Source organism: Streptomyces sp. NPDC034049, from assembly GCF_055575575.1.
Window position 1 is genome coordinate 1 of record NZ_JBVISJ010000010.1, and the last position, 57384, is coordinate 57384.

The window sequence follows — 57384 nt, forward strand, 5'->3', positions numbered from 1 at the left end:
CGCGATCTGCCGGACCAACGTCCTGCGATAACCCTCCGGCATCCAGTCACGCGGCTCGATCCGCTGGTCCCGCGCGATCGTCACCTCGAAGTGCTCCCGTAGCTCCGGCCCTGCGCAATCCACCGCCGACACGTCGGCGTGTGACGTGGTCATCTGTCCCTACCTTCCCTACCGACCATTCGTTCGGTCGACATCATGGCTGAGCGTTTCGTGTTCCGACGCGTGTGAGGCGGCCGGGTCAGTGTCCGGTGAAGGACGGCTGCCGGCCTTCGAGGAAGGCCCGCACGGCGGCCCGGTGGTCCTCGGTCGTGCCCAGCCGCTCCTGGGCCGCCGCCTCGCGTTCCAGCACGGCGGACAGGGGTGCTCCGTCGGCTCGCAGCAACGCCTTGACCTCGGCGTACGCGGCGGTGGGGCCGGCGGCGAGGCGCTGGGCGAGAGCCAGGCCCTCCGCAGCGGCGCCGCCGTCCGGCACGACGCTGTGCACGAGACCCCACCGCTGCGCCGCCGGTGCGTCGAAGCGGTCGCCGAGGAGCATCAGGGCGGCGGCCCGCGACGGACCGACCGCCTGCGCCAGAGCCCCGCTCAGGCCGCTGTCGGCGGCCAGGCCGATCCCGGTGAACGCGGTCGAGAAACGGGCCCCCGCCCCCGCGACCCGTATATCGGCGCAGAGCGCGAGCCCCAGCCCCGCTCCGACACAGGCGCCCTCGACGGCCGCGACCACGGGCTGCGGCAGCGCGCGCAACTCCTCGACGAGCGGGTTGTACTCGTCCCGGACGACGGCGAAGGCGGAGGCGGGTGCGCTCTCCAGGGCCCGCGCGTGCTCCTTGAGGTCCTGGCCGACGCAGAAGTGCCGGCCCTCGGCGGTGAGCAGCACCGCCCGGACGCGGTCGCCCTCGCCGCGCACCCGGCGCACGGCGGCGAACAGTCCCGCGCGCATCGACACGTCCAGGGCGTTGCCCGCGGAGGGCCTGCGGAGTGCGACGACGGCGACGCCGCCGTCCAGGGTGCAGCCGACGCCGTGCCGCGTCTCGTCGGCCGGGGGCCGGTTCGTGGTGCTCATTCCCATGTGTGGAACCCCTTTCCGGTCTTGCGGCCGAGTTCGCCGCGGGCGACCTTCTCCCGCAGCAGCCGGGGCGGGGCGAACCGTTCGCCGAGCGTGCCGTGCAGGTGTTCGGCGATGGCGAGGCGTACGTCGAGTCCGACCAGGTCGGTCAGGCGCAGCGGCCCCATGGGGTGCCGGTAGCCGAGCCGCATGGCGTCGTCGATGGCGTCCGGTTCGGCGACGCCCTCCTCGACCATGCGGATCGCCTCCAGGCCCAGGGCCAGGCCGAGGCGGCTGCTGGCGAAGCCGGGCGAGTCCTGGACGACGACGTCCTTCTTGCCGAGGCAGTGGGTCCAGCCGAGGGCGGCGTCGAGGGTGTCGGCCCCGGTGCCGGGTGCGAGGACGATCTCGACGAGTTCGGAGGCGGGCACGGGGTTGAAGAAGTGCATGCCCAGGAAGCGCTCGGGCCGGGTGAGCACGGCGGCGAGGTCGGTGACCGACAGGGAGCTGGTGTTGCTGGCCAGGACCGTGCCGGGGCGCACCGTCTGTTCGGCGGCGGCGAGGAGCCGGGCCTTGAGCGCGGCGTCCTCGGGGACGGCCTCGACGACCAGGTCGGCGTGCGGGGGGAGGGCCTCGACGGACGCGACCGTGGTCACCCGGGCCAGTACCTCCTCCGGGGGCTCGGCGAGTGCGCCGCGTTCGGCCGCCCTCCTGAGTCCGGCGGCCACGCGCTCCAGTGCCGCGGTCGCGGCCTGGGCACCGCTCTCCACGACGGTCACGGCGGAACCGGCCGTCGCGAAGGACTGGGCGATGCCGGCGCCCATGCGGCCGCCACCGATCACCCCGACGACTGCGGGTGCTGAGGTCATGCCCGGCTCCTCTTCTCCAGGAAGCGTGTCATGCGGTCCTTCTTGTCCTGTCCCTCGAACAGCACGGCCTGGGCCAGGTCGTCGACGACCGGGTGGGAGCCGGGTGCGTCGACGACGAGCTTCGTCAGCCGCAGCGCGGTGGCGGAGGAGCGGGCCATGCGGTCGAGCAGGGCGTGCGCCTCGTCCAGCAGCTGCCGCGCCGGTACGACGTCGATGACCAGCCCGGCCGCGAGTGCCGCGTCCGCGTCGAGGTTCCGCCCGGCGAGCAGCACCTGCTTGGCGACCGACGCGCCGACCAGCTCGGGCAGCCGCCGGCAGGCACCGGCCGCGGCGAGGATGCCGAGCCCCGGTTCGGGGTTGCCGAAGACGGCGTCCGGACCGGCGATGCGAAGATCGCAGGCGTACGCCAGTTCGGCGCCGCCGCCCAGCGCCCAGCCGTCGACGGCGGCGAGCGTGGGCATGGGCAGTCCGCGCACCCGCTCGAACAGTCGGCTGTTGATGCCCTGGAGGGCCTCGTCGCGGCCCCGGCGCAGCAGTTCGGCGATGTCGGCGCCGCCCGCGAAGACCCGGCCGTGGCCGGTGAGCAGCAGCAGCTTCGGGTCGCGTTCCAGCAGACCGCACACCTCGTGCAGTTCGGCGATCATGCGGGCGCTGATGGCGTTGCGGGCCTCGGGCCGGTGCAGGGTGACGACGACCCGGTCCTCCCGCTCCTCGACGAGCAGCGTCTCGTAGGCGGTGCTCACACGCGCTCCACGAGCATGGCGACGCCCTGGCCGACTCCCACGCACAGCGTCGCCAGGCCCCGGCGAGCGTCCCCGCGCTCCAGCCGGCCGATCAGCGTCAGCAGGATGCGGGCTCCGGAGCAGCCGAGGGGATGGCCGAGCGCGATGGCGCCGCCGTCGGCGTTGACCCTCTCCTCGTCGAGCCCGAGACGGCGTATGACGGCCAGCGCCTGGGCGGCGAACGCCTCGTTCAACTCGACGGCGTCCACGTCCCCGGTCCGCCAGCCGGCGCGGGCCAGGGCCTTCTGTGTGGCGGGGACCGGGCCGAGGCCCATGACCTGGGGCTGGACGCCGGCCGACGCGGAGGTGACGATCCGCGCCCGCGGGGTGAGCCCGTACCGCCGTACGGCGTCGGCGCTCGCGACCACCAGCGCGGCGGCGCCGTCCGACAGCGGCGAGGAGGAACCGGCGGTGACGACGCCGTCCTCACGGAAAATGGTCCGCAGCGCGCCGAGCTTCTCCAGTGTGGTGCCGGGGCGCGGCCCCTCGTCGTGGGTGACCTCGCCGCCCTTCACCGGAACGGGCACGATCTCGCGGTCGAAGTGCCCGGCCTCCCGCGCCGCCACGGCCCGCTGGTGACTGCGCAACGCGAATGCGTCGGACTCGGCTCGGGTGATGCCGTCCAGCGCCGCGACCTCCTCGGCCGTCTCCCCCATCGCGAGGGTCACCTTGACCGTCTCGGGGCCGGCGCCCGCGGGTACGGCCCGGTCGGCGGCGGCGAAGCGGGGGTTGGTGAAGCGCCAGCCCAGTGACGTGTCGTGCACCTCCCCCGGCTTGGCCCAGGGGGTGCCGGGCTTGGCCATCACCCAGGGGGCGCGGGTCATGGACTCCACCCCGCCCGCGACCATCAGGTCCGCCTCCCCGGACCGGATCGCCTGGGCGGCACTCGCGACGGCGGTGAGACCGGAGGCGCAGAGCCGGTTGACCGTGTAGCCGGGGACGGTGTGCGGCAGCCCCGCCAGCAGCACGGCCATGCGCGCCACGTCCCGGTTGTCCTCACCGGCCTGGTTGGCGGCCCCCAGGACCACCTCGTCCACGGCCTCCGCAGGAACTCCGGCACGGCGCACGGCCTCTCCCACCACGAGGGCGGCCAGGTCGTCCGGGCGAACGGAGGCGAGTGCGCCGCCGTAGCGGCCCTGCGGGGTGCGCGCGCCGTCGATCAGGAAGACGTCGTCAGACATGGGCGGACTCCTCGGCGGGAACGGGCCGGCGCGACTGCATCGTCGCGAAACGGCCGGTGACGAAGGCGGGGTCGGACAGGGTGGCGCTGGCCGCCGGGTTGGCGGCGCTGCCGTGGAAGTCGCTGAAGGCGGCGGACTGGTTGACGAAGACCGCGCCGGTGAGGTTCTCCGACAGGTGCACGCCGGCCTCCAGGGCGGCCGACTCGGCGGCGGCCAGCACCTCTTCGCTCGTGGAGTGGACGGCGGCGGTCAGCGCGCCGTGTGCGCGCACCGTCTCGCGAAGGACCGCGAGGCTGTGCTCGGTGGAGTCGGTGCCGATGACGAAGGAGACGGGCCCGAACCACTCGCGGGTGTAGATCTCACGGTCGCTCTCCGCGTCCAGCCGCGCCACCAGCGGCGTGCGGACCATCGCCTCCGGGTACTCCGGGTGCTCGACCGGCGCCGACGCGCGGACCGTACGTCCGAGCCCGGCGGCCTCCTCCAGACGTGCGCGCACCCCGTCGCCGACGATGGCTCCCAGGGTGCCGGCCGCGCGGGCCGGGTCGCCGAGCAGCCGGTCCAGCGCGGCCCCGAGGTCGGCGGCGAAGTCGTCCGCGCTCCTGACGCCCCGGTCCGTGACGATGCCGTCGCGCGGTATCAGCAGGTTCTGCGGGGTGGTGCACATCTGGCCGCTGTAGAGGGACAGCGAGAAGGCCAGGTTGCCCAGCAGTCCGCGGTAGTCGTCGGTGGAGTCCAGCACCACCGTGTTCAGACCGGCCTTCTCGGTGTGCACGACGGCCTGGCGGGCGTGGGTCTCCAGCCAGTCGCCGAACTCGGTGGAGCCGGTGAAGTCGATGATCCGCACGTCCGGGTGGAGGGCGTACACCGAGGCCGTGCGCTCCTCGGGGCTCTCGGCGGCCAGGATCACCACGTTGGGGTCGAAGCCCGCCTCGGCCAGCACCTCGCGGGCGACGCGCACGGTGATCGCGAGCGGCAGGACGGCACCCGGGTGCGGCTTGACGACGACCGGATTGCCGGTGACGAGGGAGGCGAACAGGCCCGGATAACCGTTCCAGGTGGGGAAGGTGTTGCAGGCGATCAACAGCGCCACCCCGCGTCCGACGGGCGTGAACTTCTTGTCCATCACCAGCGGGGCGCCCTTGGGCTGCGGCTTGTTCCAGCGAGCCACGGCCGGGTGCCTGCTCTGCTCGGCCCAGGCGAGGGCGACCGCCTCGAGGCCGCGGTCCTGGGCGTGCGGGCCGCCCGCCTGAAAGGCCATCACGAAGGCCTGGCCGGTGGTGTGCTGCACGGCGTGGGCGATCTCGAAGCTCGACGCGTTCAGCCGCGCGAGGATCTCCGCGGCCACCCCCGCACGGGCGTCCGGCCCGGCGTCGCGCCACGAGAGCATGGCGGTCTTCGCGGCCGACAGCGCCTCCTGCGGGGCGACTCGGGGGTAGGTCACGCCCAGCGCGAAGCCGTACGGGGACCTCTCGGCCGCCGCCACCGCGCCGTGCCCCGGATGGCCGGGGAGTTCGAAGTGGCCGCCCAGGCTCGCCCGGTACGCGGCCTCTCCGTCCTTGGCGGCGTCCTCGCCGTACGCGGACCTGCTGGGCGACTCGGGATACGGCGTCCAATGGTCCCGGGCGGCGGTGGCGGCGACCGCCTCCTCCAGCAGGGCGCGGTGGCGGGTGAAGAAGTCCGGGCGGTCAGGGGGAGTTGGGGGCATGCGTTCCACCTCTCGACTTGCAGCGGGGCGACTGGGTTACTGAGCCGTGCCGCACGCTAACCGAATGTTCGGTCGGGAGACAAGGCGTGAGAAATCGTGATATGTGCCACTCGGTCGGATCTCGCGCGGACGCGATGCCCGCCACGGACGAGGCGTCCCGAGCCCCGGAGTTCGGCGGACACGGACGCACGTCACCGGCACGCGCTCCGTCGCGTCAAAGATCTCCGGTGGGGGTAACACCTGATCCTGCGGGTCGCGGGGTGCGGGAGGGGAGGCAGTCATGTCGGACGTACGCGAGGGCCGGTCGAGACGGGCCCGGGCGTTCCTGGTGGTGTTCCGCCTGACCATGGCGGTGCTGATCGCGCTGTTCGCCTGGCGGACGTACGAGGAGGTGGCCATCGCGGCGGCCCGTTCCTCGGGGACCCTGGAACGGGCGGACGCCACCGTCGTGAACCGGACGGACGAACGCAAGGAGTCGCTCGGCGGTACGGGCCAGGACCGCACCGCGGAGGTGACGGTCCGCCACGAGGTCACGCTCGACCTGCGGGTGAACGGCGAGGTCCGGTCGGTGACGGACGACGGCAGCAGCGGGCTGGACGTGGGTGATCACGCCCGGGCCGGCCTGTGGCACGGACACGTGGTCGAGCTCGACGGGGCCTATGTGTGGCGCGGGTGGCACAGCGGCCCCGGAGGCACCGTCCTCCTCGTCCTCTACCCCTTGGCGATGGGCTACTCGATCGTCCTGCTGGTGGCGGCGCGCGTCCGGAGGGCGCGCCGGGGCGGCACCGACGCGGTCGACTCGCACGACGCCTTCTGGGTAAGCACGTTCGGCATCATCGTCGGAGCGGCCACGATCGTCCCGCTGGCCCTGGTCCCCGCCGCCCTCGGCACCGACCATCCCCGGTTCTGGCCGCTCGTCCCGGTCGCCACCGGCGCCACGGCCGCGATGCTCATCGTCCACAGACAGCTCCGGCGCCGGCAGAGCGGTCCCCCGCCCGCCGCGGCCGACGGCACCACGGCGAAGGACGAGCCCGCTCGGCCCTGAGCGCCGGGACGGGGGCGCAGCCCTCGCCGCCCTCATCATCCGGGGCAGCGGCCGGGGGTGGGGGCGGCGTACTGGTAGGGGCCGAAATGGCCGAAGAGGTAGGCCGCCAGGAGAAAGGCGGCGATCCCGACGACCGTCAGCCACCCCGCGTACGAGCCCGAGGGGCCGGTCGGGCGGCCGAGGGGTGGCGTACGCCAGGAGGAGGGCGAACTCGACGACGTGCCCCGCCAGGGCGTGGGCGGCCGTGCGGGCCTCGGGGCGATGGGAGAAGGACGCGGGCCACAGGGCGCCCGGGGGACGGTCGTCCGGCTCGGAGCTTCTGGTGCGGGGCAGGGTCACTGTACGGTCCTGGTCTTCGGGATCCCGCGTCCGGCGCGGATCGCGGAGGGGTGCGGCGGGTCAGACGTCCCCGAGGAGGATCGCCGGGCGCTCGACGCAGTCGGCCACGAAGCGCAGGAAGCCACCGGCCACTCCGCCGTCGCAGACCCGGTGGTCGAAGCTGAACGAGAGCTGTGTGACCTTGCGGACCGTCAACTGCCCGTCGACGACCCAGGGCTTGTCGACGAGTCGGCCCACCCCGAGGAGGGCGGCCTCCGGGTGGTTGATGATCGGGGTCGATCCGTCGACGCCGAAGACCCCGTAGTTGTTCAGGGTGAACGTGCCCCCGGTCAGCGCGTGCGGCGGCAGGTTCCCGCCGCGCGCCAGTTCGGTCAACCGGGCCAGTTCGGCGGCCAGTCGGACGGTGGTCATGAGGTGGGCGTCACGGACGACCGGGACGACCAGCCCGCGTTCGGTCTGGGCGGCGAAGCCCAGGTGCACCTCGCCGTGGCGGAGGATCTCCCGGCGCTCGGTGTCGACCGTGGAGTTCAGCTCGGGGAAGCGGCGCAGCCCGGCGACACAGATGCGGGCGAAGAGCGCCAGCAGACCGACGCGGGTGCCGGTTCCGGCGGACTCCAACGCCTTCTTGGCCTGGAGCAGCCCGGTCGCGTCGACGTCGACCCAGGTGGTGGCGTCGGGGATCTCGGTCCGGCTGCGGGAGAGCTTGTCGGCGACCGCGCGGCGGACTCCGCGCAGGGGGATGCGCTCGGGGCCGGTCGTCGTGGTCGTCTCCCGCGGTGCGGGGGCGGGCACCACGGCCTGGTGGGCCGCGCTCCCGCTCGTGGTCCGTCCGGCCAGGGCGATGGCCTGCTCGACGTCCCTTCTGAGGACGACTCCCGCCGGGCCGGACGGTGACACACCCGCGATGTCGACGCCGTGCTCCCGGGCCATCCTCCGCACGAGGGGCGAGATCACCCGGGGGGCGTGCGTTCCGGTGACGGTGGCGGCGGTTGTGGCCGTAGGACCGGTGCCGGCACTGGCGGACAGGGTGTCGGATGCGGCGGCTGCGTTCGCCGGTGCCGCGCTGTCGAACGTGGCGGCACGTCGCCGGCGCCGGCGCGAGGTCGTCGGGCCGTGGCCGGTGCCGTAGCCGATCAGCACATTGCCGGATCCGGCCTGTTCCTCCTCCCGGTAACGCTCCGCCGCCGCGTCGGCCGGCGCCACCGGGTCCGGTGCGCCACCCGCGTCCTCGGGCCGGGGCCCGCGCGCGGAACCGTCGGCCCCGGCGAGAGCCTCCGCCCCCACCGTGATCAGCGGCTCCCCCACCGGCAGCGCCGAGCCCGCCTCCGCGTGCAGCCGGAGCACGGTGCCCGCGTACGGGACCGGCACCTCGACCGCGGCCTTGGCGGTCTCGACCTCGACCACGACCTGGTCGACGGTCACGGTGTCGCCGACGGCGACCTTCCACTCGACGATCTCCGCCTCGGTCAGTCCTTCGCCGAGGTCGGGCAGCCGGAACAACTGCTCCGGACGCGTTGCCGTGGTCATGCGACCGCTCCCTTCGGAAGATGCAGGGTGTCGGGTTCGTCCCCGAACTGGAGGCGGTCGACGGCGTCCAGGACCCGGTCGACACCGGGCAGATGCGCGTGCTCCAGTTTCGGCGGCGGATAGGGGATGTCGAAACCGCTCACCCGCAGAACGGGGGCGGCCAGCGAATGGAAGCAGCGCTCCTGCACGCGCGCGGCGATCTCCGCCCCGACCCCGGCGAAGCCCTGCGCCTCCTGCACGACCAGACAGCGCCCGGTCCGCCGTACGGAAGCCGTCACCGTCTCGTCGTCGAAGGGGACGATCGTGCGCAGGTCGACGACCTCCAGCTCGATGCCCTCGGCCGCCGCCGCGTCGGCCGCGGCCAGGGCCACCGGAACCGACGGCCCGTACGCGACGACCGTGGCGTCACGGCCCTCCCGCCGTACGGCGGCCCGCCCGAACGGCAGTGCGCCGCGGCGCTCCAGGTCGGTGTCCTCGCGGGACCAGTACAGCTTCTTCGGCTCCAGGAAGACCACCGGGTCCGGGTCGGCGATCGCGTCCCTCAGCAGCCAGTACGCGTCCTCGGCCGTCGCCGGGGTGACGACCTTCAGGCCGGGGGTGTGCGCGTAGTAGGCCTCGCTGGAGTCGCAGTGGTGCTCGACCCCGCCGATCCCGCCCGCGTACGGGACGCGGATCACCAGGGGGAGGGTGAGCCGTCCCCGGGTCCGGTTGCGCAACTTGGCGACGTGGGAGGCGATCTGTTCGAACGCCGGGTAGGCGAAGGCGTCGAACTGCATCTCCACCACGGGGCGGAAGCCGCCCATCGCCATGCCGACGGCGAGCCCGACGATGCCGGCCTCGGCGAGCGGGGTGTCGAAGCACCTCTCCTCGCCGAAGTCCCGGGTCAGTCCGTCGGTGATGCGGAAGACGCCGCCGAGCGGGCCGACGTCCTCGCCGAAGACGAGCACCCGGTCGTCCTCGCGCAGTGCGTCGCGCAGCGCGGTGTTGAGCGCCTGCGCCATGGTGACCTTGGCGGCGGCGGCCCTGGTGCTGTCCGTGGCCCTGGCGGCCTCGGTGGTCGTGGCGGCCTCGGTGGTCGTGGCGGCCTCGGTGGTCATGGTGGTCTCGGCCATGGGTCAGTCCTCCTCAGGCAGTGCGGTCTCGGCGAGTTCCGCCGCCAACTGGGCGCGCTGCTCCAGCAGTTGCGGGGTCGGCTCGGCGTAGACGTGGTCGAAGAGCTCCATCGGGTCGGCGGTGGTGTCCGCGTTCATCCGGGTGCGCAGGTCCGCGGCCAGCGCTTCCGCCGCCTCCTGCGCCGCCGCCGCGTCGGCGTCGGTGAGCGCGCCCCGGGCGCGCAGATGTGTCTCCAGCCGGCCCAGGGGATCCGCGGCGCGCCAGCGCTCGACCTCCTCGGCGTCGCGGTAGCGGGTCGCGTCGTCGGCGTTGGTGTGGGCGTCCATGCGGTAGGTGTGCGCCTCGACCAGGACGGGGCCGTGCCCGGCGCGGGCGTGCGCGACGGCGTCGGTGAGCACCGCGAGCACGGCGACCAGGTCGTTGCCGTCGGCCTGCTCGGAGCGCACCCCGTAGCCGATGCCCTTGTAGGCGAGGGCGGGCGCCGCGGTCTGCCGGGCCAGCGGGACGGAGATCGCGTACTGGTTGTTCTGGACGAAGAAGACGACCGGCGCGCGGAGGACGGCCGCGAAGTTCAGCGCCTCGTGGAAGTCGCCCTCGCTGGTGGCGCCGTCGCCGACGAGGGCCAGCGTCACGCCGTCCTCGCCCTTGCGGCGCTGCGCCTCCGCCATGCCGGTGGCGTGCAGCACCTGGGTGGCCAGCGGGGTGCACTGGGGGGCGACGCGGGTGGCGGCCGGGTCGTAGCCGCAGTGCCAGTCGCCGCGCAGCAGGGTGAGCACCTCGACCGGGTCGATGCCCCGGGTGACCAGGGCGACGGAGTCCCGGTAGGTCGGGAACAGCCAGTCGTCCGGGCGCAGTGCGAGGACGGCGCCGATCTGGCAGGCCTCCTGGCCCCGGCTGGAGGGGTAGACGGCGAGCCGGCCCTGCTTGGTGAGCGCGGTGGCCTGGGTGTCGAAGCGGCGCCCCAGGACCATCAGGCGGTAGGCCTCGCGCAGGGCCTCCTGCGAGGGCTCGGGGTAACCGGCCGGGGGCTTGGCCACGGGGGTGCCGTCCTCGGCCACGAACCGCACCGGCGTGAGGGACGGCAGGAACCCCTGGACCGTCTGTCGGAGGCTCTTCACGGACATGGAGGCCACTCGCTTTCTCTGGACGCTTGACAGGAGAATGGTGACGACGAGGGAATATGTGTTCAAGACTTCGCGTGAACCGCAGATGAAGTGCCGCACCTTGATGTTCTGGAGAGCAATGTGTCTGAGATGGACCCGCCGACGGGGCCCGTGCCCGGACGAACTGCCGTCCCGCTCGACGACACCGACCGCCAGATCCTGGCCCGGCTGCTGAAGGACGCCCGCCAGTCGGTCCGCGCGCTGGCCGAACAGGTGCACATCTCGCGCGCCAACGCCTACACCCGCATCGGCCGACTGCTGGCCGAAGGGGTGATCACCGGCTTCACCGCACAGCTGAACCCCAAGCGGGCCGGCCTCGGCACGAGCGCCTACGTCACCCTGAGCACCGAGCAGGCCGCCTGGCGGGACATCTCGCGCGAGCTGCGCGAGATCCCGTACGTGGAGCATGTCTCCCTGGTGACGGGCGACTTCGACGTCCTGGTGCTGGTGCGCGCGCCGGACAACGAGGCGTTGCGCTCGGTCGTGCTGGAGAGCATCCAGGCCGTTCCCGGGGTGCGGTCCACACGGACCTGGCTGGTGTTCGACGAGGTGCGGGGGCGCGGAGCGGACTGGACGGGCTGACCGGCGGTACCGGGCGGACCGCCACCGGGCCCGTCCCGTGGGGCGGGCCCGGCCGGTCAAGCGCCGACGAGTTCCTCGGGGTCGCGCACGGGCGGGCGCTCGGCAGCGGCGAGGCGGCTGCGCGAGCGCACCACCCGGAACCGTCCGGTGACGAAGTGCGCGCCCCCGTCCGGCGGTTCGGGCGCGGTCGAGGAGGGATCGGCGGGCAGGTCGTCGGCGAGGTTCTCCACCAGGTGGACCCCGGCGTCCAGCGCGCCCGCCTCGGCGGCCGCCAGCACCAGCGGGTCCGTCGAGTGCACCGCGGCGAACAGCGCGCCGTGGCGGCCGACCGTGCGGCGGAAGATCTCCAGGCTGTGCGAGGTCGAGTCGGTGCCCACCAGGAAGGAGACGGGGCCGGGCCACTCCCGGGCGTAGACCCGCTCGTCGCGCGCCCCCAGCCGGACCACGAGCGGGCTGCGCAGGTCGGCGCCGGGATGGTCCGGATGGCGCAGTGCCCCGGAGGCGTGCACGACCGCGCCGTGTCGCGCGGCCTGCGTCAGTCCCGTGCGCACCTCGTCGTCGACGATCGCGCCCAGCAGCCTCGCCACGCGCGCCGGGTGCCCGAGCAGCCGGTCGACGGCCTCGCCGAGGTCCGCGCCGAGGTCCCGAAGGGTCTTGCGCCCCTCGTCGGTCATGATGCCCGTCGCCGGCACCAGGATGTTCTGCGGTGTCGTACGGACCGTTCCGTTGCACAGGCACAGGGAGCGCGCGAGGCCGCGCACCAGGCCCCGGTAGTCCTCGGTGGAGTCGAGGACCACGGTGTTCAGTCCGGTCCGGTGGGCGAACACGGCGGCCTGCCGGGCGTGCCGCTCCAGCCAGTCGGCGCACCGGGCCGGGCCGGTGAAGTCGACGATGCGCACCGCCGGGTCCGTCGCCAGCCGCTGCCACAGGGGCTCCCCGGGAGCCGCCACCGCCAGGGTGACGAGGTCGGGGTCGTGTCCGGCCTCCGCCAGCACCTGCCGGGCGACGCGCACGGTGATCGCCAGCGGCAGCACGGACCTGGGGTGCGGGGCCACGATCACCGGGTTGCCGGTCACCAGGCTGGCGAACAGGCCCGGCCAGCCGTTCCAGGTCGGATGTTCGGGGCAGCCGACGAGCAGCGACACACCGCGCGGCGCCAGGGCGCAGGTGCCCGCCATCGCCAGCGGTTCCTTGCGGCGGCGCGGACTCTCCCAGTGCAGGTCCGGGGGAACGCGCTCCGACTCGGCGAACGCGCGGGCCACCACCTCCAGCGCGCGGTCCTGGGCGGGCGGCCCGGCGGCCCGGAAGGCGGCCGTGAGGGACCGGCCCGTGGTGTGGTGCACCGCGAGCGCCAGTTCATGGCTGCGGGTGTTCAGCCGGCGCAGTATCTCCACCGCCACCCCCGCCCGCTGGTACGGCCCGTCGGCCCGCCAGCCGGCCATCGCCCGGCGGGCCGACGCCACCAGCACCGCGGGGTCGCACCGCGGGTAGTCGATGTCCATGGCGACGCCGTACGGCGAGGTCTCGGTGCGCAGCCGGCCGAGTTCACCGGGCTGGCCGAGGTCGAAGGGGCGGCCCAGCAGCGAGCCGAACACCTTCTCCGCGGTCCGTGCCGACCGCATGCCCGCGTCGGTGCCGCCCCGTCCCGCACGGGTGAACAGGGCGCAGCACTCGCCGGCCGCCATGGCCCGTACCGCCTGCTGGAGCAGCCCGCGATGCCGTTCGTACGGCCCCACGCGCATGGCCGTCAGCCTCTCCAGCTCGCGGCGGCCGCGAGCAGGGCGTCGTTCTCCGCCCGCAGCCCGATCGTCACCCGGACGCCCTCGCCGGCGAACGGGCGCACGACGACATCGCCGCCGAGGCAGTGCAGGGCGAAGTCCCCGCTGTCGGCGGCGAGCGGCAGCCAGACGAAGTTGGCCTCGGAGTCGGGGACTTCGAAGCCGAGGTCGCGCAACCGCCGTGTCACCCGCTGCCGTTCGGCGACCGTGAGGGCGGCCCGCCGGACGACCTCCGCGTGCTCGCCGAGGGCGACCGTCGCGGCCTCCTGGGCGAGCGCGCTGACGCTGAACGGGATCTGCGTCTTGCGGACGTGCGCGGCGATGCCGGGCGGGGCCACGCAGTAGCCGACCCGGAGCCCGGCCAGGCCGTACGCCTTGGAGAAGGTCCGCAGCACCACCACGTTCGGCCGGTCGCCGAGCAGGGCGAGGGCGTCGGGGACCAGCTCCGGATCGGCGTACTCCCGGTAGGCCTCGTCGACGACGACCAGGACGTCCTCTGGCACCCGGTCCGCGAAGTCGCGCAGCGCCTGCTCGCCGACCGCGGTGGAGGTGGGGTTGTTGGGGTTGCAGACGAAGACCAGCCGGGTCCGGTCACCGACCGCCTCGGCCATGGCGTCGAGGTCCAGTCCGTGATCCCGCAGCGGGACCCGCACCGCGGTGCCGCCCGCCACCGCGGTGAGGATCGGGTACGCCTCGAAGGACCGCCAGCCGAAGACGACCTCGTCGCCGGGTCCGACGACCGAGTGCAGCAGCTGGGCGCAGACCTCCGAGGAACCTGCGCCCAGCGCGATCCGCTCGGAGTCGACACCGTGGTGCTCGGCGAGGGCCCGGACGAGGGCGGTGGCGCCCAGGTCGGGATACCGCGACACCCCGCCGGCCAGTTCCACGAGTCTCGCCGTGACGCCGGGCAGCAGCCCGTACGGAGACTCGTTGCTTGCCAGCGCGATGGCGCCGGGCATCTTGCGCCCGGGGACGTAGGGGGGCAACTGGGCCAGGGACGAACGGACACGCACCATGCTCGACTCACTTCTGCAGCGGTGGGGCCGGAAGTCGTGCCTCCGGGCACTTGACAGGAGAATCGTGGACAGCAATCGACAACCGTTCAACCAATTGGGAAATCAGGCGACAGAATGCCGGTCTTCCGCACATGTACCGGCAAGTAGTCCTGCCGGGGCCCCGTGGGACCCGCTCCCACGAGACGGACGGCCCGGCCCGGCCGCAGTGTGTTGATCACAAGTGGGCCACATGCCCCTTCCCGGCCCCCCGGCCGCCGCCGCGCTCCGCGAAGACTGCCCTCACTCGCGAGGCCACCGACGCCTCGCCCGCGCCGATCGAGGGAGAACATGTCCAGGCCCCAGCTCGCCCCCGGGTCGTTGACGTCACTCACGGCGGCCCTGACGCTGCTGACCGCCGGCTGCGCGCAGCAGGCCGACGGTGTACGGGCCGGCGCCGAGGTCTGCCGGGCGGACGGCGGATGGTCGGCGCAGAAGCGGGCGGCGTGGCTGCGCCCGGCCGTGTCGTTCCCCGGCGGAGCGGCGGACGAGGACGAGGCGGTGGTGATCGGTGCGCACACCGGCGGGCCCCTGTGCGAGCCGATCTCGATGCGGGTCGAGTTCTGGCAGGCCACCGTCACGACGGCGGGAACGGACCTGAGGTCCGTCCTGCGCGTCCGCCTGACCACCGACGGCAGCAGGCCCTGGACCGTGGGCCTGCCCAGCGGCCTCGCCTCGGAGGAACGCGACGACTGCACCGGCGTCCTCATGGCGGTGTACCCGGGCGCACCCCTGACGCGGACCGAACTGCCCGCCCTCGCGGCCCCCTTGACGCCCGCCTCCACCACGGCGGACACACCGTTCCGCACCACCCGGGTCGCCGCCCGGCACCTCCTCCCGCCCACGACCGCGTGCGGCGCGTCCGGCGGGACCACACCGAACCCGTGGGGCGGCGACCACCCGTGACCTCCTTCGCGAGCCCCGGTTCGTCGTCGCCCCGTCTGCTGCGCTCGCAGTAGGCGAAAGAGTCTGCGGACGGCCGACGACGAGAGACAGGGATGGGTGCGAGTGTTCGAGTGGGCCGTGATCGACGGCCCGCTCGCACGTGGCAGTCCCCTCGAAAGGCTCGTCGATGTCCCCTCTCGCCCGCTGGTGCCACCGGCACCGGCTCGCCGTCGTCCTGGTCTGGGTGGGCCTGCTGCTCGCTCTCGGCGCCGGAGTCGGCGCGGCCGGCAGCGCCTTCGGCAACAGCCCGATCTCGCAGGACACCGACTCGGCCAAGGCGACGGCACTGCTCCAGCAGGCCTCCGACGACGCGGCGGGCAAGAGCGGCCGGGTGGTCTGGCAGGTCGACGGCGGGAAGGTCACCGAGCCCGCCGCCAGGCAGGCGATGACCCGGACGCTCCGGGAGATGGCCGGGGCACCGGGCGTCGCCGCGGTGACCAACCCCTACACACCGGCCGGCCAGGGACAGATCAGCGAGGACGGCCGGACGGCCTACGCCACGGTCGCCTTCGACCGGGACGTGGCGGACGCCCAGGTCGACCATGTGAAGGAACTCGCCACCGATCCCGGGTCGGGGGCCCTGCACATCGCGCTGAACGGGCAGGCGTTCACCGTCAACCCCGAGCCGAACGCGGTCGCCGACGCCATGGGCGTCGTCCTGGCCTTCGTCGTGCTGCTGCTGGTCTTCCGGGCGGTCTGGGTGGCGGCACTGCCGATCATCACGGCCGTCGTCGGCGTGGGCACCTCCGCGGTCGCGGTGATACTGCTCAGCCACGTCGTCACCCTGTCCGACACCACGCTGACCCTGGGTTCGCTGATCGGTCTGGGTGTGGGCATCGACTACGCGCTGTTCATCGTCAACCGGCACCGCGCCCACCTCATGGCGGGTATGGACGTCGCCGAGTCGACGGCCAAGGCCCTCGACACCTCAGGCCGGGCCGTGCTGTTCGCCGGGCTGACCGTCGTGGTCGCGCTGCTGGGCATGCTCACCCTCGACGTCGGCATCATCAACGGCATGGCGATCGGCGCGGCCGTCACCGTCGTCCTGACCGTACTGGCCGCCATCACCCTGCTGCCCGCGCTGCTGGGCATGATCGGCCCGCGTGTCCTCAGCAGGAAGGAGCGCCGGCGCGTGGCCGGCCGGGCGAGCCGCCCGGCCGGCGGGACCGCCGGGCTGTGGCACCGGTGGGCCGAGCGGGTCCAGGCCCGGCCCAGGACCCTGGGTGTCGTGGCCCTCGCCGTACTCGCGGCGCTCGCGCTGCCGACGCTGTCGCTGCGGCTGGGCGCGTCCGACGACGGCAACCTGCCGGCGACCTCCACGAACCGCCAGGCGTACGACATGATCGCGGACGGCTTCGGCCCCGGCTTCAACGGCCCCCTCGTCCTCGCCGTCCAGGCCCCCACCACCACCGACAGGGCCGCCGCGGCGAAGCTCGTCACCGCCCTGGAGCGGGTCGACGGCGTCGCCCGTGCCGGCGCCGCGCCCATGAAGGACGGGCAGCACGTCGGCGTGATCCAGGTCGTCCCGACCACCTCCCCGCAGTCCGCGGCCACCTCCGACCTGATCCACCGCCTGCGCGACGACGTGATCCCCGAGGCGGAGCAAGGCACCTCGCTGAAGGTGTACGTGGGCGGAGTCACTGCGAGCAACGACGACTTCGCGTCCGTCCTGATGGGCAAGCTGCCGGTGTTCGTGCTGGTGATCGCCGCCCTCGGGTTCCTGCTGCTGACCGTCGCCTTCCGCAGCCTGCTCATCCCGGCGGTCGGCGCGCTGCTGAACATCCTGAGCATCGGGGTGGCCTTCGGGGCGATCGTCGTCGTCTTCCAGTACGGCTTCGGCGCCGGACTGCTCGGGCTCGGCGCCGCCGGACCGATCGAGTCGTTCGTGCCGATCCTGGTCGTCGGCATCATGTTCGGCCTGTCCATGGACTACCAGGTCTTCCTGGTCAGCCGGATGCGCGAGGAGTGGGCCCACACCGGTGACAGCCGGCGCGCCGTCCGCGTCGGGCAGGCCGAGACGGGCAAGGTGATCGCCGTCGCCGCCACCATCATGGTCTGTGTCTTCGGCTCCTTCGTGTTCGGCGGCATGCGCGTCATCTCCGAGTTCGGCGTCAGCCTCGCCGTCGCCGTCGCCGTGGACGCCCTGCTGATCCGCATGGTCGTCGTCCCCGCCCTCATGCACCTGTGCGGACGGGCCAACTGGTGGCTGCCCCGCCGACTGGACCGGGCGCTGCCCGACGTGTCCGTGGAAGGCCCCGCCGACGAACCCACGCGTCCGCGGCACGCGGTACGGGAGCCGGAGCCCGTCGGACTGGCCGACTGACCGTCGCCACAGCGGACCGACATCGCACACGGGCCGGTGGACGGCGGGGTGACCTCGTCTTCCGCCGGCGCGTGCTGCCTAGAGTGAGGGAATGGAACTGCCCATGGTGTGGCGACAGTGGCTGACCCGCCATGACCGGATCGCAGACGCCCTGCCCGCGGTGCCGCTGATCGTGATCGCCGCGGCGGCGACCGCCGCCGCCGGCAAGAACGGCTGGCAGGAGCCCCGTTGGCACGAGGTCGCGTGGACGGCCCTGTCGTGCGTGCCGCTGGCCTTCCGGAGCCGCCGGCCGCTGGGGGTCGCCCTCTTCACCCTGGCGGGCGACCTCACGCTGATGGCCGTCGCCTCGCACATCTCGCCGATCCCGGCGGCGAGCCTGGTCGCCCTGTACACCCTCGCGCTGCTCGGCGGCGGGCGCACCGCGTGGACCGTCGGGGTGACCGCGGCCGTGGCGATCACCGGTGTCCACGCCGCCACGCACACGGAGTCCCTCGTGGCGGGGGCCAGTCTGCTGCGGTTCGACTTCGCGATCGCGGCCACCGCGCTGGGCCGCGCCGTCCGCAGCCGCCGGGAGAACCTCGCGGCGGCCCGGGATCGCGCCGAACACGCCGAACGCACACGGGAGGAGGAGGCCCGGCGCCGGGTCACCGAGGAACGCGTGCGCATCGCGCGCGACCTGCACGACGTCGTCGCCCACCACATCACCCTGGTCAACGCCCAGGCCGGAGTGGCGCACCACCTCATGCGCGCCAACCCCGAGCAGGCGTACGAGGCACTGGCCCACATCAAGGACAACAGCCGCGCCGCCCTCGACGAACTGCGCGCCACCGTCGGCCTGTTGCGTCAGCCCGACGACGCGCCTGGCTCGCGGGCCCCCATCCCGCGCCTGGCCGATCTCGACACCCTCGTCGGCGGGTTCGAGGCGAGCGGGCTGTCCGTGTCGGTGACCCGTACCGGGAGCCCCTCGCCGCCGACGCCCGCGACCGACCTCACGGCCTACCGCATCATCCAGGAAGCCCTCACCAACACCCACAAGCACGCGTCCGCGTCGCACGCCTCGGTGGTCCTGGACTACGGCGTGCACGCGCTCCGGGTCACCGTGACGGACGACGGCCGCCCCGGGGCGCCGAAGGGCGCGGGCACCGGCCACGGACTGATCGGCATGCACGAGCGCGCCACCGCCATCGGCGGCACGGTCACCGCCGGCCCGCGTCCCGAAGGCGGCTTCGAGGTCGTCGCCGAGCTGCCGCTCTCGTTCTCCCCCGCAACCGCCTGACACCCCGTGAGGAACCACCGCCCATGACCATTCGTGTCCTGCTCGCCGACGACCAGGCCCTGCTCCGCGGCACCTTCCGGCTGCTCATCGACGCACAGCCCGACATGGACGTCGTCGCGGAGGCGTCCGACGGGAGGGAGGCGGCCCGGCTGGCCCGGTCCGAGCGCGCCGACGTGGTGGTGATGGACATCCGGATGCCCGAGGTCGACGGCATCGAGGCCACCCGGCTGATCGCCCAGGACGAGGACCTGGCCGGGGTCAAGGTCCTCGTCCTGACCACCTTCGAAGAGGACGACCTCGTGGTCGAGGCCCTGCGGGCCGGCGCGAGCGGCTTCCTCGGCAAGGGCGTCGAACCGGCGCAGCTCCTCGACGCCGTCCGTCTCGTGGCCGCGGGCGAGGCGCTGCTCTCCCCGGCGGCCACCAAGGGCCTCATCACGCGCGTCCTCGCCCACCCCTCCCCCGGCGACCTCGTCGACACCGCGCGGCTCGCCACGCTGACTCCCCGGGAACGGGAGGTCCTGACGCTGGTGGGCTCCGGCCTGCCCAACGACGAGATCGCCGAACGCCTCTTCGTCACCCCGGTCACCGTCAAGACCCACGCCAACCGGGCCATGGCCAAACTCGGCGCCCGCGACCGGGCCCAACTGGTCGTCATCGCCTACGAGACGGGTCTGGTGCGGCCGGGTCAACGGCAGGACTCACGGTGACGTTGCCGAGCCAGGGGCGACCGGTGCTCAGCCGCTGCGGAGCGGGAGTCGGCGTCGGTGGCGCGGCGGCGCAGTCGAGCCACGGACGATGAGTTCGACGGGCGGCTCGTCGGGCCGCGGCGGCTCGGTGTCGGGATGGTCGATGGCGTGCACGAGGAGGCGGATCCCCTCCGACGCCGCGGCGGCGAACGGCTGACGGACGGTGGTCAGCGGCGGTGAGACATAGGCGAAGACCGGGTTGCCGTCGAAGCCCACCACGCTGATGTCCTCCGGCACGCGCCGCCCGGCCTCCCGCAGGGCGTGGATCAGGCCGATGGCCATCTCGTCGCCCGCCGCGAACACCGCGGTCACGGAGTCGTCCGCGGCCAGCGCGCCCCCCGCCGCGTAGCCGGACGCGGCCGACCAGTCGCCGTTGAGCAGAGGGGGTTCGTGCGCGCCCCGAGCGGCCAGCGCCGCCCGCCATCCCGCGATGCGGTCCTCCGTGGCGTACCACTGCCGAGGGCCCGCGAGGTGGTGCACCGTCGTGTGTCCGAGGCCCAACAGGTGCTCGGTCGCTGCTCGTGCCAGCTCATGGGCACCCACGCTCACGCTCACCGTTCGGCCGGCGTCGAAGGACGGCGGTGCTCCGAGGAAGAGCACGGGGACGTCCACACGGAGCGGGACCTCGCCCCTCACGACGGGTTCGGAGACGACGACTCCGTCCACGCCCTGCTCCAGCAGCGACTCCACGGCGCCGCCGATGCCGTCGGGGTCGCCGTCCGGTGTGTTCACCACGCGGAGCGCGTATCCGGCGTCCCGCGCGGCCTGTTCGATGTGCACGAGCAGGGAGGCCGTGCCGTATCCCGCCGTTCCCAGGGCCACGACACCGAGGGAGCGGCTGCGCCCCGAAGCCAGTGCCCTGGCCGCGGGGTTCAGCCGGTAGCCGAGCTCCGCGGCAGCCGCGAGGACACGCTGCCGCGCCTCCTCGGACACGTACGGCTCGTCGTTGAACACCCGCGAGACCGTCTTGCGCGACACCCCGGCCTGCCGCGCGACGTCCGCGCTGCGCGGCACGGGGGCGGTCTCGGCGCGCCCCTCTGCTGGTGTCATGAACTCTCCTGGCAGCTGCGTCCCTGCACCGGCCCGCGCTGTGTCCCTGCGGCGAACGACGTCAGTGATCACGCCCCCGCAGCCTGATCGCGCGGTCAGGTCTACGCAGCCGAGGGGGTACGCGTCAAGGGTTCGTGCGGCTTGACTTCGATGCGCGTCTCCCTCACACGCGAGCGCCCTCGACCGTGATTCTCAGAGTCTTGACAGCACGCCCCGGTGACGTTCACTCTTCCTGCCATCCACCGATCAGGTCTGTGTGGTCGTGTTTGATTATGGTCGCTTGGCGACCTCCTTTCCCGCCGCATGCCCGTGGGGCCGACGACCCATGACCGACCTGCGGCCGCCCGTCAGGAGCCGAAATGCACCTTCCGTCCTTCGGTCAGTCCCTCTCCGGTCCGAGCCGCCGCTCGCTGCTGCGGGGCATGGGCGGCGCCGCCGTACTCGGCGCAGGCACACCCCTGCTCAGCGCCTGTGGCGGCAGCGGCGGTGGCGCCGCGGGCTCGAAGACCGTCACCGTCGGCTCCAACGCGTCGGACACGGTGCCGAAGAAGGCGTTCGCCGACATCTACGCGGCCTTCACGAAGCAGTCCGGGATCGCGGTCGACGTGAACACCAAGGACCACAACACGTTCCAGGAGCAGATCAACACCTACCTCCAGGGCACCCCGGACGACGTGTTCAACTGGTTCGCCGGCTACCGCGCGCAGTTCTTCGCGGCCAAGGGACTGGCCTCCCCCGTCGACGACGTGTGGGACGAGATCGGCGGCAACTTCCCCGACGCGATGAGGCAGCTCAGCAGGGGTGAGGACGGCAAGTACTACTTCGTACCGATGACCACGTACCCCTGGGCGCTCTTCTACCGCAAGAGCGTCTTCCAGCAGGACGGTTACGAAGTCCCCACCACCTGGGACGAGTTCACGGCGCTGTGCAAGCAGATGCGGAAGGACAAGCTGGTCCCGATCGCCTTCGGCGACAAGGACGCCTGGCCGGCGCTGGGCACCTTCGACCAGATCAACTTCCGTACCAACGGCTACGACTTCCACGTCGAGCTGATGGCGGGCAAGGCGTCGTGGACGGACGCCAAGGTGCGCAAGGTCTTCGACCTGTGGGCCGAGCTGCTGCCGTACCACCAGGAGGGCGCCGTCGGCCGCACCTGGCAGGACGCCGCGCAGACCCTGGTGTCGAAGAAGGCGGGCATGTACCTGCTGGGCACCTTCGTGGGCCAGCAGTTCACCGACAAGGCCGACCTGGACGACCTCGACTTCTTCGCCTTCCCGGAGATCGACCCGGCGTACGGCCAGGACACCGTCGAGGCCCCCACCGACGGCTTCATGATGAGCAAGGCCCCGAAGAACAAGGCCGGCGCCGTCAAGCTCATGGAGTTCCTCGGCACCCCCGAGGCCGAGCAGATCTACCTCAAGGCCGACCCCAGCGTCGTGGCCGCCTCCAGGAAGGCCGACGTCTCCGCGTACTCGCCCCTCCAGCAGAAGGCGTTCGAGATGATCAGCGGGGCGAAGACCCTGACGCAGTTCATGGACCGTGACAGCCGCCCCGACTTCACCTCCACGGTGATGCAGCCGGCGCTGCAGAAGTTCATCCGCGACCCCAAGGGCGTCGACAGCCTGCTCTCGTCCATCGAGCGGCAGAAGAAGACGATCTTCGCGTCCGACTGACGGGCCCGACGCGATCAGCCTGCGCGCTCCGCTCCGATGAGGACGAAGGCCATCGTGGCCGGCTGGTCGCCGGGGTTGCGCCAGCTGTGGCGGGTGCCGTTGTCAGTGGTGGGTGACAGCATCGGACGCATGACCGATACGGACAGCGCGGCATTCGACTGGGAGTCCTTCTTACGCGGGTGGAGCGAGGAGTGGGCGGACTCCCTGCCGGACGACGAGTCACGGAGCAGGGACGACGAGACCGCCCGGGAGGCCCGGTGGCTGGGGTTCCCGCCCGCCTCCGAGGAACGGATCGCGGCCATGGAGGAGCGTCTCGGCCGACGGATGCCCCCGTCGTACCGGGAGTTCCTCGCGGTGAGCGACGGTTGGCGGCACGCGGGTGGCTTCGTCTGGCTGCTGGCCGGGACGGGGGACGCCCGCTGGCACGAGAACGAGTCGGGGCTCGCGGACATGTTCGAGGAGTACCTGGACGAGGACGCCGACCCCGAGGAACGGCACGAGGCCGACCTCTGGCGGCGGGGCCTGCAGCTGGACGTGGAATCCGACGTCACCCACGTCCTGCTGGATCCCGAGGACGTCGACGAGCGCGGTGAGTGGGCCGTCTACACGTGGTCGAGCTGGCGGGCCGCCCCGCCCGAGCGGCACGCCGACTTCACCGCGTTCATGCGGGAGATGCACCGGGAGTTCCACAACCTGCGGGCGGGCGGGAACAGCAAGGAGCCGGAGTTCGTCAACGACACGACGCGCCGGTTGGACGCCCAGATGGAGCGGGCCCGACAGGACGCGCTGCGCGGCGACTGGGAGCGGGCCGCGAAGGCGCTGGACGAGGCCCAGCAGTACGGCAGACCAAGGGCGGCCGGGCTGGGTGACCAGCTGCGCCGCCTGCTCGGACAGACCGGGGTGCACTTCGAGGGCCTGGCGACGGATCCGCGGTACGCGCCCGAACTGCTGCCCCCGCTGGTCGCCGAGCACGCGGCCCACTCGTACCGGGACGACTCCACGCTCACCTACCACCTGCGGGGCGCCGACGACGACCTGGTCGCGCTGGCCTACGCGACGCTGGAGCGGGTCCGCGAGGGCACGTACCGGTACACGGCGGCCGGACCCTTCGGGGAGGCGGTCGAGCGAGCGCGGGAGTCGGCGCGGTGGGGCGACACCGACGGGGCCTGGCAGACGCTGAGGGACGCCCTGCCCTGGTGGGAGCCGCTGGGACCGGACCATCTGGCGCCGCTCGGGTGGGTGGCCGACCCCCTGCTCGGGCCGCTCGCGACCCCGGAGCGGGGCCGCGAGCTGCTCTCCACGCCGCGAGGGGGGCAGGTGGGTGCGACACCGGCGCCGACGGACCGGCTCGACCCGGACGACCTGGCCTGGCTCGCGGAGCCGGACCCGGGCAACAACCGCAGCAGCTTCCGGTTCGTCCTGGTGGAAGGGGTGGATCCGGAGGACCTGCCGCGCCGTCTCGCGGACGGCGACGAGGGCGGGGACGCCGGCAGCGGCCAGGCCGGGAGCGAAGGCGACGCCGTGCTGAGCGAACCCCTGACCTCCTGGGAGGCCCGCCGCAGATGGCTGCACGGCCGGAGGGAGTTCTCGTCCTACGACGACAGGGCCCTCGTGTCGGTGGGGCGGGCCGGGCCCGGCTGGAGCTTCGCCTTCGACGGCGAACCCTCCTCCTTCGGCCGGCAGCGGTTCGTCTCCCCGGCCGCGCGGGCCAGCGCGGGCACCCGCGCGGTGGTGGTGTGGAGCGGCCTCAGGAAGCAGCACGAGGAGTCGCACTTCCATCTCTCGGTGGCACGGGACGGCACCGAGGAGTATGCGTTCACCTACGTCGACGGCGAGGTCCGGCAGAGCGGGGAGATACCGCGCGCGCTGGATCCGAGCCGGTTCTTCGGCCGGCCGAGGAGCGGTGCCGAGACCGAGCGGGCGCTGCTGGAAGCGGTGGCCGGGGAGTTCGGTGTCCACCTGCCGCGGCACGCGATCACCCACGGGCGGCTGCACACCTTCACGACCCGCTCCTGGACAAGGCCACCCGGGGAAGGGGAGACGTTCACGGTCATCCGGCTGGGCTGAGCCGACTTGCTCCGGCCTGCCCGGCCGGACCGTCCGCTCCCCTCGCCCCACGCCGCGCCCGGCGGTGGCCGCTCCGCTCGAACACGGGGCGACCACCGCCGGCTCGGCCGGTCACGCGGTCACGCGGTCACGCGGTCACGCGGTCACCGGCTGCAGTTTGGCGCGGAAGTGCCGCAGGATCGGGGACTGCTCCACGATGCGGTAGCCGTGGACGGACTCCGGCTCCTTCGCGATGCGTTCCAGGGTCCTGCCGACATGGTCGTAGTGGCTGCGGGTGTAGACGCGGCGCGGGAGCGCGAGCCGGACCAGTTCGTACGGCGCGCTCTTGATGGGGTTGCCGTCCTCGTCCTCCTCACCGAGGTAGAGGGAACCGAGCTCGGCCGAGCGGATGCCGCCTTCGAGGTAGAGGCGGCAGGCGAGGGCGTGGCCCGGGTAGTGGTGGGGCGGTATGTGCGGGAGCAGGCGGCCCGCGTTGAGGTAGAGGGCGTGCAGGCCCGGGGGTTCGAGCAGGTCGACGCCCGCCGCGCGGACGCGGTCGGCGAGATGGGAGGCGACATCGGCGCGTTCCGCGAGGTAGGCGGGCTCGGTCACCTCCAGCAGGCCGGTGGCCATCATGTCGAGGTCCCGGCCGGCGAGACCGCCGTAGGTGGCGAAGCCCTCGGTGGCGATGAGGAGGCGTTCGCACTTCTCGGCGAGTTCGGGGTCGTTGAGCCCGATGAATCCGCCGATGTGGACGATGCCGTCCTTCTTGGCGCTCATCACACAGCCGTCGGCGAGACGGAACGCTTCTTCGGCGACCTGGCGCGGGGTGCGGTCCCGGTAGGCCTCCTCGTGGCGGGTCACCAGCCAGGCGTTCTCGGCGAATCTGGCGGCGTCCAGGATCATCGGGACGCCGTGCCGGCGGCAGATCTCGGCGGTCTGTTTCAGGTTCTCCATGGAGACCGGCTGGCCACCGCCGCCGTTGTTGGTGATCGTCATGATCACCACACGGACCCGCGAGCCGTCCGGTCCCTCCAGCGTCTGCCGGAGTCTGTCCAGGTCGATGTTGCCCTTGAAGGGCAGGACGCTGTCCAGGTCTCGGGCCTCCGGGCAGGGAATGTCATGCGCCTGACATCCGGAAAGCTCGACGTTGGCCCGGGTCGTGTCGAAGTGGGTGTTGGCCAGGACGATGCCACCGGGTTCGAGGAGGTTCGTGAAGAGGATGCGCTCCGCGGCCCGCCCCTGGTGGGCCGGCAGGATGTGCCGGTAGCCGGTCAGTTCCGTCACGGTCTCGTGGAAGCGGTAGAAGGAGCGCGAGCCCGCGTACGACTCGTCGCCCTCCATCCCCGCGGCCAGCTGGGCGGCCGAGATGGCGCCGGTGCCCGAGTCGCTGAGCAGGTCGATGGTCACCTCCTCGGCGCGCAGGTCGAAGAGGTTGTAATGCACCCGTTCCAGCGCCGCCTCGCGCTGCTCACGCGTGGTGAGCGCGATGGGCTCGACGACCTTGATGCGGTAGGGCTCCATAGGGGTTCTTGCTCCTGACATGCTGCTGAATGGTTCATGTGGGAAGTGCCGGTGGCCGTTGGGCGGCCGCACCGCGTAGGCCTCCGACGAGAGGTACGCGGTCACCCGGGCCGGTCTGTCCTGTTCGTGGGCGAGCGCCACGTACGCGACGAGCCCCACTCCGTCCGACAGCCGGCGTCCGGTGACGGCGGCCAGCGGGCGGTCGAGTGCGCCGGGGTCCATCCCGTGGCGGCCGAGGACGGCCCCGGCCCGGCGCAGTGCCTCCGCGTCGTCGCGGGCGTAGTCCCTGACCGGGACGTGGAGGGTGAAGCCGGTGGGTCCGCCGGTGGTCCGGGTGAAGGAGTGGCAGGACAGGACGGGCCGCCGGGCGAACCGGGCCTCCGGCAGGGCCCGGGTGCCGTCCGCTGCCTCGTCGACGCCGCCCGCCGTGCGGAGGAACTCCTCCAGCGTCGCGCTGTCGGGGCCGTTCTCCATCCGGCACAGGGCGCCGACGTCCGCCACCGCCAGGTCGCGGTGGGTGGTGTAGATCTTCACCCGGGGCGCCGCCCAGTCGCCCAGGTCGAGCGCGAAGAACGGGTAGCCGTCGGCCGGCGGCAGCGCGTCGAAGGCGTGCCGGTGGCCCAGCCGGTCCAGGGCCGTCCGTACCGTCTCGGCGGCCCGGTCCCCGCCGGACGCCGACGGGTTCAGATACACCTTGATCTTGGGGACGCCGCCGGGGCGCAGCTCCAGCGCGATCCACAGCGCCAGGGGGCCCTGCGGATCGGCGGGGAGGAACAGGTCCTCCAGTACGTCCAGTTGGTCGGTGGCGAAGCCCCAGCGCCGTGTCATCGCTCGGACGGCGCGCAGTCCGACGCGGCCGTTGTCCCGGAGATCACCGGCACCGCACCCCGGTTCCAGCAGCACCCGTACGGCGGGGGACGCGTCCGGGGTGAGGGAGAGCGAGTACTCCACCGGGGTGGAGTCGTCGGACAGGAAACTGAGGGACGGGGGCGGCAGGTTCAGGGGCCGTTCGGCCACCGCCCCCAGCGAGTCGGTCAGTAGACGCGCGTAGTTCCGGGCGTCGGTCGGGCCGAGCCCCGACACCTCGCAGAGCCGCAGCAGTTGGCCGGTCACGAGGGCGCCGAGCGTCCGGTCCCCCGGGGTGCTCCCGGTGCCGGACCCGAGAGGGCTCACCACGTCTCCCGCCGCTGTTCGGAGTTCGGAGGCGGAGCCGCTGTCCCCCGGCGGCGGAGCGGGTGCGGGGACACAGAAAGATACCCGCCGACCTGGGCGGGTATCTCGTCTCGCGGCGACTGGTGGCGGGTCACGCCCCTGGTCTCCGCGCGATGTAAGTCGATGTCTCGTCGGGAGCGGCGGAAGAGATCCGGATGTCGAGCAGAAGCGGCGCCGATGGATATGTGGTCCACGACACCTCCCTTGGTTCATTGGTCACCACGAATGCCGCCGCGTTACTACCCCTTTGGTTGAATACTCATGCAGTAACCGCTGTCACAGACTGTTGTCTGCGTCACCCCTTCAACCACTGTAGGAAGGAGCCCCACACGCCACGCTCGGCCTTGCGGCCCGCCGGGGCGTTCTCCTCGCGTGCGGAGGACTCCGTCACGCGGGGCGGCATCGGCCGCTGGACGACCTGCGGGGTGAAGCGGCAGGGAAGCGCGGCCAGCGCGCGGTGGAAGGGGCCCGGACGCCAGGTCAGGCTGTCCTCGGGGACCGCGAGTTCGATGTCGTGCAGACGGTTGAGCAGGTTCTCGATGGCCACCATGGTGACGAGCCGGGCGAGTTCCTTGGAGGGGCAGGCGTGCGGGCCGGCGCTCCACGACAGATGGGCACGCCGTCCGCCGGTCCGACCGGTCGCCACGAGCGCCGGGTCGGTGTTGGCGGCCGTCATGCTGACCAGGACCAGGTCGCCCGCCCGCAGCTTGGCGCCGCCGAACTCCATGTCGGCCGCGGGGTAGTGCGGCGCGTAGTTCGCCATGGGCGGGTTCTCCCACAGCGTGTCGTCGATGGCTTCCTCGATCAGACCGCCGTCGGCGTACCGGTCGTGCAGGAGCAGCCGGTGCAGGGTGTTGCCGATGAGGTTGCGCAGCGGTTCGGCGCCCGCGCCGAGGAGGAGGATCAGCTGGTGCACCAACTCCTCGTCGGTCAGGCGCGCCTCGTGCCGCATCAGGTACGAGGTGACGTCGTCGGCCGGCCTGGCGCGCTTGAGCGCCACCAGTTCGAACACGGCCTGGCCCAGCACCTGGTTGGCCTTCTCGGCGTTGACGCCCTCGAAGACTCCGGAGATGCCGAAGACGACCCGGTCGCCGATGTCCGCCGGGCAGCCGAAGAGCTCGTTGAACACGAGCAGCGGCAGCTGCTTGACGTAGTCGTTCATCAGGTCGACGGAACCGCGGCCGGAGACCTGGGCGAGGAGGTAGTCGGAGGCCCGCTTGGTCATGTCGCTGATGCGGCGGGAGTCGACCTTGGCGAGGCTGTCGGTGATCGCCTGCCGCAGCCGCGCGTGCTCGGCGCCGTCGGTGAACATGGCGTTGGGGCGGTAGCCGAGCATCGGGACGACCGGGCTGTCCGGGCCGACCTTGCCCTCGGCGACGTCTCGCCAACGGCGGGCGTCCTTGCGGAAGTTGCCGGGGTCCTGGAGCAGTTTCAGCGCGGTGGCGTGGTCGGTGACGAGGGTCGCGTCGACGCCGGGCGCGATCTCGACCGGAGCGCTCGGCCCGTAGTGCCGCATGTACGAGTAGTACGCCTGCGGATCGGCCGCGAACTCCGGGCCGTACAGCGGGACCCGCAGTCCGCTGCCGTGGGCCGGGCAGCCGGGTGGGGGTGAGGGGAATGCGGAGTCGGTGGTCATGTCTGCTCTGCTCCTAACGGGCGCGGTCCATCAAGTAGCGGACGAGCGTGATCAGAGCCTCGGCCGACGACCGTTCGTCCCGCGCGTCGCAGGTGACGATGGGGGTGTCGTCGAGGAGATCCAGCGCTTCGCGCAGCGCCCTCGCATCACGTATCGACGTACCGTCGAAATGGTTGACCGCGATCGCGTAGTCGAGTCCGTACTGCTCGATCAGGTCGATCACGGCGAAGGAGTCGGCCAGCCGCTCGGGGTCGACCAGCACCAGCGCGCCGAGGGCGCCGCGTGCCATGTCCTCCCACATCTGTACGAAGCGCTGCTGGCCGGGTGTGCCGAAGAGGTACAGCACGACGCGGTCGCTGACGGTGAGGCGGCCGAAGTCCATGGCGACCGTGGTGGTGGTCTTGCCCTGGACGCCCTTGAGGTCGTCGATCGCCTCGCCCGCCTGCGTCATCGTCTCCTCGGTGGAGAGCGGCGAGATCTCGGAGATCGACCCGATGAACGTGGTCTTGCCGACTGCGAAGTGCCCGACGACCAGGATCTTCACGGCGGTCTGCGTCTCTCCGCCCGGGACGTACGCCCGTTCATCCAAACTTGGACTGGAGACCATTGAGCACCTCCTCGAGAATCTGCAGGTTGGCCACGGGAGCACGGGTCTCCGGCGGGCGGGTGACGAGATAGCCGGCCTCGGAGAGCGCGGCCAGCAGGATCTTCACCACTCCCACCGGGAGTCGGAGGTGCCCCGCGATCTCGGCGACGGAGAGGTAACCGCCGACACACATGCGCAGCAGGTCCTGCTCCTCCGGCGAGAGGCGAGCGGGCCGCTGCTGCTGGTCGGCGACCGCCGTGACCAGTGTGATCAGGGAGAACTGGCTCTCCCCGGGCAGGCTGCGGCCGCCGGTGATGACGTACGGCCGCACTAATTCGGCGGCCTCGTGCTCATGCCTGTCGGAATCGGTCATGGCCCTACCACGCTGCTCTCCCTGGGCGGAGCGGTCATGACCTTGCCCAGCTGGCCGACGAGCTGCTGCATCCGGAAGGTGATGTCCGCCATGTCGACGTCGGAGGAGGCCGACACCGCGAGGTAGGCACCGTCGCCGGCCGAGATCAGGAAGATCCAGCCGCCGTCGAACTCGACCAGTGTCTGCTGCCACCGCAGATCCGAGCGGGAGCAGAAGAACGCCAGCGACCGGCTCAGCGACTGCATACCGCTCATCGCGGCGGCGGCCTTGTCCGCGTCGTCCTTGTCCACTCCCCTCGAACGGGCCCTCAGCAACCCGTCGGAGGAGACCAGAACCGCGTGGAGAGCTCCGGGGATCTCCAGGGCGCTGTCAAGCATCCATGAAAGATCGTTGTTCATTGGACCTCGTGCCCTTCGCTGCTAGCGTCGTGGGAGCCGCTCGGCCGCTCCCCCGCCTCCGGGTGTGTGGCGCGACCCGCGTCCGTGCCCTGCTTGAAGGCGGCCATGATCGCGGCTGTGTCCTCGCTGCGGCGCCGGGGAGCCGGGGCGGCGGACGGACCGTTGGAGACCAGGGCCATCGGCCGCTTGCGACGCCGCTTGGGCAGACCGTCCTCGGTCGTGCCCACGGGCAGCGAGGATTCGGGGGCGCTGTCGTACGCGGCCGGCCGCGCCTCCACGGGAGCGGGGACGTCGCGCGGCGCGACCGACTCCACCGACGCCGTCGGCTGCTTGGGCTCCGGCATCGCGGTGAGCAGCTCGTCGGGCAGCAGCACGACCGCCCGCACACCTCCGTAGGGGGAGGTGGAGTCCACCGACACCGTGAAGCCGAACCGCTCGCAGAGCACACCGATCACCGCGAAGCCGAACTGCGGAGGGTTGCCGAGCCCCGAGACACCCGTGACGCGCTCGCTCGTCAGGAGCTTCTCGGCCCTCGCCTTCTCCTCCTCGTTCATGCCGACACCGGCGTCGTCGACGATGATGCAGACGCCCTTGGGCACGGAGCGGACGTTGATCTCGACGACGGTGTCCGGGCTGGAGTAGCTGGTCGCGTTGTCGAGCAGCTCCGCGAGGGCCAGCGCCACCGGTTCGACGGCCCGGCTGGTGACGCCGAAGTCGACCTTGGACAGGATGTGCGCCCGCTGGAAGTGGCGGATCCGGCCCTGGGCGCTGCGGACCACGTCGTAGACGGAGGCGACGTCGCGGTGGCGGCCGAGCCAGCCTTCGCACAGCACAGCGATGGACTGGGCACGCCGGCCGAACTGCGCGTTCATGTGGTCGATCTCCAGGAGGTCCTGGAGCATGACGGAGTCGCCGTACTTGCGCTGCAGCCCGGAGATGATGCGCTGCTGTTCGGCGGCGAGACCCTGGAGGGTGCGCATCGCGGCCTTCAGGGCCGTCCTCGTCTCACCTTCGGCTTCCTGCTGGGCCGCGCGGACGGAATCCGAGTATTGGCTCTCCAATTCACCGTAGTGATTTCTGAGCCCTGCGATCTCCTGTCGTAAAGCTCGCGCCGCCCGACGCTGACGAATGATCAGGGCGACGGCGGCAAGGGTTACGACAATGAGTGCCCAGAGCGCCGGATTTTGTATGTATTGCGTCATGAGACCCTCTTCAGGCGGCCGATGGCCAGCTACTGAATTTCCGTCACTTCACACAGACCGAAGGCCAGCCACTCCGGGGTTGCCACCCAGGCCTCCACGAATGGCGAGAGGTGCTCCTTTTGCACCTATCCGTCCGTTCGGTAAGTGCGGTGATCGTATCATCACTCGACTGGATGACGGTTCGTCAACCTGCGCGGTTCTGGCGAAGGTTGAGGCGTGCCGCACCTGCACGAGCAAGGCCGAATAAGGGCTTCTGTCGCGCCTTGAGGTAAATCCACTTCGGCACGCGCTTCCACCGCCCCACCGCACACATCGGACGCCCCGACCCCGTCGCGCGGCGGGCCCCCGGGAAGCCATGATGAGCCGTAAGCGGAATGTCAGGGGGAGATCGCGCTTGGTGATGACCACGCTGAGTCATCGGTCCGGTTCGGTCGAGTACCGGTCGAGCACCGACTCTCCCCCCGGACAGGACGACAGACCCGGCGCGGCGTGCCGATCATCCGCCGCGCCGACACCACGGAGGCTGTCATGACAGAGAGACAGAGACAGAGCGGTCCCGTCGGCAGACGGCAGTTCCTGGCCCGCTTCGGCGCCGGGACCCTGGCGCTCGTGGCCGGTTTCGACCTGCTCACCCGACAGTGGGTGACCGAGGCGGCGGCCGCGGACAGCGCGTCCTTCGCCACGGCCCCGCTCCTCGACGGGACCCTCGTGTTCGACGCGGAGTCGCTCGCGGCGAACGCCCACGACCAGGGCAACATCATGTTCCGGACGCCGTGCGCGGTGCTGCGGCCGGGGTCGGTGCAGGACATCAGGAAGATGGTCGGCTTCTGCGCCGACCACGGCATCGAGGTCGCCCCGGCCGGCGCCCACCACGCGATGTTCGGTCAACCCCTCGTCAGCGGTGGCCTGGTCGTCGAGATGCGGTCGCTGGACACGATCCACTCGATCGGCGCGGACGGCGCCGACGTCGACGCCGGTGTGCTGTGGAAGGACCTGATCGAGGCCGCGTACGAGGAGGGCCTCACACCGGCGTCGATCACCAGCTACACCAGGACGACCGTCGGCGGGACGCTGTCCATGGGCGGGATCGGGATGATGTCGTCCTACCGGGTCGGCGCACAGGTCGACCACGCCCGCCGGCTCCAAGTGGTCACGGGCGAGGGCCGGGTGATGTGGTGCTCCGGATCCCAGAACAGTGATCTGTTCGAGGCGGCGCTCGCCGGGCTCGGGCAGTGCGGCGTCATCACCCGTGCCACCGTCGACCTGGTGCCGGCCAAGCAGCGGGCCCGCACCTACCGGATCGGCTACCCGGACATCCCGACGTTCTTCCAGGACATCCGCATCCTGGCGGACCGGGGCGAGTTCGACTCGCTCGGCAGCATTCCGCAGCCCGGCACGGCACAGCCCCTGGTCCTGTGGGCCACCGTCTTCCACAACCCCGGCGACACCCCCGACGGGTCCCGTCTGCTGCGCGGACTCAGCCCCGCCGCGGCCTCCGCCGCCTTCGAGGACTACTCCTATCTCGACTACATGTCCCTGGTCACCGACATGTACGACGCGTTCGCGGCGAACCTGGACTGGGACGCGAAGGTCAAACCGTGGTCGGACCTGTTCCTGCCGGACGGCGCGGTCGAGGAGTACGTCGCGTCGGTGTTCCCGTCGCTGACCGCCGAGGACCTGGGGCCGACCGGCTTCGGCCTGGTCTTCCCGATGCTGCGCGCGAGCTACGGCCGACCGCTGCTGCGGCTGCCCGACGGCACGAGCGGCCCCTGGGTCTGGCTGGTCAGCGTGCTCACCGACGCGGCCCGCTCCGGCCCCGACCCCGACTTCGCGTCCCGGATGACGGACCGCAACTACCGCTACTACCAGGAGGCGGCGGCCGTCGGCGGAGTCCGCTACCCGCACGGCGCGTGCGCCTTCACGGAGGCCGACTGGCGGGCGCACTACGGACCGATGTGGGAAACGTTCACCACCTGGAAGAACCGCTACGACCCGCGCGGGGTCCTGACGCCGGGTCCGGGCATCTTCTGACGTGTCACATACGGCCCGGTCGCAGACGGGAAGGGGCCGCCCGGAGTGAGTCCGGGCGGCCCTCGGGTGGGCGCGCCCATCAGGCCTGTCTGATCGCTTCCGCCCTGCCCTGCCACTGTTCGAGTACGGCCACACTGCGGAACATGGTCTGCAGGGACTTGGCGATCCGCCGGGCCGGTCTGCGCACATGCCTGCTGGAGGCGCCGAACATGTTGATCAGTGCCATCACCTCCTGGAAGTCGGCGGTCAGGTTCTCCGGCCCCCGGAACGACGTCGCCACCTGGTCGAGCACCTCCGCCGCGCCGTCCGGCCATTCGTCGCGCGGTGTCTCCGCCGCCCACTCCAGGAAGGCACCGAGCGCCCCGACGGTCGCGCCCATCCGCTCCGCGAAGCGGTCGGCCGCAGCTTCGAGGTCGCCGGCAGGCCCGTCGATGGCCTTGCCCAGGCGGTTGATCACCGCCGATGTCGCGCTCATCGAAGCCCCGGGGTGACTGACGCGGACCATGTCCTCCGCGATCAGTTCCATCATCGCCCCGAGATCCGACAGGGCGGACTCCACGTCGGCCATGTCCCCCGAGACGGCCTCCAGTTGTGCCTCAGCCTCGACCGCGAGGTCGAACAGACCCGGCCCGTCGTCGTGCCCGGTTGCGGACTCCGTGCGCGACTGCGCCGGAGGCGAAACAGCCGCCGGCACGGCAGTGGCCCCGCGGAAGGCATGGGTCAGTAATGTCGTGAGCTGCTGCCGGGCTTCAGCCGCGCCGTCCGGGTGGGAAGCGAACACGATCGAGGGAGTCCTCACCGCTCCGGCAGAGGTGGCGGCCCCCTCCATGACGTGGACGGTGCACCGGCCGAGGGCATGTCGCATGCCCAGCCCGAAGGTCAGCTCTTCGTCGCTGCGGCTCATGTCCGCGACGACGACGTCCACTTCGGTGAGCAGACGGAGCAACTGGTCCGCGGGCAGACCGGCTTCGGTGAGCGTGTCCGCCCGCAGGAAGGTGAGACCGAGTTGCTCACAGGTGGGGCGCACGACGTTTTCGTAGAAGAGCAGTGACCGTTGCGGTCCGTCCTGGTCCGATCTGCCGGACGGGTCCGCTGGGGCGCTCGCCGCGCCGATCGCGAGACAGGTGGGCATGGTGAACTCCTTCTCCGGTGCTGTGGGCTGTGATGTGTCAGGGGGAACGCGAAGCGAAGGTCAGTCGAAGAGGGTGAGCGCGACCCCGTCGGCGATCTCGTCGGCGAAGACGGGGCGTTCCTCGATGCCCAGGGCTCGCAACAGGTCCACGGTGAGCACGCGGTGTCGTCGGCCGACCCGGACCGTGTCGCAGGGGAAGGCACCGCGGGCGACAAGCCGGTAGGCGGTGCCCAGGCACATGCCGAACGCCCTGGCCGCCGTCCGCAGATCGACGCTGACCGGCAAGGCGAAGATCTCTCGGAAGGTGAGAGGTGTCTCCATGTTGTCGTTCACGCCTGCCTCCCGCTCCGCCGCAGGGACATCGTCGCCACCTGCCTGCCTCGGCCCGAATAGGCGGTGCAGTCCGCGGTGTCGGCCAGCCCCCAGGCCTGAGCGAGAGCGCCGATCCGTACGCCTTCGACACGATGGTCGGGGACCACGATGCGCAGATCGGCCGAGAGGCCGTACCGACCCGCGGGCTGCCCGTAGTCCACCAGCCAACTCCCGTCGGGCTCCCGGTCGAAGAGCATTCCGCCGCTTGCGTCCACGTCGCCCACCGCCACCTCCGGGCGAAGGCGGCGCCATAGGGTCCAGGCACGCGAGCAGGACGAACGCAGCACCTGCCCGCCGGGGTCCGGGGTCCCCGCCCCGAGGTCCTTCAGGGCTTCGAGGTAGCACGTGACGAGTTCGGCCTCGACGTCTTCCCGTTCCGCGCCGAAGTACCGGGTGATCCTGACGGCGGTGCGCCGCAGGCCGGGCAAGCCCAGCCACACCACTGCCGACGGCCAGTCGGAGGGGTCGGCATCGAGGTGCGCGCGCTCCGCGATCTGGTACCACAGGGCGGTGCGCACCGCAGGTTCCGCTCGGCGGTCGTACAGCGTCTGCCGGGCCTGCTCCAGGGTCACGGAGACCCCCGCGTCCTCGGCTGATTCAGCGTGCAGTCGCAAGCGCGGCACCGGATTCCGGCCCGCCCAGGTGCGTTCGACAAGGGAGAAGAGAGCCGGCCGAGGGGGAAGTGACATCGGTTCCTCCTGATCAGTCCGTGCGGGTGGCCGGGGTTTTTCCGCGCCATGCGGCCAGCAGACGCGCCGCCGCTTCCTTGCCGGGCATGGCGTCCGGGCCGCGTTCCACGGCGAGGAGCCATCGGAGGAAGCCGGGCTGCCGGGCTGCCACGAGCCCTGCGAGCAGCTCTTCCAAGGCTGGATCGGGCTGAGCCGCACCCTCACCTTCGCGGCACCACGCCAGGAGGACATCGCGCATGGAGGGATACGTGGTCGGCTCGTCCAGGGCGTTGCCGGTCAGTTCGACCATGCCGGATGCCGCCTCACCGTCGGAGAGGATTCGGCTCCGGCACCACGCCGGGTCGCTCTCGGCCATGGTGGGGAAGGTGAGCGCCGCCAACTGGGCCGGAACGCCATCGGTTCGTGCCCAGTTCCGCAGCCGGCCCAGGATGCCTTCCCTGGTACGGGAATCGCCTGCCGTGAAACGTTGCGTCAGAGCTTCGGCGACGGCATGGGTGACGGCCCCGTCGTCCGCGCCGTCGCCCAGCGTCCCCGTGATCCGGTTCAACAACCGCATGGCCTGCCCATCCGGCAAACCGCCGTGGTCCGAGCGGCAGGCGTACGCGACTGTTGTCCGCAGGGCAGCCTCGGGAGCGATGCTCCACCGGTCGAGCAGTTCCTCGGCCTTCGCCACCGGTGCCGAGGTATGGACCACCGCGCCCAGGCAGTGGGCGGCCACCTCGACACCCGGAGACCACTGGGCCAGCAGGAGGGGGCGCAGAAGGTCCAGGGTCCGGCCACCGGTCGCCACGGCCATGCCGGCGAGCGCCTGCCCGGCCCGTTCGATCTGGGCGGGTTCGCATGCGGTGCGGGCGAGCCATGGGTGCAGCAGAGGCAGCAGGTCCGGGTGATCACGGCAGAGGGCCTCCCACACGGCATCACCGACGGCCGGCCAGAAGAAGGAAGCGGTGTCCGTGGCGTCGGGCCCGGCCTGTCGTACACGGTGCGCCCTCAGGGCGCGCAGCGTCTCGGGCATGTGCTGTCGCCCCATCGTCACAGCATGACGGTGGAGCGGGCTCTCCGTGGCGGACTGGTGCTCCGGTCCGGCGCCTGCCACTGCGAGCAGTTCCGCCGCCCGTTCCATGACGACGGTGTGGTCGAGGCCGCCGTAGACGCTGAGTGAGAGCAGGTGGGCCAGGAGCACCGGGTCTTCCCGCGCCCGCCCCAGCAGTTCGGGGGCCTCCGCCTGAGCCAAGTCGCGCAGCACCTGGGCGCAGGACAGGCCGCGGGCACCCGTTCGGGCCACGGCTTCCGCCGCCTGTGCCGCCTGGCGAGGCGGCAGCCCCGTGGGCAGCAACTCGTCCCATTCATGCGGTGCAAGGTTCCGCAGCAGGCGTGATCGTCCGTCCTCGTCCGGGCAGAGGTCCGCCAGATGGGAGGCGAAGACCTTCCGCGGATCCGGTGGCAGGTGGTGCAGGACCGGCGTGCCCAGGTGGCTTTCCAGAACGGTGGCCGTTCCTGGGGTGCCCGCCAGCACAATGAGCAGACGCGCTCCGGCCTCCGTCAACGGGGCTTCCAGGCGGGACAGGTCCCAGGGGCGGAGGGAGAAGGGGTCCGGGGGTTCCATGACCAGGTAGCCGTGCACTCCCTTCGGCCGGGGCGTCCACCGCGTCAGGTCAACCGCCCCGTCGACCTGAACGAGTGCCGGCTGTCCCTTGCCGTGGGCCAGCAGGTTCAGAGCGTGGGTCTCCCGACCGGTACCCGGTGCTCCGACGAGGACGGTCACGCCGGAGTCGAGTGCCGCGAGGGCGTCCTCGTAGCCGGGCGGCGCCACGAAGCGCCGTCTCGCGACCGTCAGGTCCTTCGCCCGTACGGGCCCCTGTCGCATCGGCCCCGTGGGGCTGCCGCCGTCCGCCGAGGTGGAGACGGTCTGCCGCTGGTCCCCCGTCACCACACCGGTGTTGACTGTGCCGTTGGGCGCGAGGACCACCATGTCCCGTCTGGCGGCGGCCAAGGTGGCGATGACGGAGTCCAAGTCGCCGGCCCGGAGGATGTCAGACGTCACCGTCGGCTCCGCTGTGGGGGTGTCCGGACAACTCGATCGCGGTGAGGTGCTGACCGCCATGGACGGTGCCGGTGTTGATGATCCCCCGCTCCGCGTTCAGCACCGTGCCCCGGGCGGTTTCCGCCTGTTCGGCGGTATCCGGTGCCTGGAGAAACGGGATCACGTCCTCGTCCCGAAAGACTTCCTCTGCTCGCATGTCGTCCTTCCGGAATGATCAGGACGCTCGAGGTTTTCTCGTGCGTCGCTTTTCTGACGCCCCGAGATTCCCGTATCCGGCCATACCCGTCTGCCGTCAATTGACGGAAGGGGAGTGACCGCGGTCACACGCTCGCCACGGGCAAGACAAAGGGCACACTGCCCGAAGACAGCATGCCCTTCCCTTTGTTCGAGATTCGAATACGGATTCCTCGATCAGATGGCCGCAACGGGGGCATGACGCCCATGAACGGAGATGCGGTCACGCAGCAGGCAGGAGATCTCCTTCCTTTCCTGTTCGGACAGCACGCCGAGCAATGCGGCCCCTTCCTCCTGCCAGTCGGAGCGCGGAGGAGTAGGGCACGCCCACATCCTCCGTCCGGCCCAGGAGGAGTTCGGCACCGGTGTCCCGAAGCCGCACGTCGAACACCCGATGGCTCAGGCCTGCCTCCTCCGCGCGCGGTGGCCCGCCGAGACGCTGCATGATCTCCGGGGTTCCGATCCCGTTGCCCTCCGTCGTCTGGGTGTCGGCCAGCCAGCGCAGCGCCCGCGTGAGGCGGGTGCGGATCACATGCCAGCCGTGCCGATTCCGCCGTACACCGTGAGCAGGCCGACGGCCTGGGTGTGCACGTGCTCGGTCACGTCCACACGGAAGGCGTCGGTGTAATCGCTCCCCAGCGCGGGCGCCGATGCCTCGTCGGGGGCGGGCAGCTGTGTACCGGAGTCGTCCGGATCTCCACGGCGCCCGAGAAGGCAATGGTCACCGACGGAATCTCGGAGCACGAGCGTCCAGTCCGTCGCGGCCGGCCACCGACGACCGATGACCGATGATTTCTCCCTGCTGCATCTCGACGAAGGAATTCTCCGTATCGCATGTCACGGGCCAGAGCGGTGAACAGATTCTCCACCGCGCAGCGCAACGACACGTCCCACCGCCCCCAGTCGTCCCACCGCAACAAAGCGGCGCAGATCGCGTCGAACGAGGAGCATTGTCAAATCCTGTGGATTGACCGGACGCCCAATGACCGGTCGGTCAAGCAAGCGGCTTGCGGTAACGGACGTACTCGTTCTGCCGCCGGAACCCCACACTCTCGTAAAGATCGTAGGACCGGTGCGGATTTGCCGTGCCCGTGAACAGCCGGGCGGTCGTTGCACCCTGCTCGCGAAGGCTGCGCAGCCCGTCCAACAGCAGGGCCCGGCCGACTCCGAGGCGTCGCTGGTCCGTCCGGACACTCAACTCTTCGACCTCGCCCACGGTGTGGTCGTGACGGCGGATGGAGCAGAGGGCGACGCCGACCATGTCCTGCCCGTTCCACGCAGCCCTCCAGCATGCCGGGTCGGCGGTGTCGACGAAGTCCTGGAAAGGCCATTTCTGAGTGAAACCGGTGTCCGCATACGAATCGACGACCGTCCTCCAGGCTGCACGGTAGTGGCTTGTCCCGATCGGCCCCGTCCGTATCCCTGCCGGCAGTTCGCTGCCCCGCTCGGGCACCTGCTGCAGATCGCCCAGCTCCAGCTCGACGAGGCTGAAGACACGTCGGTAGCCGGCTGCGAGCAGTAGCGCCGTGGCATCCTCCTCGGAGGCCATGGCATTCGCGCCGATCACTGCCGTCCGCGCCGTTCCATGCTGTTCGACGAGCTGGCGGATCCGCTCTTCAGCCCAGCTCAGCATGGCTGAGCCGATGCCCTGGCGGCGATGCTCGGGCAAGAGGTAGCCGCGGTGCAGGTATAGCCACGTATCGTCCCGCTCTTGCCACCACCGGATCGTCGAGTAGCCGACGACGCCCCCGTCGCGCACCACCAGGATCTGGTTCTTGGACGGCTCCTCCAGCCTGGCAGAGGCTTCGGCGATCTCGGCCGCTGTCGGGAGCCCTTCCACAACCGAATGGGCATCGACCCGGTCCCGTTCGGCACACCCCAGCCGCACTGCGGCCATGGGGCCGTGGTCTTCGTCGCCGCGATACGGCCGGAACCTGAAGCCGACCGGAAGATCCTGTCCTGGCGCCTCATCCGACATGATCGGATGATCTCGAACTTCGAGGCAGGTCCGCCACCCTATTCATGCCGCGGTCGTCTGTGGCCGTTCAACGAGCTGGCCGCGTTCGAAGCGGGCTCCGGCGCGGACGAGGGCGACGCGGTGGGGTGCATTCACCGCGCGCCAGCGGGCCTGGGCGGACTCGACGAGCTTGAAGACCATCGCCAGGGCGGCCGCCGCGCTGCCGGCGCCTTTGGGTCGGCCTACTCGATGACCAGAAATCGATCACTCGGGAAGGTACGCCCTTCGCGTCCAACCCGAGGCCGATCCACAAGTCATGAGCATTGCTCGTCGAACGAACTGTCCGTGTTCAGCGATCTCATGACTCTGCCGGGTGGCGCGAACGGCACGCAGCAGTTCCGTCAGCGAGCGCCGGAAGACGAAATCAGGGTGGGGCCGATCGGTGTTCTCGCCACCCTGGGATTCCGTGGTCAGCATGGCGGTCAGCCGCCCGTCCGAGAGCTTCAGCAGGCCCTCGGCCTCCTCCCTGACGATGTGGTGGTCCAGCCCTTCGTAGACGCAGACGGCCAGCAGCAGGGACAGGGCATCCGGGTCGTCACGCAACTCGGCGATCGGTTCCGGCACTTCCTCTTCGGCCCGATGACTGAGCCGTGCCCCGATGGCCGGGGGCGGTTGACACCTGAGGGGAGTGACGTTCAGGTCCTGTTCGAGGCGGCGCGACAGAGCTGGGTCGTCAGGCAGAACGATCACCATGCTTGCCCCGGCCCTGGCACGGGAGGGACCGTACGTGCCTGAGCACACCAGGCCCGAACGGGCGGGACGGGAACAGTCCGTCCACCAGGTAGCCGCGCGCCGAGGCATCGGTGGGCCGCCAACGATCCAGGTCGGTGACGCTGTCCGGAGCCCGCAACGGGGCCATGTCGCCACAGCACATCCGCAGCAGGTTGAGCGCAGCGGTACGGCGGCCGGATCCCGGGTGGCCGGCCAGGAACAGCACCCCTCCGTCCGGCTCCGTGGCGGCTCTGTCGAAGCATTCGGGTTTCGCGAACCCGAACGTGGCGGCTTCTGCCTCCGCCGCCGGAATCGGGCCTCACGCACCCCGGCCGCCCGAGTTGTACGAGGGTCCGCCGTCTGCTCGGTACGCATGCGCTGGCCACCGTGCACAGAGCCTCACCGGCCGACATCACGGTCGCCCCTGATACTTGCCACTCTGGACCTGGCCCCCCTGGAAACCGCGGACGCGATGGGCCTTGCCGCCTTCGACGTGGTCACCGGCGACATGGTGATTGGCCACACTCTGACCACCGTGCACCGTGCCCGTGTTGACGTTGCCATGAGGAGCGCTGTTCGTCACCCGTGCGCCCTGCGTCCCGGCGCTCGTCAGCGGTCGGGCCCCCTCCCGCACCGGGGTCTCGGCCGTCGGCTCGGCCTGAGCCGCTTCCTCGTACAGTGGCCCGGACGGCTGAGGTACGTAGATCCACGCCTGCTGGGCGAACGGCTTGCCCTCGACCGTCGCGGCCACCTCGACGAAGTGATCGGGGTGCCGCCCGGTGTAGCCGCCGGCGACGGCGTCCTCGTAGCACCGCTGGGAGAGGATCGCCGCGAGATGCGTGATGTTCTCCTTGTGCGAGGCGAGCACCGCCTTCACGGGACGGGAGTCGAGGAGCCTGTGTGTGTCGTTGCGGGCAGTCCCGTTCCCGCTGAACTCGTCGCCGGTGTCCGGCAGCGGGCCGATGTGCAGACTGGCCCGCAGCCTGATGGGCACGACCCCGTGGGACAGGACGTTGTAGTCGGTGAGGACGTCCTGGAGAGTGAGCAGCAGGGGGTGGATGACGAAGGGCATCAGAGCGGGGTCGAATCCGAAGACGTAGCCGTCGCCGGTGGAGGCGGGGAACTTGCGGTCGTTCCAGAGCTCCTGAAGTCCTGCCCTGGCCAGGGCGGCCTTGAGGAGATCGGGCACAGCACGGCTGATGGCCTCGTGCTCGATGGCCGGATGACCCGTGAACCCCTTGGCGTCCACCGCCAGGATCCCCCGGTACGGGGGCAATGTACGGCTTCGGCTGTAGGGCCCCGTGCCCTCGTGGGGCGACTCGCTGAAGATCTCGCTCATCTGTCACTCCTCCGTGAAGCCCCCGCCCGGCCGCCGGACGGGGGTCGGTGACGTGGTGTCGTGCCACCGAAGCTTCACAGCGGGCGGATGGGCGCTCCGCCCAAGGGACGCGGACGGCTTGTGAGCTGGAACACGCTGACGTCACACGGTGACGGGCAGGCCGACGGTCCTCCGCAGGGCCTCCGGGTTGGTCACACGAATACAGGTCCTCGCGAATTGCACCTGGTCCGGACCGAGATGGATCAAGGCCTTACTGACGGTGTCGCGGCTCACTCCGATGTGCTGGGCCAGCTCTTCCCTGGTGAGGGAGAAAGAGCGCACACCGCCGGAGACCTCGACCAGGCGGAGCAGCGCCACCGCAAGGCGTTCGTGTACGGCGCCGTCGAAGACTTCGGTCTGTTCACGCAGTCGGCTGGACGCCAGCACCGCCAGCGGGTACGCGAGTCGATGCAGGCCCACAAAGCGGTGGAAGTCTTCCGCCGGAATCACCGATGCTTTGCATTCGCTCATGGTTCGCACATCGGCCAGCCGCACCCCGCCGTGCTGGAGCGCCATTTCCCCCAAGATCTCTCCCGGCCCTCGGAACGCGAGCAGCCGCTGCCGCCCGTCGCGGTCCGTACGGACCACCTTCACCATTCCACTGATCAGGGCGAGCACATGAGTTCCCTCCGCGCCCTGCCGCAACAGCGTCTCCGCGGAACCATAGGTCCAGCGCGGGTAGCGGGTGAGTTCTTCCCACACTTCAGGAGAGACCAGATCCCTCAGGGGCCGAACCGAGAAAGCACGATCTTCGCTCATGCGATCACGCTAGGGGAAGCGGTTACCGAGCGACTCCGGAATACAGCATTCCGTGATCAGGCCTACGAAAGAAGGCTGGATTCTTTCTACGCGCCGTCGTACCGGCGTCACTCTTTCGTGGGACAGCCATGTGGCGGGTCGGGGAGATTTCGGTATCCCTGGCGCAGACTGTCGGGTCTCGTGGTCGGTTCGCGCCTATCGTGGAACGGCACACCGACGCTCGGCGCCAAGGCAGGCTGGACATGAGGGAACCGCATATCGACTATGCGGAGGTGTTCCGGGCCCTGCCCGGCATGGTGGCGCTGCTCACGCCCGATCTGGTGTACGCCGACGCCAACGACGACTTCGTGCGGCTGGCCGGACGCAGCCGCGAAGAGCTGATCGGGCGGTACATCTTCGACGTCTTCCCCGAGAACCCGAACGAACCGGCCGCGGCCGGCATGCGGGAGACGGAGGCGTCGATGCTGCGCACGGTGGCCACCGGTGAGCGCGACACGATGGCTCTGCTCCGCTACGACATCGAGGACCCGCAGCGGCCCGGTCTCTGGCAGGAGCACTACTGGAGCCCCGTCAACGCCCCCGTCCTGGGCCCCGACGGCAAGGTGGCCATGATCGTGCACCGGGTCGAGGAGGTCACCGAACTCATCCGCGCCCGCGGCGCCGCCGACGGGGACCCCCGGGTCGCTCCGGGCGAGGACGACCGGGCCCGGGTGCTGGAGGCCGAGCTGTACACCCGCGCCCGGGAACTGCAGGAGGTCAACGAACGGCTGCGCACCGCCCACGCCCATGAGCGTGAGGTCGCCCTGGCGCTCCAGGCGGCGATGCTGCCCCCTCCCGGCCCCACCGGCTCCCACGACACGGCCGTGCGCTACCGGCCGGCCATCGGCGCGCTGAACGTCTGCGGCGACTGGTACGACCTGGTCGAACTGGACGGCGAGGGCCTCGCGGTGGCCGTCGGCGACGTCGTCGGCCACGGTCTGGCCGCCGCCTGCGCCATGGGCCAACTGCGCAGCGCCCTCAGCGGGGCCACCCGCGTCGCCGACGGTCCGGCCCAGGCCCTGGAGGCCCTCGACCGCTACGCCCGCTCCGTCGACGGAGCCGAGTCGACCACCGTCGTCACGACCTTCATCGACTGGGACGACCGCACCATCACCTACAGCTGCGCGGGCCACCCGCCACCCGCACTGGTGCACCCGGACGGCACCGTCACCTTCCTCGACGGCGCCACCGACCCACCGCTCGCCGCCCGGCCGACCCGACTCCCGCGCCCCCAGGCCCGCACACCCTTCGTCGAGGACTCCACCCTGGTCCTGTACACGGACGGGTTGATCGAGCGCCGTACCGAGAGCATCGACACCGGTCTGGAACGCCTCGCCGCCTCCCTGGCACACCACCACGAGCACGACCCCGAGACCCTGGCCGACGCCCTGCTGGCCGATCTGCTCCCGCCGACCGGCAACACCGACGACACCGCCCTGATCGTCCTCCGGCTCTGACCGGCCGGGGGACGGGGCGGCGGCATCACTTGCCCCAGATCTTCCGGTACCCCTCCCGGTAGCCCGACGGGTTCCAGCTCGTCGCGCCTTCGCTGTTGTCGGCCGTGCTGATGTGCACCGGCGCCACATAGCCGCTGGCGGGGCTGCCGGAGAAGGCCCGGTTGAACTCGTCGACGATCTGCCAGCCCTGCAGCGTCAGCGGTTCGGGGACGGTGGCCGCCTGGTACTGCTCGCTGTCGACGCGCTGGAACGCGGAGGGATCGCCGTCCCCGGCACCGATGTTGAACGGCGGCCCCGCCCCGTCCTTGCCGGCCGCGCGGAAGGCGGGGGCGGCATCGGCGAAGTACAGATCGTTGATGGCGACCGAGTGGGTCCAGCGGTCCTGGAAGCGGGAGAGCAGCGAGGAGACCTCCCGGGGCGTCCGGCTGCTCGCGTCGGAGATCGGGATGTTCACGTACGACAGCAGGTCGACGCCCGCGCAGGTGGCGAGTTCGTCCCTGATCAGCTCGGACTTGTTCTTGGCGAAGGGGATCGAGGCGTCGGTGAAGATCACGGCCCCGGCGTCGCCGTTCGAGGTGGAGATGACCCAGCGGGCGCTGATCCTCGCCACGTCCTCGACCTGGGTGGTGATGTTGGTGAAGAGGGCGGGGCTCCGGCTGGGGCCGGGGGCGGCGACGGCGTGCCAGCCGATGAGCGGGATGCCGGCCCCTTCGGCGCGCGCGAGCTGCTGCGAGGTCGAGTTGGGGTCGAAGCCGCCGACGACGATGCCGGAGGGGCGGAGCGTCACGGCCTCGCTCATCGCGGCCTGGATGCCGGCGGGTGTGCCTCCGCCGTCGATCACCCGCAGGTTCCAGCCGATGACCCGCGCGGCCTCCCGTACGCCCTCGGCGGCGCCCGCGACTCCGGGGTTGGTCATGGTCTGGGCGACGTAGACGAGGGTTCTGCCGGTCACGGCCCTGGGTCCGGTGGTGGGGCCGTTCCAGGGGACGTCGTTGCGCTCCGCCCGGCTGACGGCGGCCGTGGCCTCGGCCTGCGCCTCGGGGCAGCCGCTCGTGCCGGTGGCGGAGGGGTCCGGGTCGCCGGACGATCCGCGTTCGCAGCCGGCGAGTACGACGGTGGCCGCCGCGGTCAGCAGAGCGGTCGCCGCGCGGCGGACCCTGAGGGCGCCGGAGCGGGCGGTGCGGTGGTGGTGCACGAGGACTCCTTGCGGAGGGACGAGCGGGGAGACGCGGGCGGGGCTGCGGCCGGGACCTGTGGGCCGAGGACCAGCGGGGCGGGGACCGCGGCCGGGGCGGGCGGCCGCCGGGTGGGGCGGGCGGGTGGGTGGCCGGGACGGGCGGCTCCTTCAGGGCCCCCGGTCGTTCGGGGCGCCGTCGGGAGGCGGTGCGGTCGGTGTGTCCGGTGTCGCGGCGGGTGCGGCTCGGGCCGCGAAGACTCCGGTGCGCATCCGGCGGCGGGCGGCGTACCCGGCCAGGCCGACGGCGAGGAGGAGGGTGCCGCCGTGGAACAGGGGCACCGTCCAGAAGTCGGCACCCGACTGGGCGATGCCGGTGAGGCCGACGGCGAGGACGGCGACGGCGACGAGGGTGCCCAGCGCGTTGGGACGGCCCGGCCTGATGGCGGTGGAGCCGAGGAGGGCTCCGACGAAGGCGGGCAGCAGATAGTCGAGGCCGACGCTCGGATTGCCGATCTGCTGCTGGGCCGCGAGCAGTACCCCCGCGCAGCCGACGATCAGGCCGGACGTGGCGAAGGCGCAGACCGTGTAGGTGCGGACGGGGATGCCGACGAGGTCGGCGGCGCGCGGGTTCGACCCGACGACGTACAGGTACCGCCCGATCGGCAGCCGCTCCAGCACCAGCCAGAGGGCGACGGTGAGCGCCAGCACGTAGAAGGCGGGGACCGGGAGACCGAGGAAGGTGGAGGTGTAGAGGTCGGTGAAGGCGGGCGGCAGGCCCCGGGGGCCCGGGACGATCCGGCCGCCGTCGGTGATCCAGCCGGTGACGGCGTACATCATGCTGCCGGTGCCGAGGGTGGCGATGAAGGAGTCGATCCGGCCGAACTCGACGACGACCCCGTTGAGGACGCCCACGACCGTCCCCCCGGCGATCACGGCGAGGCAGGCGAGCGGCCAAGACCAGCCGGCCTCGACGATGAGGTACAGCACCATGACGTGGGCCAGTCCGAGGCCGTAGCCGATCGAGAGGTCGAACGCGCCGGTCACGATCGGGACCATGGCGGCGAGCGCCAGGACGGCCGGGATCGACTGGGTGGAGAGGATCGCGTCGAGGGTGTCCAGGGTGGGGAAGGTCCGAGGCAGGGCCAGGGAGAAGACCAGGACGAGCAGGACCGTGAGACCGAGGAGACCGTAGGCGCCGACGAGCTGCCCGCCGGGGCCGCCCCGGACGCGGAGCCGGTGCGGCGGGCGCGGGCGGCGCGGGCGCGGTGCGGGCGGGGAGGGCGGGGCCGTCACGGGTGCGTCGCGGTGCCGGAGGGGGGCAGGGCCGAGGCCGCCCGGGTCAGGCCCGCGACCGTGAGCGCCGGGCCGGCCGGCTCGGCCGTCACCGCTCCCCGGACGAAGACCAGGGCGCGCCCGCACACGCCCGTCACCTCCTCGAAGTCGGTGGAGACGAGGAGGAGCGCGAGGCCCTCGGCCCGTGCCTCGTCCAGGAGGCGGTGGATCGCGGCCTTGGCGCCGACGTCGACGCTCGCCGTCGGTTCCTCCAGGATCAGCAGCCGCAGCCCGGTCCGCAGCCAGCGGCCGATCATCACCTTCTGCTGGTTGCCGCCGGACAGGGTGGCGATGGTCGCCTCGCCGTCGCGGGGCCGCACCGAGAACCGTTCGGTCAGGGCGGCGGCCACAGCGCGTTCCCGGCGGGGGGCGATCCAGCGCGGCGTGGGCCCGTCCCCGGCACGGGGGTTGGCCAGGAGGTTCTCCCGTACGGTCAGTCCGGGGAGGCAGCCCTCCCGCTGCCGGTCGCCGGGGACGAGGGCGACACCGCGGGCGACGGCGTCGGTGACGGACCGGGGGCGGTACGGGGTGCCGTCGAGCAGGACCTGTCCGCCGAGGAGGGGGCGGGCTCCCGCGAGGGCACGGCCGAGCTCCAGGTGCCCGGCGCCCGAGAGCCCGACCAGACCGAGGGCCTCCCCGGCTCGCAGCTCCAGGTCGACGGGTCCGGCACCGGATGTCCGTACGCCGTCGAGGACGAGCACCGCCGGGGCGGGCGGAGCCGGGGTGGGGGGCGCTGCCGGGGTGGAGGGGGGCCGGGTGGGGTGTGGGCCCGGCGGTTCCTCGCCGGTGATGTCGCGCACCAGGCGCAGGGGGCTGTGGCCCTCGGTCGAGCCCTGGCTGACGAAGCGGCCGTCGCGCAGGACGGCGAAGGTGTCGGCGACCTCGTACACCTCGTCGAGGCGGTGGCTGACGTAGAGGATGCCGTGGCCCCGGTCGCGCAGGACGCGCAGGACGCGGAAGAGGCGGGCGCAGTCCGAGGCGGGGAGGCGGGCGGTCGGCTCGTCGAGCACGATGAGGCCCGCCCGGGTGGCCAGGGCGCGGGCGATGGCGACCAGCGACCGTTCGGCGGGGGCGAGGCGGGTGACCGGCACGTCGGGGTCGACGGTGCCGCCGACGAGCGCCAGGGCCTCGGTGCAGCGGTCCCGGGTGCGCCGCCAGGAGATCAGTCCGGCCCGGCGCGCGTACCCGGTGCTCAGCGCGATGTTCTCGGCGACCGTCATCCACTCCACGAGTCCGAGGTCCTGGTGGATGAAGGACATGCGGTGGGAGGCGGCGGGGCTCCCGAGGGGATGTCCGTCCACGGTGATCGACCCCGAGTCGGCGTGGTGGACACCGGCGAGGATCTTGATGAGGGTCGATTTCCCCGCGCCGTTGGGGCCGAGCAGCGCGAGCACGCTGCCCGCGTGGACGTCGAGGTCGACCCCGGCCAGGGCGACCGTGCCGCCGAAACGTTTCGTGAGACCGCGGACGCGCACCAGCGGCTCGGCCCCGCTGGGCGGGGCCGGCTGCGCAGAGGTGTCGTGAGCGTCGTGCACGGACAGCTCCGGAGGTCGGCCTGGCGGGTTCTTCGCGACTTCGACTTGCGCCAGCGATGCTAACCGCCCCTTACGCGTTATTCGCGCCTTTCACCCCTTTGATGACATCGGGTCACGATCGCCGACCCCGACGGGTACGGCGCACAGGGCGGGCGCCGCACTCGCCTCAGCCGCCGTCGAGCCCGCACTCGGCCCAGATGACCTTGCCCTCCGCGGTGTAGCGCGTGCCCCAGCTCTGGGAGAGCTGGGCGACGAGGAACAGGCCGCGTCCGCCCTCGTCCGTGGTGGCGGCCCGACGCAGGTGCGGGGCCGTGCTGCTGGTGTCGGCGACCTCGCAGATCAGGGAGCGGTCACGGAGCAGCCGTACCCGGATGGGCCCGGCGCCGTGGCGGATCGCGTTGGTGATCAGCTCGCTGAGCACCAGTTCGGCGGCGAACGCGGCCTCGTCGAGCCCCCAGTCGGCCAGCTGACGCAGGGCCGCGGCGCGGACCTCGCTGACGCGGGCCGGGTCGGCGGGCAGCTCCCAGGTGGCGACGCGGCTCGGGTCGAAGGCGTGGGTGCGGGCGACGAGCAGGGCGATGTCGTCGCCGGGATGGGGGGACGCGACGGTGTCCAGGACGACCCGGCAGGTCTCCTCCGGGGTGTGCTCGGGGTGGGCCAGGGCCGCGCGCAGCTGGTCGAGCACCACGTCGACGTCGCGTTCGCGGTCCTCGATGAGGCCGTCGGTGTAGAGGACCAGGGTGCTGCCCTCGGGCAGATGCACGTCGACGGCTTCGAAGGGCAGGCCACCGAGGCCGAGCGGGGGGCCGGCGGGCAGTTCGGGGAAGGACACGGTGCCGTCGGGCCGGACCAGGGCGGGCGGCGGGTGGCCGGCGCGGGCCAGGGTGCACCGCTGCGAGGTCGGGTCGTAGACGGCGTACAGACAGGTCGCGCCGATGATGCCGCCGCCGTCGGAGACGGGGTCATCGCGGTCCAGCCGGCCCACCAGGTTGTCGAGGTGGGTGAGGACCTCGTCGGGCGGGAAGTCGAGTTCGGCGAAGCTGCGGGCGGCCGTGCGGACACGGCCCATGGTGGCGGCGGACAGCAGGCCGTGGCCGACGACGTCGCCGACGAAGAGGCCGATCCTGGTCCCGGAGAGCGGGATGACGTCGTACCAGTCGCCGCCCACGTCGGATTCGGCGGGCAGATAGCGGTGGGCGACCTCCACGGAGTCCCGGTCGGGGAGTCCCTGCGGGAGCAGGCTGCGCTGGAGGGCGAGCACCATGGTGCGTTCGCGGGTGTAGCGGCGGGCGTTGTCGATGGACAGGGCGGCGCGGGTGGCGAGTTCCTGGGCCAGTGAGCGGTCGTCGTCGCCGAAGGGGGCGGGGTCCTGGGCGCGGTAGAAGGCGGCGACGCCGAGGACGACACCGCGGGCGACCAGGGGCACCGCGATGAGGGAGTGGACGTGACTCAGCAGCCGCTCGGTGTGCTCGGGGTCCTGCCCGAGCCAGCCCGCCGCCGCCTTCAGGTCCGGCTCCAGCAGGGCCTCGCCGCTGGTCAGGCAGCGCAGCTGCGGGACGGTCGGGCCGTAGTCGACCTGCTTGCCGACGGGGCTGAAGGGGAGGTCGTCACGGATGCCGTGGACCACGGTGCGCCGCAGGTCGCTGCGGGGGTCGGCGGCCTCCTCGCCACGCAGCACGGGCTCGGCCAGGTCGATGGTGACGAAGTCGGCGAGGCGCGGGACGGCGGTCTCGGCGAGCTCCTGGGCGGTGCGGCGCACGTCCAGGGTGGTGCCGATCCGGGCACTGGCCTCGGACAGCAGCTCCAGCCGGCGGCGCGCGGCCAGCGCGTAGCCACCGACATGCGGCTCCCCCACCATCAGCAGGCCCCTCTCGGGGGCCCGGGGACCGAGGCGCGTGCCGGAGTGGCCGTCGGTCGGGGCCGGAGGAGTGACGGGGGCGGGCGGGCCCTGGCTGGGGGACGGCGGAGCGGGGGCGGTGAAGGCCACGCCCTCGGGGGTGTGCAGGAGGTCGTCGGCGGCGGGAGCGGGACGATCGGTGGCGGGCGGGACGCCGGGGGCGGTGGTGACGCCTTCGAGGGTGTGCAGTGGCTCGCCGGCCGGTCTTTCGGCTGCGGGGCGCGAGCCGTCCGCCGCAGGGCGGGAGCCCTCGGTGGTCGACGGGACGCCGGAGGCCCTGGATTCCGTCGAGGCGTCGACCGGGTGGCCCTCGGCCGTGGCGCCGTCGATGCCGGTCCCCGTCCTGCCGAGTGGTGCGGTCTCACGCAGGTGGCCGGGGGCCGGCACGGCGGCGAGGGGATCGGTGGCCACGGGGAGAGGGGCGTTCCGGAGGCGATGGACGAGCGGGGGCTCGACGGGCGCGAGGGGGGTGACGGGGCTCGCGGGCCCGGCGGTGAGGCTCAGCACCGGCTCGAGCCGGCGGGGGGCGGCGAAGGTCTCCTGCCGGGTGGAGTCGTGCACGACGGCCTCGACGGCGATGCCCTCCACCCCGGAGGCACTGGTCATCGGGCGGCTCACGAGGGTGACACGGCGGCCGTCCGTGAGGGACACCTCGACGGCCGCCCGCTGCGCGCGCGAGATCAGCTCGGCCGCCTTCTCCAGCAGGGTCGCCCGGTCGGCGGGGCGCAGTCCGAGGGCCAGTTCGTCGACGCCGACGCCGTGCCGCGGTCCCGCGACGCCCGCCTCGGGCGCCGCGTCCAGATACGCCCGCAGCAGGGAGCGCTCACGCGCGGAACTCTGCCCGAGCAGCCGCCGCTCGATGGCCGCGGCCGCCTTGCGGATCACCGTGGAGAGTGCCGGGTTCTCGAAGCCGCGCGGATATCCGAAGCACAGGACGCCCTCGATCCGGCCGCTCAGCGGGTCGCGCACGGGGAGCGCGCGGCAGGCGCTGCCCTGGGAGCGTTCGGCGAAATGCTCGGCGCCGTAGACCCGGATGAGCCGCCGTTCCGCGAGGGCCAGGCCGATGCCGTTGGTGCCGGCGAACCGCTCGGCGAACACGAACCCCGGCACGGTCTGGATGTCCGGGAGCCCTCTGGCCAGGGACGCCTCGCCGAAGCGGCGCAACAGCACCGTGCCGTTCGCGTCGGCGACGGAGATGTTCATGGCGCTGCCGGCGAACCGGGCCTGCAGCCGGTCGAGCACCGGGGCGGCGGCACGGGCGACGCGGTCGTCGCGGTCGAAGTCGTCCCGGAAAGGGAGGTCGGAGCGGTCCGGCGAGAGCCCCAGGGACCGGCAGCGCCGCCAGGAGTCGAGGATCGAGGCGCGCACGCCCGACTCCAGCGGCTCGCCCTGCAGAAACCGCTCACGGAAAAGGGTGGGGCCCGTGCCGTCTGTCGCACGCCCCGTGGGTATCGGCTCGCCGTCGGACCGCACCACGCTGGCCTCACTCGCGCACTGGACAATCCGCTTATCGGAAATATCTGGCATTGACGAGGATACGGGCATCAGCAACACGAGTCACGGTTCACCGGTTCCCTCACTGGCGGCGACCGGGCAGGGCGGAGCCGATCCGGCGCACGACCGCCACCGCCGGCCTCACAGGACGGCGACCGGGTTGACCGGTGAACCGGTGCCGCCCGGCACGTTCAGCGGGGCCACGACGAGCAGGAACGCGTACCGTCCCGCCTCGGCGGTCGCGGCGGAGAGCGCCTCCAGGTCCAGGTTGTCCAGCAGCGGCACCCCCATCGCGGCCACCGCCAGGGCGTGCACCGGCGAGTGCACACCCGCCACCGGCGACGGCCGCACATCGCTGTCCCCGTCCCCGCCGAGCAGCGCGATGCCCCGTTCGGCCAGCAGGGGTACGGCGTCCACGTGGAACCCCGCGCTCGCCGCACCGGGGTCCCAGGCGCCGAGCTCCGCGCGGCGGCGGACGTGTCCGGAGCGCAGCAGCACGGCGTCGCCCTCGCCGATCGTCACACCGAGCGCCTCCTCCGCGGCACGGACGTCCTCCGCGCGCACGGCGTGCCCCGGTTCCAGCCAGGGGACGCCGAGCACGGCCGGAAGATCCAGGAGGACCCCTCTCGTGACGAGGGGGCCGAGCGCCGACACCGCGCCGAAGCGGGCGCCCGCGGCACCGACGTTCTCGCGGGCCGGCCGGCCGTCGTAGAGCAGTCCCGCGTAGGCGATGTGGCTCAGGGCGTCGAGATGGGTGACGCCCTTGCCGTGGTAGTCGGCGGCGATGAAGTCCTTGTGGGTCGTGGGCTCGGGGCCCTCCACGTCCCCGAGGTCGGTCATGTGGTGCAGGGCGGGCTTGCGGTTGTCCGGACCCGAGCGGGTGTTCCAGGGCAGCGCCATCGGGACGACCACACCGGACCGCACCCCGCCCACGGCCCGCCGCACATGCTCCTCGGTCACCCTGTTCCACGCGCCGCGATCGGGCCGGTCCCAGCGCCCCCAGGCCCGGACCGCGTCGAAGAGCGCGTCGAACTCCTCACGGGAGACGGGGGGATGCGCGCTCATACGTCCTCGCTTCGGGTCGGCACCAGTGCGGGAGGGCGAGGGCAGGGCGCCCCTTAGGCACCTTATGGCCGTTTCGCGCGCCGGAGCGAGGTTCGCGCGCGGACCCGGCGCCTCGGCCGGCCCCCGTGACCCGGCCCCTCAGCCCACCCCCGTGTCGACCCACCCGAGCGGATACGGCTCCGCGCCGTCCGTCGCCGGGGCCACCGGCTCCCCGCCCGCCGCGTTGAACGCGGTCAACGCCTCGACCAGCGCCGCCCGTTGCCTCGGGGCGAGGCGCTCGACGACGGCGGCGAGTTCGACGCGCCGCCTGGCCGTGACCTCCTCGACGGCCCGCCGGCCCTCGTCGGTGAGCCGGAGCAGGGTCTCGCGGCGGTTGTCGGGGTTGGTCTGCCGGTCGGCGAGACCGGCGGCGATCAGCCGGTCGACCATGCGCATCGCGGTGGACGGGGCGACCTGGAGCTGGTCGGCGAGGACGACGAGCTTCGTGGCGCCGCGCACGGACAGCACCACCAGCATCCGGAACTGCGGCAGCGTCACCCGCTCCTCGACGGCGGCGAGCGAACGGGCGGAGATCGCGACCAACAGCCGCGACGCGGTCAGCACCGCACGCGTCACCTCATCGACGTCGTCCACGCCACCCGCCGGACCCTCGCGTTCAGTCATGGTCCCCTTTCTATCCCGGCACACAGTGGGGACCGTCGGCGGATCCGTACAGATTTTCCCTCCCCATGACCGAGGCGGCCCCGCCCTCGCGACCGGCGCGCAGTAAACGCTTGTCCGAGGCCACGATGACCCCCTGTCTATTGAATGCTTGATTCAGCAGCTCTAGCCTCCTTCGATGGCTTCAATCACCTGTCTCCTTCCACGCTCCCGGCGTCTGCCCTGGGCGCTGTTGCTGGCCCTGAGCCTGAGCCTCCCCTCGTTCCCGTCGGCCGCCGCCGCACCGTCCGCCCCCAGGTCCCCGTCGGTGCCCGAGGTGTGGCCGACGCCCCGGCAGATCGAGGGCGACGGACGCCGGCTGACCGTTCCCGACCGGGTGGTGGAGGTCGTCGGACCCGGCACCGACCTGTCCGCACGCGAGGTCGTCGAGGCCGCGCTACGGGCCGCCGGGGCCGACCGGATCGTCACCGTGCCGGCCGGGAGACGCCCGCCGGCCGCCGGGCTCACCGTCTACGTCGGCGGTCCCGACGAGAACCCGGCGACCCGGGGCGCGCTGCGGCGGCTCGGCGCCGGCTCCCCGGCCGGGCTGCCCGCCGAGGGATACGTCCTGGCCTCCGGCCGCAGCGCGGGCCGTGCCCTGCTGGCGCTCTCCGGCACCGACACCACCGGCACCTTCTACGCCGCGCAGACCCTCCGCCAGCTCCTCGCCGGCGGGCGCCTGCCCGAGGTGACCGTCCGCGACTGGCCCACGGCCGCGCTGCGCGGTGTCGTCGAGGGCTTCTACGGCACCCCGTGGTCCCACGCCGAACGGCTGAGCCAACTCGACTTCTACGGCCGCACCAAGCAGAACGTGTACGTGTACTCCCCCAAGGACGACCCGTATCTGCGCGAGCGGTGGCGCGAGACGTACCCGGCCGCCCAGCTCGCCCAGGTGCGCGAACTCGTCGAGCGGGCCGTCGCCAACCACGTCCGGTTCACCTACGCCCTCTCGCCCGGACTGTCGGTCTGCTACTCCTCGGACGACGACATCACCGCGCTGGTGCGCAAGTTCGCCTCGCTGTACGACATCGGGGTGCGCTCCTTCGCGATCCCGCTGGCCGACATCAGCTACACCAAGTGGAACTGCGCGGCGGACGAGGAGCGTTTCGGCAGCGGGGGCGGGGCCGCCGGCACGGCCCAGGCGCATCTGCTGAACCAGGTGTGGGAGGAGTTCTCCGCCGGCCGCACCGGGCTCGATCCGCTGGAGATGGTCCCCACCGAGTACTCGGACCTCGCGGACACCCCGTACAAGACGGCGCTGCGCGAGCGGTTGGACCCGGACGTGGTCGTGGAGTGGACCGGCGTCGGGGTGATCGCGCCGACGATCACCGCCGCGCAGCTGCGGCAGGCCCGCGCGTCTACGGGCATCCGATCCTGGTCTGGGACAACTACCCGGTCAACGACTACGTCACCAGCCGTCTCCTGCTCGGCCCCTATACCGGGCGGGAGGCCGGTGTGGCGCGGGAGTCCGTCGGTGTCACCGCGAACCCGATGGTGCAGGCCGAGGCGAGCAAGCTCGCGCTGTTCACGTCGGCGGCCTGTCTGTGGAACGCGGACGCGTACGACCCACGGGCCGCCTTCCTCGCCTCCGTCCGGGATCTGGCGGGGCCGGGTGCCGCGAAATGGCTGCGGATCTTCGCGGAGAACAGCTACTCGTCCCAGCTCGACACCACCGAGTCCCCGACCCTCAGCAAGCTCATCGCCGCGTTCCGCACGGCCTACGAGGAGGACAGCGGCCTCGACCGGGCGTCCGCCGCGCTCCGGTCGTACTTCACCGACATGGCCGCCACCCCCGCCGAGCTGCGGGCCCGTCTCGCCAACCCCGGTTTCCTGAAGGAGACTTCGCCCTGGCTGGACAAGACCGGCGCATACGGGACCGCCGGGCTGACCGCCGTCGACCTGCTGCTGGCCGGCAGACGGGGTGACGCGGACGCGGTGTCGACGTACTGGAACCGCCTGCGGGGCGAGCGCAAGGCGCTGGACGCGATACCGCAGCAGGTGTCGCCGGGGGTGATGGACCAGTTCCTGTACCGGGCGATGCTCCAGCACGCGCCCGACCCCGGAGTCGACGTCTCCTTCGCCCCGGGTTCGCTCTCCTTGAAGCCGGGGACCTCCGGGGCGGTGGCCCTCCGTTTCTCCTCCGCCGAGGCGCGGACGGTCACCTGGAAGCTCGATCTGCCGGGCGGGGTCACCGCCTCTCCCGCCGAGGGGACCGTGACCGTGCCGGCCGGAGGCGGCGCGTCGGCCGAGGTCACCCTGACCGGCGTCACCGAGGGCGTGCATTCCGTGGTGGTGTCCGGGGCGGGCGTCCTCGACCGGGCGCTGCCGGTGCGGGTCACCGACGGGGACGGCACACCCCGGGCGCTGACGGCCAACTTCAGCGGGGCGTCGGTGAGTTCGATCGATCTGTCCTCCGGCAGGAGCAGGGAGATCGCCGTGGGCGCCAACCCGGGTGAGGTGGTGACGAGCGCCGACGGACGTACCGCCTACGCCGCGAACCAGGGCTCGAACTCGGTGAGCGTCATCGACGTGGCGCGCGGCGAGGTGACCGCCACGGTCGCGGTGGGCCGGGTCCCCGCCGGGCTCGCGCTCACGCCGGACGGCGGCACGCTGTGGGTCGCCAACTACACGGACGGCACGGTGCAGCCGGTGGACACGGGCACGCTCGAGGCAGGCGCGACGGTCGCTGTCGGGGCGGGGCCGGAGAACATGGCGATCACCCCGGACGGGCGGACGCTGTACGTGGCGAACATCCACGACAACACCGTCTCGCCGGTCGACCTGGGCACCCGGAGGGTCGGGGCGGCGATCCCGGTCGGGCCCCGTCCGTTCAACGTGGTCGCCGCGCCGGACGGGAAGACGGTGTACGTGTCCAACTCCGGTGGGTCGACGGTGACTCCGATCGACACCGCGAGCAATGACACCGGGCCGACGCTGCTCGTGTCGGGCCAGGCGTACGGGCTCGGACTGTCACCGGACGGGCGGACGCTGTGGGTGAGCCCCAGTACCGGTGACCATGTCACGCCCGTCGACACCGTGACCGGTGCGCCCGGGAAACAGATCACCGTCGGCAGGTCCGCCTTCGACGTCGGCCTCGACTGGGACGGTGGCACGGCGTACGTGACCACGGCCGACGGGAACAGGCTGGTGCCGGTCGACACCGTCTCCGGCACCGCCGGAACGCCGTTGCCGACCGGTGCCTATCCGCTGGCGGTCGCTCTGACGCCCGTGCCGGTCTCCTAGACCTCCCCTGGTGGTCAGCTGGCGGTGCGTCGGATGCGGCCGGCGTACCGCTTCTCCAGGTCCAGGTTGCCCTCGAAGCCGCCGGGCACGTTGGCGGAGACGTAGACCGGGGGGCGGTCGCCGGAGGCGAGGAGGCGGCCGGCGGCCTCGGCGACCGTCATCTGGATGAGCATGACGCCGGTGAGCGTGGAGAGGGCACAGACGGCGCCGCCGCCCGGCAGCTCCAGCAGGGCGTCGCCGCGCGGGGCCGCGTTGTCGAGGACGACGTCGGCGAGGTCGGCGAGCTTCTTGCCGCTGGGGTGGGTGGCGGGGACGGAACGGGTGTGGGCGAGGGAGGTGAGGGCGAGCAGGCGGTGGCCGCGCTCCTTGGCGTGCAGGGCCATCTCGACGATGACGTTGTTGACGCCGGAGTTGGAGATGACGACGAAGAGGTCCTCGGGGCGGGGGTCGGCCAGTTCGTAGAGGCGGACCGCCACGCCGGGCTCGCGTTCGAGCAGCGGGTCGTCGAGGCCGCTCGGGTGGTCGCCGCCGAAGAGGACGAGGTCGGCCATCTGGATCCGGTTCGTGGGCACGAAGCCGCCGGCGCGGCCCGCGAGCTCCAGGACCATGGCCTGGGAGTGGCCGGTGCCGAAGGCCTGGACGACGCCGTCCGCGCGGACGCAGTCGGCGATCAGCCCGGCGGCGGCGCTCACGTCGGCGCGCGCGGACTCGGTGAGACGGTGCAGGACGGCGAGGCCCTCGCGCGCGAAGCGGTCGGCGCTCACCGGCTCGGTCACGGACTCGTTGGCGGACTCGACGGACACCTGAGACTCCCCACTGGTGGATTGAACCACCCCATACACTCTTATCAGTGAATCACTGAATCACAGGGCCAGCATCCGGAGCAATGGCGCAGTTCACCCCCGAGTGCG

44 protein-coding genes and 3 pseudogenes are annotated in these 57384 nt (G+C 72.0%); 11 read left to right on the forward strand and 36 right to left on the reverse strand.

Annotated features, from left to right (window positions below; genetic code table 11):
- From ACZ52C_RS26855 to paaN, 6 genes and pseudogenes are all read right to left on the reverse strand, one after another.
- Positions 1-153, reverse strand: a pseudogene (locus ACZ52C_RS26855) (1,2-phenylacetyl-CoA epoxidase subunit PaaA); the annotation flags it as partial.
- Between the two features lie 85 nt (positions 154-238).
- A complete protein-coding gene (locus ACZ52C_RS26860) occupies positions 239-1060 on the reverse strand; it encodes an enoyl-CoA hydratase/isomerase family protein (protein ID WP_469077171.1) in 822 nt (273 codons plus the stop codon).
- Entirely contained in the window at positions 1057-1911 is an 855-nt protein-coding gene (locus ACZ52C_RS26865) for a 3-hydroxyacyl-CoA dehydrogenase family protein (RefSeq protein WP_469077172.1), read from the reverse strand. Before ACZ52C_RS26865 ends, ACZ52C_RS26860 begins: the two co-directional genes overlap by 4 nt.
- A complete protein-coding gene (locus ACZ52C_RS26870) occupies positions 1908-2654 on the reverse strand; it encodes an enoyl-CoA hydratase/isomerase family protein (RefSeq protein ID WP_469077173.1) in 747 nt (248 codons plus the stop codon). Before ACZ52C_RS26870 ends, ACZ52C_RS26865 begins: the two co-directional genes overlap by 4 nt.
- Positions 2651-3874 (reverse strand): thiolase family protein, encoded by a 1224-nt coding sequence (locus ACZ52C_RS26875; protein ID WP_469077174.1) that lies wholly within the window; start codon positions 3872-3874, stop codon positions 2651-2653. The genes ACZ52C_RS26870 and ACZ52C_RS26875 overlap by 4 nt, the downstream gene beginning before the upstream one ends.
- On the reverse strand, positions 3867-5579 hold the full coding sequence (gene paaN / locus ACZ52C_RS26880; protein WP_469077175.1) for a phenylacetic acid degradation protein PaaN: 1713 nt from the start codon (positions 5577-5579) through the stop codon (positions 3867-3869). The genes ACZ52C_RS26875 and paaN overlap by 8 nt, the downstream gene beginning before the upstream one ends.
- A 280-nt stretch (positions 5580-5859) precedes the next feature.
- Between paaN and ACZ52C_RS26885 the strand changes: the two genes are divergently transcribed.
- Positions 5860-6624: a hypothetical protein gene (locus tag ACZ52C_RS26885; protein WP_469077176.1), complete on the forward strand. Its 765-nt coding sequence runs from the start codon at positions 5860-5862 to the stop codon at positions 6622-6624.
- Between the two features lie 399 nt (positions 6625-7023).
- Here ACZ52C_RS26885 and ACZ52C_RS26890 read toward each other — a convergent pair whose 3' ends face one another.
- The 3 genes from ACZ52C_RS26890 to pdhA are packed head-to-tail and all read right to left on the reverse strand — an operon-like array spanning position 7024 to position 10727.
- Positions 7024-8490, reverse strand: coding sequence for a dihydrolipoamide acetyltransferase family protein (locus ACZ52C_RS26890; RefSeq protein WP_469077177.1), 1467 nt, complete (start codon positions 8488-8490; stop codon positions 7024-7026).
- Positions 8487-9602, reverse strand: coding sequence for an alpha-ketoacid dehydrogenase subunit beta (locus tag ACZ52C_RS26895; RefSeq protein ID WP_469077178.1), 1116 nt, complete (start codon positions 9600-9602; stop codon positions 8487-8489). Before ACZ52C_RS26895 ends, ACZ52C_RS26890 begins: the two co-directional genes overlap by 4 nt.
- Before the next feature lie 3 nt (positions 9603-9605).
- Entirely contained in the window at positions 9606-10727 is a 1122-nt protein-coding gene (gene pdhA, locus ACZ52C_RS26900) for a pyruvate dehydrogenase (acetyl-transferring) E1 component subunit alpha (RefSeq protein ID WP_469077179.1), read from the reverse strand.
- Positions 10728-10856: 129 nt separating this feature from the next.
- On the opposite strand from pdhA, the gene ACZ52C_RS26905 reads away from it, so the two are divergent.
- Positions 10857-11348, forward strand: coding sequence for an Lrp/AsnC family transcriptional regulator (locus ACZ52C_RS26905; protein WP_469077406.1), 492 nt, complete (start codon positions 10857-10859; stop codon positions 11346-11348).
- A gap of 56 nt (positions 11349-11404) precedes the next feature.
- On the opposite strand, the gene ACZ52C_RS26910 is transcribed toward ACZ52C_RS26905, so the two are convergent.
- Both ACZ52C_RS26910 and hisC read right to left on the reverse strand, forming a co-directional pair.
- Positions 11405-13090: an aldehyde dehydrogenase family protein gene (locus tag ACZ52C_RS26910; protein ID WP_469077180.1), complete on the reverse strand. Its 1686-nt coding sequence runs from the start codon at positions 13088-13090 to the stop codon at positions 11405-11407.
- A 5-nt stretch (positions 13091-13095) separates the two neighbouring features.
- The gene (hisC, locus tag ACZ52C_RS26915) at positions 13096-14142 is read right to left on the reverse strand and encodes a histidinol-phosphate transaminase (protein ID WP_469077181.1); all 1047 of its coding nucleotides are present in this window, start codon (positions 14140-14142) and stop codon (positions 13096-13098) included.
- 327 nt (positions 14143-14469) lie between these two features.
- Between hisC and ACZ52C_RS26920 the strand changes: the two genes are divergently transcribed.
- From ACZ52C_RS26920 to ACZ52C_RS26935, 4 genes are all read left to right on the forward strand, one after another.
- The gene (locus tag ACZ52C_RS26920) at positions 14470-15084 is read left to right on the forward strand and encodes a hypothetical protein (RefSeq protein ID WP_469077182.1); all 615 of its coding nucleotides are present in this window, start codon (positions 14470-14472) and stop codon (positions 15082-15084) included.
- 166 nt (positions 15085-15250) lie between these two features.
- The gene (locus ACZ52C_RS26925; protein ID WP_469077183.1) at positions 15251-17446 is read left to right on the forward strand and encodes an MMPL family transporter; all 2196 of its coding nucleotides are present in this window, start codon (positions 15251-15253) and stop codon (positions 17444-17446) included.
- A 91-nt stretch (positions 17447-17537) separates the two neighbouring features.
- Positions 17538-18722, forward strand: a complete 1185-nt coding sequence (locus ACZ52C_RS26930; RefSeq protein ID WP_469077184.1) for a sensor histidine kinase — start codon at positions 17538-17540, stop codon at positions 18720-18722.
- Positions 18723-18745: 23 nt separating this feature from the next.
- Complete coding sequence (locus ACZ52C_RS26935; protein ID WP_469077185.1) at positions 18746-19429, forward strand: response regulator; 684 nt, start codon at positions 18746-18748, stop codon at positions 19427-19429.
- 27 nt (positions 19430-19456) lie between these two features.
- Here the strand turns inward: ACZ52C_RS26935 and ACZ52C_RS26940 are convergent, their stop codons facing one another.
- On the reverse strand, positions 19457-20518 hold the full coding sequence (locus ACZ52C_RS26940; RefSeq protein WP_469077186.1) for a LacI family DNA-binding transcriptional regulator: 1062 nt from the start codon (positions 20516-20518) through the stop codon (positions 19457-19459).
- A 359-nt stretch (positions 20519-20877) separates the two neighbouring features.
- On the opposite strand from ACZ52C_RS26940, the gene ACZ52C_RS26945 reads away from it, so the two are divergent.
- Positions 20878-22191 carry an ABC transporter substrate-binding protein gene (locus ACZ52C_RS26945; RefSeq protein ID WP_469077187.1) on the forward strand — a complete coding sequence of 438 codons (1314 nt, stop codon included), beginning with the start codon at positions 20878-20880 and terminating at the stop codon, positions 22189-22191.
- A 129-nt stretch (positions 22192-22320) separates the two neighbouring features.
- On the forward strand, positions 22321-24258 hold the full coding sequence (locus tag ACZ52C_RS26950) for an SMI1/KNR4 family protein (RefSeq protein ID WP_469077188.1): 1938 nt from the start codon (positions 22321-22323) through the stop codon (positions 24256-24258).
- Between the two features lie 135 nt (positions 24259-24393).
- On the opposite strand, the gene ACZ52C_RS26955 is transcribed toward ACZ52C_RS26950, so the two are convergent.
- The 6 genes from ACZ52C_RS26955 to ACZ52C_RS26980 form a co-directional block, all read right to left on the reverse strand.
- On the reverse strand, positions 24394-26934 hold the full coding sequence (locus tag ACZ52C_RS26955) for a tryptophanase (protein ID WP_469077189.1): 2541 nt from the start codon (positions 26932-26934) through the stop codon (positions 24394-24396).
- A gap of 334 nt (positions 26935-27268) precedes the next feature.
- Positions 27269-28609, reverse strand: coding sequence for a cytochrome P450 (locus ACZ52C_RS26960; RefSeq protein WP_469077190.1), 1341 nt, complete (start codon positions 28607-28609; stop codon positions 27269-27271).
- A gap of 13 nt (positions 28610-28622) precedes the next feature.
- Positions 28623-29216 (reverse strand): GTP-binding protein, encoded by a 594-nt coding sequence (locus tag ACZ52C_RS26965; RefSeq protein WP_013005331.1) that lies wholly within the window; start codon positions 29214-29216, stop codon positions 28623-28625.
- Positions 29191-29568 (reverse strand): DUF742 domain-containing protein, encoded by a 378-nt coding sequence (locus tag ACZ52C_RS26970; protein ID WP_469077191.1) that lies wholly within the window; start codon positions 29566-29568, stop codon positions 29191-29193. Before ACZ52C_RS26970 ends, ACZ52C_RS26965 begins: the two co-directional genes overlap by 26 nt.
- Entirely contained in the window at positions 29565-29966 is a 402-nt protein-coding gene (locus tag ACZ52C_RS26975; protein WP_045562285.1) for a roadblock/LC7 domain-containing protein, read from the reverse strand. Before ACZ52C_RS26975 ends, ACZ52C_RS26970 begins: the two co-directional genes overlap by 4 nt.
- The gene (locus ACZ52C_RS26980) at positions 29963-31168 is read right to left on the reverse strand and encodes a sensor histidine kinase (RefSeq protein WP_086801176.1); all 1206 of its coding nucleotides are present in this window, start codon (positions 31166-31168) and stop codon (positions 29963-29965) included. The genes ACZ52C_RS26975 and ACZ52C_RS26980 overlap by 4 nt, the downstream gene beginning before the upstream one ends.
- A 528-nt stretch (positions 31169-31696) precedes the next feature.
- Here ACZ52C_RS26980 and ACZ52C_RS26985 point away from each other — a divergent pair.
- Complete coding sequence (locus tag ACZ52C_RS26985; protein ID WP_469077192.1) at positions 31697-33199, forward strand: FAD-binding protein; 1503 nt, start codon at positions 31697-31699, stop codon at positions 33197-33199.
- A 79-nt stretch (positions 33200-33278) separates the two neighbouring features.
- Here the strand turns inward: ACZ52C_RS26985 and ACZ52C_RS26990 are convergent, their stop codons facing one another.
- The 11 genes and pseudogenes from ACZ52C_RS26990 to ACZ52C_RS27040 all read right to left on the reverse strand — a co-directional run bounded on the left by ACZ52C_RS26990 (position 33279) and on the right by ACZ52C_RS27040 (position 42535).
- Positions 33279-34331 (reverse strand): hypothetical protein, encoded by a 1053-nt coding sequence (locus ACZ52C_RS26990; RefSeq protein WP_469077193.1) that lies wholly within the window; start codon positions 34329-34331, stop codon positions 33279-33281.
- Positions 34332-34391: 60 nt separating this feature from the next.
- Positions 34392-34652 (reverse strand): DNA-binding protein, encoded by a 261-nt coding sequence (locus ACZ52C_RS26995; protein ID WP_469077407.1) that lies wholly within the window; start codon positions 34650-34652, stop codon positions 34392-34394.
- A gap of 8 nt (positions 34653-34660) precedes the next feature.
- Positions 34661-35326 carry a hypothetical protein gene (locus ACZ52C_RS27000; protein ID WP_469077408.1) on the reverse strand — a complete coding sequence of 222 codons (666 nt, stop codon included), beginning with the start codon at positions 35324-35326 and terminating at the stop codon, positions 34661-34663.
- A 79-nt stretch (positions 35327-35405) separates the two neighbouring features.
- The gene (locus ACZ52C_RS27005) at positions 35406-37436 is read right to left on the reverse strand and encodes a hypothetical protein (RefSeq protein WP_469077194.1); all 2031 of its coding nucleotides are present in this window, start codon (positions 37434-37436) and stop codon (positions 35406-35408) included.
- Positions 37426-37632, reverse strand: a complete 207-nt coding sequence (locus tag ACZ52C_RS27010) for an S-type pyocin domain-containing protein (RefSeq protein ID WP_469077195.1) — start codon at positions 37630-37632, stop codon at positions 37426-37428. The genes ACZ52C_RS27005 and ACZ52C_RS27010 overlap by 11 nt, the downstream gene beginning before the upstream one ends.
- A 566-nt stretch (positions 37633-38198) precedes the next feature.
- Positions 38199-38414 (reverse strand): hypothetical protein, encoded by a 216-nt coding sequence (locus ACZ52C_RS27015; RefSeq protein WP_469077196.1) that lies wholly within the window; start codon positions 38412-38414, stop codon positions 38199-38201.
- Positions 38415-38664: 250 nt separating this feature from the next.
- Positions 38665-39648 carry a GNAT family N-acetyltransferase gene (locus ACZ52C_RS27020; RefSeq protein WP_469077197.1) on the reverse strand — a complete coding sequence of 328 codons (984 nt, stop codon included), beginning with the start codon at positions 39646-39648 and terminating at the stop codon, positions 38665-38667.
- A gap of 42 nt (positions 39649-39690) precedes the next feature.
- Positions 39691-39861, reverse strand: a pseudogene (locus tag ACZ52C_RS27025) (IS256 family transposase); the annotation flags it as partial.
- A 30-nt stretch (positions 39862-39891) separates the two neighbouring features.
- Positions 39892-40380, reverse strand: coding sequence for a hypothetical protein (locus ACZ52C_RS27030; RefSeq protein ID WP_469077198.1), 489 nt, complete (start codon positions 40378-40380; stop codon positions 39892-39894).
- Between the two features lie 430 nt (positions 40381-40810).
- Positions 40811-41737 (reverse strand): hypothetical protein, encoded by a 927-nt coding sequence (locus ACZ52C_RS27035; protein ID WP_469077199.1) that lies wholly within the window; start codon positions 41735-41737, stop codon positions 40811-40813.
- A 141-nt stretch (positions 41738-41878) separates the two neighbouring features.
- Positions 41879-42535 carry a Crp/Fnr family transcriptional regulator gene (locus ACZ52C_RS27040; protein WP_469077200.1) on the reverse strand — a complete coding sequence of 219 codons (657 nt, stop codon included), beginning with the start codon at positions 42533-42535 and terminating at the stop codon, positions 41879-41881.
- A gap of 242 nt (positions 42536-42777) precedes the next feature.
- On the opposite strand from ACZ52C_RS27040, the gene ACZ52C_RS27045 reads away from it, so the two are divergent.
- Complete coding sequence (locus tag ACZ52C_RS27045; protein ID WP_469077201.1) at positions 42778-44031, forward strand: PP2C family protein-serine/threonine phosphatase; 1254 nt, start codon at positions 42778-42780, stop codon at positions 44029-44031.
- Between the two features lie 25 nt (positions 44032-44056).
- Here ACZ52C_RS27045 and ACZ52C_RS27050 read toward each other — a convergent pair whose 3' ends face one another.
- From ACZ52C_RS27050 to ACZ52C_RS27075, 6 genes are all read right to left on the reverse strand, one after another.
- The gene (locus ACZ52C_RS27050) at positions 44057-45226 is read right to left on the reverse strand and encodes a substrate-binding domain-containing protein (protein WP_469077202.1); all 1170 of its coding nucleotides are present in this window, start codon (positions 45224-45226) and stop codon (positions 44057-44059) included.
- A 150-nt stretch (positions 45227-45376) separates the two neighbouring features.
- A complete protein-coding gene (locus ACZ52C_RS27055; RefSeq protein WP_469077203.1) occupies positions 45377-46501 on the reverse strand; it encodes an ABC transporter permease in 1125 nt (374 codons plus the stop codon).
- Positions 46498-48075: a sugar ABC transporter ATP-binding protein gene (locus tag ACZ52C_RS27060; protein ID WP_469077204.1), complete on the reverse strand. Its 1578-nt coding sequence runs from the start codon at positions 48073-48075 to the stop codon at positions 46498-46500. The genes ACZ52C_RS27055 and ACZ52C_RS27060 overlap by 4 nt, the downstream gene beginning before the upstream one ends.
- Positions 48076-48241: 166 nt before the next feature.
- On the reverse strand, positions 48242-51448 hold the full coding sequence (locus ACZ52C_RS27065) for a SpoIIE family protein phosphatase (protein ID WP_469077205.1): 3207 nt from the start codon (positions 51446-51448) through the stop codon (positions 48242-48244).
- A 159-nt stretch (positions 51449-51607) separates the two neighbouring features.
- Entirely contained in the window at positions 51608-52531 is a 924-nt protein-coding gene (locus ACZ52C_RS27070; RefSeq protein ID WP_469077206.1) for a cyclase family protein, read from the reverse strand.
- Positions 52532-52669: 138 nt separating this feature from the next.
- The gene (locus ACZ52C_RS27075; RefSeq protein ID WP_469077207.1) at positions 52670-53194 is read right to left on the reverse strand and encodes a MarR family winged helix-turn-helix transcriptional regulator; all 525 of its coding nucleotides are present in this window, start codon (positions 53192-53194) and stop codon (positions 52670-52672) included.
- A 315-nt stretch (positions 53195-53509) separates the two neighbouring features.
- Here ACZ52C_RS27075 and ACZ52C_RS27080 point away from each other — a divergent pair.
- Positions 53510-56473 (forward strand): annotated as a pseudogene (locus ACZ52C_RS27080) (beta-N-acetylglucosaminidase domain-containing protein); the annotation flags it as partial.
- 14 nt (positions 56474-56487) lie between these two features.
- On the opposite strand, the gene ACZ52C_RS27085 reads toward ACZ52C_RS27080, so the two are convergent.
- Complete coding sequence (locus tag ACZ52C_RS27085) at positions 56488-57276, reverse strand: sugar isomerase domain-containing protein (protein ID WP_469077208.1); 789 nt, start codon at positions 57274-57276, stop codon at positions 56488-56490.
- Positions 57277-57384 lie beyond the last annotated feature (108 nt).

Excerpts from the sequence above, each read along its gene's own strand:
- ACZ52C_RS26930 (WP_469077184.1), top strand. The coding sequence starts at position 17,538 with ATGGAACTGCCCATGGTGTGGCGACAGTGGCTGACCCGCCATGACCGG.
- hisC (WP_469077181.1), bottom strand. The coding sequence starts at position 14,142 with ATGGTGCGTGTCCGTTCGTCCCTGGCCCAGTTGCCCCCCTACGTCCCC.
- ACZ52C_RS26990 (WP_469077193.1), bottom strand. The coding sequence starts at position 34,331 with ATGCCCACCTGTCTCGCGATCGGCGCGGCGAGCGCCCCAGCGGACCCG.
- ACZ52C_RS26980 (WP_086801176.1), bottom strand. The coding sequence starts at position 31,168 with ATGACGCAATACATACAAAATCCGGCGCTCTGGGCACTCATTGTCGTA.
- ACZ52C_RS27045 (WP_469077201.1), top strand. The coding sequence starts at position 42,778 with ATGAGGGAACCGCATATCGACTATGCGGAGGTGTTCCGGGCCCTGCCC.
- ACZ52C_RS27020 (WP_469077197.1), bottom strand. The coding sequence starts at position 39,648 with ATGTCGGATGAGGCGCCAGGACAGGATCTTCCGGTCGGCTTCAGGTTC.
- ACZ52C_RS27040 (WP_469077200.1), bottom strand. The coding sequence starts at position 42,535 with ATGAGCGAAGATCGTGCTTTCTCGGTTCGGCCCCTGAGGGATCTGGTC.
- ACZ52C_RS26945 (WP_469077187.1), top strand. The coding sequence starts at position 20,878 with ATGCACCTTCCGTCCTTCGGTCAGTCCCTCTCCGGTCCGAGCCGCCGC.
- ACZ52C_RS26975 (WP_045562285.1), bottom strand. The coding sequence starts at position 29,966 with ATGAACAACGATCTTTCATGGATGCTTGACAGCGCCCTGGAGATCCCC.
- ACZ52C_RS26895 (WP_469077178.1), bottom strand. The coding sequence starts at position 9,602 with ATGGCCGAGACCACCATGACCACCGAGGCCGCCACGACCACCGAGGCC.
- ACZ52C_RS26910 (WP_469077180.1), bottom strand. The coding sequence starts at position 13,090 with ATGCGCGTGGGGCCGTACGAACGGCATCGCGGGCTGCTCCAGCAGGCG.
- ACZ52C_RS27070 (WP_469077206.1), bottom strand. The coding sequence starts at position 52,531 with ATGAGCGCGCATCCCCCCGTCTCCCGTGAGGAGTTCGACGCGCTCTTC.
- ACZ52C_RS26865 (WP_469077172.1), bottom strand. The coding sequence starts at position 1,911 with ATGACCTCAGCACCCGCAGTCGTCGGGGTGATCGGTGGCGGCCGCATG.
- ACZ52C_RS26925 (WP_469077183.1), top strand. The coding sequence starts at position 15,251 with ATGTCCCCTCTCGCCCGCTGGTGCCACCGGCACCGGCTCGCCGTCGTC.
- ACZ52C_RS27035 (WP_469077199.1), bottom strand. The coding sequence starts at position 41,737 with ATGAGCGAGATCTTCAGCGAGTCGCCCCACGAGGGCACGGGGCCCTAC.
- ACZ52C_RS26935 (WP_469077185.1), top strand. The coding sequence starts at position 18,746 with ATGACCATTCGTGTCCTGCTCGCCGACGACCAGGCCCTGCTCCGCGGC.
- ACZ52C_RS26970 (WP_469077191.1), bottom strand. The coding sequence starts at position 29,568 with ATGACCGATTCCGACAGGCATGAGCACGAGGCCGCCGAATTAGTGCGG.
- ACZ52C_RS26905 (WP_469077406.1), top strand. The coding sequence starts at position 10,857 with ATGGACCCGCCGACGGGGCCCGTGCCCGGACGAACTGCCGTCCCGCTC.
- ACZ52C_RS26960 (WP_469077190.1), bottom strand. The coding sequence starts at position 28,609 with ATGACCACCGACTCCGCATTCCCCTCACCCCCACCCGGCTGCCCGGCC.
- ACZ52C_RS26885 (WP_469077176.1), top strand. The coding sequence starts at position 5,860 with ATGTCGGACGTACGCGAGGGCCGGTCGAGACGGGCCCGGGCGTTCCTG.
- ACZ52C_RS26995 (WP_469077407.1), bottom strand. The coding sequence starts at position 34,652 with ATGGAGACACCTCTCACCTTCCGAGAGATCTTCGCCTTGCCGGTCAGC.
- ACZ52C_RS26860 (WP_469077171.1), bottom strand. The coding sequence starts at position 1,060 with ATGAGCACCACGAACCGGCCCCCGGCCGACGAGACGCGGCACGGCGTC.
- ACZ52C_RS26985 (WP_469077192.1), top strand. The coding sequence starts at position 31,697 with ATGACAGAGAGACAGAGACAGAGCGGTCCCGTCGGCAGACGGCAGTTC.
- ACZ52C_RS27030 (WP_469077198.1), bottom strand. The coding sequence starts at position 40,380 with ATGGTGATCGTTCTGCCTGACGACCCAGCTCTGTCGCGCCGCCTCGAA.
- ACZ52C_RS26875 (WP_469077174.1), bottom strand. The coding sequence starts at position 3,874 with ATGTCTGACGACGTCTTCCTGATCGACGGCGCGCGCACCCCGCAGGGC.
- ACZ52C_RS26950 (WP_469077188.1), top strand. The coding sequence starts at position 22,321 with ATGACCGATACGGACAGCGCGGCATTCGACTGGGAGTCCTTCTTACGC.
- ACZ52C_RS27075 (WP_469077207.1), bottom strand. The coding sequence starts at position 53,194 with ATGACTGAACGCGAGGGTCCGGCGGGTGGCGTGGACGACGTCGATGAG.
- ACZ52C_RS26890 (WP_469077177.1), bottom strand. The coding sequence starts at position 8,490 with ATGACCACGGCAACGCGTCCGGAGCAGTTGTTCCGGCTGCCCGACCTC.
- paaN (WP_469077175.1), bottom strand. The coding sequence starts at position 5,579 with ATGCCCCCAACTCCCCCTGACCGCCCGGACTTCTTCACCCGCCACCGC.
- ACZ52C_RS26965 (WP_013005331.1), bottom strand. The coding sequence starts at position 29,216 with ATGGTCTCCAGTCCAAGTTTGGATGAACGGGCGTACGTCCCGGGCGGA.
- ACZ52C_RS26940 (WP_469077186.1), bottom strand. The coding sequence starts at position 20,518 with ATGACACCAGCAGAGGGGCGCGCCGAGACCGCCCCCGTGCCGCGCAGC.
- ACZ52C_RS27010 (WP_469077195.1), bottom strand. The coding sequence starts at position 37,632 with ATGCGAGCAGAGGAAGTCTTTCGGGACGAGGACGTGATCCCGTTTCTC.
- pdhA (WP_469077179.1), bottom strand. The coding sequence starts at position 10,727 with ATGTCCGTGAAGAGCCTCCGACAGACGGTCCAGGGGTTCCTGCCGTCC.
- ACZ52C_RS26920 (WP_469077182.1), top strand. The coding sequence starts at position 14,470 with ATGTCCAGGCCCCAGCTCGCCCCCGGGTCGTTGACGTCACTCACGGCG.